Source organism: Bradyrhizobium sp. HKCCYLRH3099, from assembly GCF_051167855.1.
GTDB lineage: Bacteria > Pseudomonadota > Alphaproteobacteria > Rhizobiales > Xanthobacteraceae > Bradyrhizobium.
In genome coordinates this window covers 55,001-99,266 of the sequence record NZ_JBNPTW010000025.1, presented here as the reverse complement: position 1 = coordinate 99,266, position 44,266 = coordinate 55,001, and the positions used below count along the sequence as shown (strand labels likewise).

46 protein-coding genes and 1 tRNA gene (1 of these 47 only partly in view) are annotated in these 44,266 nt (G+C 66.0%); 24 read left to right on the top strand and 23 right to left on the bottom strand.

The window, feature by feature from the left end; genetic code table 11:
• Positions 1–190 precede the first annotated feature (190 nt).
• Positions 191–529: a hypothetical protein gene (locus ACQR1Y_RS32355; protein WP_434859932.1), complete on the bottom strand. Its 339-nt coding sequence runs from the start codon at positions 527–529 to the stop codon at positions 191–193.
• Positions 530–560: 31 nt separating this feature from the next.
• On the opposite strand from ACQR1Y_RS32355, the gene ACQR1Y_RS32350 reads away from it, so the two are divergent.
• Together ACQR1Y_RS32350 and rpoH are read left to right on the top strand one after the other, a co-directional pair.
• Positions 561–1,541 carry an RluA family pseudouridine synthase gene (locus tag ACQR1Y_RS32350; RefSeq protein WP_434879626.1) on the top strand — a complete coding sequence of 327 codons (981 nt, stop codon included), beginning with the start codon at positions 561–563 and terminating at the stop codon, positions 1,539–1,541.
• Between the two features lie 220 nt (positions 1,542–1,761).
• Positions 1,762–2,661 carry an RNA polymerase sigma factor RpoH gene (gene rpoH, locus ACQR1Y_RS32345; RefSeq protein ID WP_434859931.1) on the top strand — a complete coding sequence of 300 codons (900 nt, stop codon included), beginning with the start codon at positions 1,762–1,764 and terminating at the stop codon, positions 2,659–2,661.
• 70 nt (positions 2,662–2,731) lie between these two features.
• Here rpoH and ACQR1Y_RS32340 read toward each other — a convergent pair whose 3' ends face one another.
• A complete protein-coding gene (locus tag ACQR1Y_RS32340; protein WP_434879566.1) occupies positions 2,732–3,355 on the bottom strand; it encodes a peptidoglycan recognition protein family protein in 624 nt (207 codons plus the stop codon).
• An 18-nt stretch (positions 3,356–3,373) separates the two neighbouring features.
• Complete coding sequence (locus ACQR1Y_RS32335) at positions 3,374–4,603, bottom strand: GGDEF domain-containing protein (protein WP_434859929.1); 1,230 nt, start codon at positions 4,601–4,603, stop codon at positions 3,374–3,376.
• A 256-nt stretch (positions 4,604–4,859) separates the two neighbouring features.
• Between ACQR1Y_RS32335 and ACQR1Y_RS32330 the strand changes: the two genes are divergently transcribed.
• The gene (locus tag ACQR1Y_RS32330) at positions 4,860–5,057 is read left to right on the top strand and encodes a hypothetical protein (protein ID WP_434859928.1); all 198 of its coding nucleotides are present in this window, start codon (positions 4,860–4,862) and stop codon (positions 5,055–5,057) included.
• Positions 5,058–5,199: 142 nt separating this feature from the next.
• On the opposite strand, the gene ACQR1Y_RS32325 is transcribed toward ACQR1Y_RS32330, so the two are convergent.
• Positions 5,200–5,604, bottom strand: coding sequence for a response regulator (locus tag ACQR1Y_RS32325; protein WP_434859927.1), 405 nt, complete (start codon positions 5,602–5,604; stop codon positions 5,200–5,202).
• Between the two features lie 148 nt (positions 5,605–5,752).
• On the opposite strand from ACQR1Y_RS32325, the gene ACQR1Y_RS32320 reads away from it, so the two are divergent.
• On the top strand, positions 5,753–6,592 hold the full coding sequence (locus ACQR1Y_RS32320; RefSeq protein WP_434859926.1) for an SDR family NAD(P)-dependent oxidoreductase: 840 nt from the start codon (positions 5,753–5,755) through the stop codon (positions 6,590–6,592).
• A gap of 282 nt (positions 6,593–6,874) precedes the next feature.
• Positions 6,875–9,391, top strand: coding sequence for a spermidine synthase (locus ACQR1Y_RS32315; RefSeq protein ID WP_434879627.1), 2,517 nt, complete (start codon positions 6,875–6,877; stop codon positions 9,389–9,391).
• 4 nt (positions 9,392–9,395) lie between these two features.
• Here ACQR1Y_RS32315 and ACQR1Y_RS32310 read toward each other — a convergent pair whose 3' ends face one another.
• From ACQR1Y_RS32310 to ACQR1Y_RS32300, 3 genes are all read right to left on the bottom strand, one after another.
• The gene (locus ACQR1Y_RS32310; RefSeq protein ID WP_434879567.1) at positions 9,396–10,019 is read right to left on the bottom strand and encodes a 2OG-Fe(II) oxygenase family protein; all 624 of its coding nucleotides are present in this window, start codon (positions 10,017–10,019) and stop codon (positions 9,396–9,398) included.
• 96 nt (positions 10,020–10,115) lie between these two features.
• The gene (locus ACQR1Y_RS32305) at positions 10,116–10,454 is read right to left on the bottom strand and encodes a hypothetical protein (RefSeq protein WP_434879568.1); all 339 of its coding nucleotides are present in this window, start codon (positions 10,452–10,454) and stop codon (positions 10,116–10,118) included.
• Between the two features lie 128 nt (positions 10,455–10,582).
• Positions 10,583–12,607: a hypothetical protein gene (locus ACQR1Y_RS32300; protein WP_434859923.1), complete on the bottom strand. Its 2,025-nt coding sequence runs from the start codon at positions 12,605–12,607 to the stop codon at positions 10,583–10,585.
• A gap of 266 nt (positions 12,608–12,873) precedes the next feature.
• On the opposite strand from ACQR1Y_RS32300, the gene ACQR1Y_RS32295 reads away from it, so the two are divergent.
• The 5 genes from ACQR1Y_RS32295 to ACQR1Y_RS32275 are packed head-to-tail and all read left to right on the top strand — an operon-like array spanning position 12,874 to position 16,522.
• Positions 12,874–13,773 carry a peptidyl-prolyl cis-trans isomerase gene (locus ACQR1Y_RS32295; protein ID WP_434879569.1) on the top strand — a complete coding sequence of 300 codons (900 nt, stop codon included), beginning with the start codon at positions 12,874–12,876 and terminating at the stop codon, positions 13,771–13,773.
• Positions 13,770–14,750: a HupE/UreJ family protein gene (locus tag ACQR1Y_RS32290; RefSeq protein ID WP_434879570.1), complete on the top strand. Its 981-nt coding sequence runs from the start codon at positions 13,770–13,772 to the stop codon at positions 14,748–14,750. The genes ACQR1Y_RS32295 and ACQR1Y_RS32290 overlap by 4 nt, the downstream gene beginning before the upstream one ends.
• A 17-nt stretch (positions 14,751–14,767) precedes the next feature.
• Complete coding sequence (locus ACQR1Y_RS32285; protein WP_434879628.1) at positions 14,768–15,379, top strand: HupE/UreJ family protein; 612 nt, start codon at positions 14,768–14,770, stop codon at positions 15,377–15,379.
• Complete coding sequence (locus ACQR1Y_RS32280) at positions 15,376–15,993, top strand: HupE/UreJ family protein (protein WP_434879571.1); 618 nt, start codon at positions 15,376–15,378, stop codon at positions 15,991–15,993. The genes ACQR1Y_RS32285 and ACQR1Y_RS32280 overlap by 4 nt, the downstream gene beginning before the upstream one ends.
• A gap of 46 nt (positions 15,994–16,039) precedes the next feature.
• Positions 16,040–16,522 (top strand): prepilin peptidase, encoded by a 483-nt coding sequence (locus tag ACQR1Y_RS32275; protein WP_434879572.1) that lies wholly within the window; start codon positions 16,040–16,042, stop codon positions 16,520–16,522.
• Positions 16,523–16,527: 5 nt separating this feature from the next.
• On the opposite strand, the gene ACQR1Y_RS32270 is transcribed toward ACQR1Y_RS32275, so the two are convergent.
• Genes ACQR1Y_RS32270 through ACQR1Y_RS32225 form a run of 10 tightly spaced genes read right to left on the bottom strand, consistent with a single transcriptional unit; the run spans position 16,528 to position 24,658 of the window.
• Complete coding sequence (locus ACQR1Y_RS32270) at positions 16,528–17,145, bottom strand: hypothetical protein (protein WP_434879629.1); 618 nt, start codon at positions 17,143–17,145, stop codon at positions 16,528–16,530.
• Positions 17,145–17,705 (bottom strand): type II secretion system protein GspM, encoded by a 561-nt coding sequence (gspM, locus tag ACQR1Y_RS32265; protein ID WP_434879573.1) that lies wholly within the window; start codon positions 17,703–17,705, stop codon positions 17,145–17,147. The genes ACQR1Y_RS32270 and gspM overlap by 1 nt, the downstream gene beginning before the upstream one ends.
• A complete protein-coding gene (locus ACQR1Y_RS32260; protein WP_434879574.1) occupies positions 17,702–18,775 on the bottom strand; it encodes a PilN domain-containing protein in 1,074 nt (357 codons plus the stop codon). Before ACQR1Y_RS32260 ends, gspM begins: the two co-directional genes overlap by 4 nt.
• Positions 18,772–19,701, bottom strand: coding sequence for a general secretion pathway protein GspK (locus ACQR1Y_RS32255; protein WP_434879575.1), 930 nt, complete (start codon positions 19,699–19,701; stop codon positions 18,772–18,774). Before ACQR1Y_RS32255 ends, ACQR1Y_RS32260 begins: the two co-directional genes overlap by 4 nt.
• The gene (locus tag ACQR1Y_RS32250) at positions 19,701–20,438 is read right to left on the bottom strand and encodes a type II secretion system protein (RefSeq protein ID WP_434879576.1); all 738 of its coding nucleotides are present in this window, start codon (positions 20,436–20,438) and stop codon (positions 19,701–19,703) included. Before ACQR1Y_RS32250 ends, ACQR1Y_RS32255 begins: the two co-directional genes overlap by 1 nt.
• Positions 20,438–20,857, bottom strand: a complete 420-nt coding sequence (locus ACQR1Y_RS32245; protein ID WP_434879577.1) for a prepilin-type N-terminal cleavage/methylation domain-containing protein — start codon at positions 20,855–20,857, stop codon at positions 20,438–20,440. The genes ACQR1Y_RS32250 and ACQR1Y_RS32245 overlap by 1 nt, the downstream gene beginning before the upstream one ends.
• The gene (locus ACQR1Y_RS32240) at positions 20,829–21,293 is read right to left on the bottom strand and encodes a pilus assembly FimT family protein (protein ID WP_434879578.1); all 465 of its coding nucleotides are present in this window, start codon (positions 21,291–21,293) and stop codon (positions 20,829–20,831) included. Before ACQR1Y_RS32240 ends, ACQR1Y_RS32245 begins: the two co-directional genes overlap by 29 nt.
• Entirely contained in the window at positions 21,286–21,762 is a 477-nt protein-coding gene (gspG, locus tag ACQR1Y_RS32235) for a type II secretion system major pseudopilin GspG (protein ID WP_434879579.1), read from the bottom strand. Before gspG ends, ACQR1Y_RS32240 begins: the two co-directional genes overlap by 8 nt.
• A 20-nt stretch (positions 21,763–21,782) precedes the next feature.
• Positions 21,783–22,994 carry a type II secretion system F family protein gene (locus ACQR1Y_RS32230; RefSeq protein WP_434859913.1) on the bottom strand — a complete coding sequence of 404 codons (1,212 nt, stop codon included), beginning with the start codon at positions 22,992–22,994 and terminating at the stop codon, positions 21,783–21,785.
• 8 nt (positions 22,995–23,002) lie between these two features.
• The gene (locus ACQR1Y_RS32225) at positions 23,003–24,658 is read right to left on the bottom strand and encodes a GspE/PulE family protein (protein WP_434859912.1); all 1,656 of its coding nucleotides are present in this window, start codon (positions 24,656–24,658) and stop codon (positions 23,003–23,005) included.
• A gap of 250 nt (positions 24,659–24,908) precedes the next feature.
• Between ACQR1Y_RS32225 and gspD the strand changes: the two genes are divergently transcribed.
• From gspD to ACQR1Y_RS32205, 4 genes are all read left to right on the top strand, one after another.
• On the top strand, positions 24,909–27,206 hold the full coding sequence (gene gspD / locus ACQR1Y_RS32220; protein WP_434879580.1) for a type II secretion system secretin GspD: 2,298 nt from the start codon (positions 24,909–24,911) through the stop codon (positions 27,204–27,206).
• Positions 27,178–27,726 carry a tetratricopeptide repeat protein gene (locus tag ACQR1Y_RS32215; RefSeq protein ID WP_434879581.1) on the top strand — a complete coding sequence of 183 codons (549 nt, stop codon included), beginning with the start codon at positions 27,178–27,180 and terminating at the stop codon, positions 27,724–27,726. Before gspD ends, ACQR1Y_RS32215 begins: the two co-directional genes overlap by 29 nt.
• A gap of 220 nt (positions 27,727–27,946) precedes the next feature.
• Positions 27,947–29,827, top strand: a complete 1,881-nt coding sequence (locus tag ACQR1Y_RS32210; RefSeq protein ID WP_434879582.1) for an alkaline phosphatase family protein — start codon at positions 27,947–27,949, stop codon at positions 29,825–29,827.
• 67 nt (positions 29,828–29,894) lie between these two features.
• Complete coding sequence (locus tag ACQR1Y_RS32205) at positions 29,895–30,233, top strand: hypothetical protein (protein WP_434879630.1); 339 nt, start codon at positions 29,895–29,897, stop codon at positions 30,231–30,233.
• 177 nt (positions 30,234–30,410) lie between these two features.
• Here ACQR1Y_RS32205 and ACQR1Y_RS32200 read toward each other — a convergent pair.
• A tRNA-Met gene (locus tag ACQR1Y_RS32200) sits at positions 30,411–30,487 on the bottom strand.
• Between the two features lie 486 nt (positions 30,488–30,973).
• On the opposite strand from ACQR1Y_RS32200, the gene ACQR1Y_RS32195 reads away from it, so the two are divergent.
• Both ACQR1Y_RS32195 and ACQR1Y_RS32190 read left to right on the top strand, forming a co-directional pair.
• The gene (locus ACQR1Y_RS32195; protein ID WP_434879583.1) at positions 30,974–32,407 is read left to right on the top strand and encodes a coniferyl aldehyde dehydrogenase; all 1,434 of its coding nucleotides are present in this window, start codon (positions 30,974–30,976) and stop codon (positions 32,405–32,407) included.
• Between the two features lie 151 nt (positions 32,408–32,558).
• Entirely contained in the window at positions 32,559–34,160 is a 1,602-nt protein-coding gene (locus tag ACQR1Y_RS32190; protein ID WP_434879584.1) for a GMC family oxidoreductase, read from the top strand.
• On the opposite strand, the gene ACQR1Y_RS32185 is transcribed toward ACQR1Y_RS32190, so the two are convergent.
• Positions 34,157–34,918 carry an SDR family NAD(P)-dependent oxidoreductase gene (locus ACQR1Y_RS32185; RefSeq protein ID WP_434879585.1) on the bottom strand — a complete coding sequence of 254 codons (762 nt, stop codon included), beginning with the start codon at positions 34,916–34,918 and terminating at the stop codon, positions 34,157–34,159. The genes ACQR1Y_RS32190 and ACQR1Y_RS32185 overlap by 4 nt on opposite strands.
• Before the next feature lie 113 nt (positions 34,919–35,031).
• Between ACQR1Y_RS32185 and ACQR1Y_RS32180 the strand changes: the two genes are divergently transcribed.
• Positions 35,032–35,547 (top strand): CvpA family protein, encoded by a 516-nt coding sequence (locus ACQR1Y_RS32180; protein ID WP_434879586.1) that lies wholly within the window; start codon positions 35,032–35,034, stop codon positions 35,545–35,547.
• A 109-nt stretch (positions 35,548–35,656) separates the two neighbouring features.
• Positions 35,657–36,439 carry an SDR family oxidoreductase gene (locus tag ACQR1Y_RS32175; RefSeq protein ID WP_434879587.1) on the top strand — a complete coding sequence of 261 codons (783 nt, stop codon included), beginning with the start codon at positions 35,657–35,659 and terminating at the stop codon, positions 36,437–36,439.
• Positions 36,440–36,695: 256 nt separating this feature from the next.
• On the opposite strand, the gene ACQR1Y_RS32170 is transcribed toward ACQR1Y_RS32175, so the two are convergent.
• The gene (locus ACQR1Y_RS32170) at positions 36,696–37,151 is read right to left on the bottom strand and encodes a DUF3775 domain-containing protein (RefSeq protein WP_434879588.1); all 456 of its coding nucleotides are present in this window, start codon (positions 37,149–37,151) and stop codon (positions 36,696–36,698) included.
• Positions 37,152–37,266: 115 nt separating this feature from the next.
• Here ACQR1Y_RS32170 and ACQR1Y_RS32165 point away from each other — a divergent pair, with 115 nt between their 5' ends.
• From ACQR1Y_RS32165 to ACQR1Y_RS32150, 4 genes are all read left to right on the top strand, one after another.
• Complete coding sequence (locus ACQR1Y_RS32165; RefSeq protein WP_434879589.1) at positions 37,267–38,130, top strand: MBL fold metallo-hydrolase; 864 nt, start codon at positions 37,267–37,269, stop codon at positions 38,128–38,130.
• A 78-nt stretch (positions 38,131–38,208) separates the two neighbouring features.
• Positions 38,209–39,051, top strand: coding sequence for a fumarylacetoacetate hydrolase family protein (locus ACQR1Y_RS32160; protein WP_434879590.1), 843 nt, complete (start codon positions 38,209–38,211; stop codon positions 39,049–39,051).
• Between the two features lie 163 nt (positions 39,052–39,214).
• The gene (locus ACQR1Y_RS32155; protein WP_434859901.1) at positions 39,215–39,829 is read left to right on the top strand and encodes a glutathione S-transferase family protein; all 615 of its coding nucleotides are present in this window, start codon (positions 39,215–39,217) and stop codon (positions 39,827–39,829) included.
• 22 nt (positions 39,830–39,851) lie between these two features.
• Positions 39,852–40,715 (top strand): MBL fold metallo-hydrolase, encoded by an 864-nt coding sequence (locus tag ACQR1Y_RS32150; RefSeq protein ID WP_434879591.1) that lies wholly within the window; start codon positions 39,852–39,854, stop codon positions 40,713–40,715.
• 3 nt (positions 40,716–40,718) lie between these two features.
• Here the strand turns inward: ACQR1Y_RS32150 and ACQR1Y_RS32145 are convergent, their stop codons facing one another.
• Together ACQR1Y_RS32145 and ACQR1Y_RS32140 are read right to left on the bottom strand one after the other, a co-directional pair.
• Positions 40,719–41,051 (bottom strand): DHCW motif cupin fold protein, encoded by a 333-nt coding sequence (locus tag ACQR1Y_RS32145; RefSeq protein ID WP_315722021.1) that lies wholly within the window; start codon positions 41,049–41,051, stop codon positions 40,719–40,721.
• A 91-nt stretch (positions 41,052–41,142) separates the two neighbouring features.
• Positions 41,143–41,685 (bottom strand): methylated-DNA--[protein]-cysteine S-methyltransferase, encoded by a 543-nt coding sequence (locus ACQR1Y_RS32140; protein WP_434879592.1) that lies wholly within the window; start codon positions 41,683–41,685, stop codon positions 41,143–41,145.
• Positions 41,686–41,859: 174 nt separating this feature from the next.
• Here ACQR1Y_RS32140 and ACQR1Y_RS32135 point away from each other — a divergent pair, with 174 nt between their 5' ends.
• Entirely contained in the window at positions 41,860–42,660 is an 801-nt protein-coding gene (locus tag ACQR1Y_RS32135; RefSeq protein ID WP_434879593.1) for a phytanoyl-CoA dioxygenase family protein, read from the top strand.
• A 125-nt stretch (positions 42,661–42,785) separates the two neighbouring features.
• A complete protein-coding gene (locus tag ACQR1Y_RS32130; RefSeq protein ID WP_434879594.1) occupies positions 42,786–44,090 on the top strand; it encodes an NAD(P)H-dependent oxidoreductase in 1,305 nt (434 codons plus the stop codon).
• Positions 44,091–44,166: 76 nt separating this feature from the next.
• On the opposite strand, the gene ACQR1Y_RS32125 is transcribed toward ACQR1Y_RS32130, so the two are convergent.
• On the bottom strand, positions 44,167–44,266 hold the 3' portion of the coding sequence (locus ACQR1Y_RS32125) for a hypothetical protein (protein WP_434879595.1). The gene runs 494 nt beyond the window's last position; 100 of the gene's 594 nt are visible here — the last part of the coding sequence; its start codon lies beyond the right edge, outside the window — the gene reads right to left on this strand; it ends in the stop codon at positions 44,167–44,169.

Genomic DNA, 44,266 nt, shown 5'->3' with positions numbered 1-44,266 from the left:
TGCGTCTCAAGCTCAAGCGCGCCGGTTGGAGCGATGACTTCTTTTTCGAACTCCTCAGTCACGTGCGATAGCCCTGCGCAAGCGGGGGAGGCGCTGACTGCCCGAGGCGAGGGAGATGGGCCAAAGCCAGGAGAGAGATGGCCAAGGCGGAAGAGTTGGGCCGAAATCGCCGGCCGAAACCGCCCTACCCTTACGGCTCCACCGCAAAGCGGAGGCGGCCGGTGGGTTTGAGGGTTTTGGCGTCGAAGGTGCGGATTTCGGTGGCGCCGGCGATGTCCACGGTCACGGCCAGGCGGTCGCCGGCGGTGCCGGTGGCAACGATGCGGGCGCCCTTGGGCAGCATGGCGGTGAGGTCGGGGCCGGACGCGGAGCTTCCCTCGCCGCGGAAAAGGCGATAGCCGATGGCGACTAAGAGCACTGCGATCGCGACCGAGGTGGTCACGCCCGCGATCATCATCATGCGCCGCAGCCGCGCCATCAGCTGGGCCTGCTCGGGCGAGGACGGCTCGGGCGCAACGGTAGAGTTCATGGACATCTCGACTTCACAATCCCACGGTCTGATGACGGTCATCGTCGCCGGCGACGAAGGCTCGCCGCGGCTCGATCGCGTGCTGGCAGCCAAACTGCCGGAGCTGTCGCGGTCCCGGCTGAAGGCGCTGATCCTGGCCGGACAGGTGTCGCTCCGCGCCGAGGCGGTGCGGGACCCCGCTTATCACGTCACGGCCGGCGACACGATCACAATCGACGTGCCCGAGGCCGTCCCGGCCGAGCCCGCTGCCGAGGCGATCCCGCTGACGATCGTCTACGAGGACGACGACATCATCGTCATCGACAAGCCCGCCGGCCTCGTGGTGCATCCCGCCGCCGGGCACGAGAGCGGTACCCTGGTGAACGCGCTGATCGCGCATTGCGGCGCCAGCCTCTCAGGGATTGGCGGGGTCAAGCGGCCGGGCATCGTGCACCGGCTGGACAAGGACACCACCGGGCTGATGGTGATCGCCAAGAACGATCATGCCCACACGTCGCTGAGCGCGCAGTTCGCCGATCACGGCCGCACCGGCGCGATGGAGCGCGGCTATCTCGCCTTCGCCTGGGGCCTGCCGCACCGGCCGCATGGCACCATCAATGCGCCGATCGACCGCCACCCGCATGCGCGCGACAAGATGGCGGTGCGGCCGAAAGGGCGCGAGGCCATCACCCATTACGAGGTGCAGGAGAGTTTTACCGGCCGCGACGGCAAGGCGGTGGCGTCGCTGATCGCCTGCCATCTCGAGACTGGACGCACGCACCAGATTCGCGTGCATCTCGCCCATCTCGGCCACCCGCTGATGGGCGACTCCGTCTATGGCCCGCATTTCAAGACCAAGGCGAACCAGTTGGCGCCGGGCGCGCGGACGGCGCTGGAGTCGTTGGGGCGGCAGGCGCTTCATGCCTATTTACTGGTAATCGAGCACCCCCGCACCGGAGAAATAATGCGCTGGGAATCGGAGCTGCCGGAGGATCTTTCACTCCTGGAGGAGGCGCTGAAAGCGGCGCTATGACGCAGGCCGTTCAGAAAAAGGCAATCATGTCAAATTCTTAATGCACCCACACGGGGTCGTGACCCCCGGAATCCTTCCACCGGGAAGCGAAAATGGTGTATGTTGCGCCTGCGTCGAATGGTCGACGCATGGAACGTCGCAAACCGGTTGGCTTTAACCAAGTGACCGCTTTGCCTGGCCCGCCGCTATCGGGGGCCTGAACCCAACTGGAGGGCGCTCAATGGCCCGTACAGCTACACTGCCGGTTCTCAATGGAGAATCCGGACTTGCTCGCTATCTCTCCGAGATCCGCAAGTTCCCGATGCTGGAACCGCAGGAGGAGTACATGCTCGCCAAGCGTTGGCGCGAGCATGACGACAGCGACGCAGCACAGAAACTCGTCACCAGCCATCTCCGACTCGTGGCCAAGATCGCCATGGGCTATCGCGGCTACGGCCTGCCGATATCCGAAGTCGTGTCGGAAGGCAATGTCGGCCTGATGCAGGCGGTGAAGAGGTTCGAGCCCGAGAAGGGCTTTCGCCTCGCCACCTACGCCATGTGGTGGATCAAGGCGTCGATACAAGAGTACATCCTGCGTTCGTGGTCGCTCGTGAAGATGGGCACCACGGCGAACCAGAAGAAGCTGTTCTTCAACCTGCGCAAGGCCAAGAGCAAGATCTCGGCGCTGGATGAAGGCGATCTGCATCCGGATCAGGTCAAGCTGATCGCGAAGCGCCTCGGCGTGACCGATCAGGACGTGGTCGACATGAACCGCCGCCTCGGCGGTGACGCCTCGCTGAATGCGCCGATCCGCGACGACGGCGAAGCGGGCGAATGGCAGGACTGGCTGGTCGACAACTCGCCCAACCAGGAAGCCATCATGGCCGAGCACGAGGAATACGACCACCGCCGGCAGGCGCTGAACGGCGCGATCGGCGTGCTCAACGCGCGCGAACGCCGCATCTTCGAGGCGCGGCGCCTGGCCGACGAGCCGATGACGCTCGAGGACCTCGCCGCCGAGTTCGGCGTGTCGCGCGAGCGCGTCCGCCAGATCGAGGTGCGCGCGTTCGAGAAGGTGCAGTCCGCCGTCAAGGGCGCCATCGCCAAGCAGGAGGCGGCGGCGCTGGAGGCCGCGCACTAGCGGCGCGGCTTGCTTGAAGGTGGTTTTGGAAGCGATCGGAGCCGGCGGAGACGCCGGCTTCTTGTTATGATCAGTCCGTCATGGCGCGCGCGAGCTCGGCGAGCGCACAGCCCTCGCAATAGCGGGCGTCCTTGTAGTCGATCCAGTTGTGCGCATAGATCCGCTCCCGCGAGATCTGGTAACGCAGCCGGAGCAGCTTCGAGAGGATGCGCCACGCGGCGATCTGGGCTTCGGTCGCAGGAGCGGTGACGTCGGGATAGTTGCCGGCGAACTCCACGCCGATGGAATTGTCGCGCACGACCTTGCGGTAGGTCGGGCCGTTGTCGATATAGCGGTTGTCGTTGCGATTGGCGCCGTCGCCATGCAGCGTCACCAGGGTTTCCGGTACCGCCCAATACACCGTGCCGTCGGTTTCCACCCACAGGGTGACGCCGCGTCTCTTCGGGTTCTTGGCCTGCGCCAAGGCGCCGGCCCTCGCCGATCCGGCCGGTCCCTCGGTCTGGTGGACGATGATGTTGGTCCAGGGATGCGCTTGGTCCGGCGCGCCCCACGGCGCCAGCCAGACGATTTTCAGGCCGGGGATCTCGGGCGTGCCCGAGGCGCGGGCGAGCGCGGCGAAATCCTCCGCCGCCGCGGCGGGAGACAGAAGAAGCAGCGTCAGCGCTGCGTGGAGGAGGAACGAAAGCGGCGGCATGGCCGAAGGATAACACCGCTACTCGGCGGTGGCATCCTGGCGAGGAATGAGGATGGCCTCGATCTGGTCCGGCGCCAGCGCCGGCGTATCGGGACGGCCGTCGAACACGGCATAGCGGTTCTTGCCGTCCTTCTTGGCCGCATACAGCGCGTGGTCCGCCCGCGCCATCAACCGGTCTGGAAACGCGCCGACGTCGTCGCTCCATTCGGCGACGCCGATCGAGACCTCGATCGGCACGTCGTCGCCGGCGCAGGCCTCGGCGTCGTCGCGGCAGACCTGCAGGATGCGCCGGGCGATCATCGCGCCCTCGCGCGAGGACGACGCCGGCAGCACGATGCAGAATTCGTCGCCGCCGGTGCGGGCCAAGAGGTCGCCGGGCCGCAGCCGGGTCTGGGCCATCAGGGTGAAATGCTGCAGGCAGGCATCGCCCGCCGCATGGCCATGGGTGTCGTTGATGAGCTTGAAGCCGTCGAGGTCGATCACCAACAGCGCGAACGGCTTTCTCGACCGCTCGGCGCGCGCGCACTCCTCGGCAAGCCGCTGCATCAGGTGGCGACGGTTGGCGACACCGGTGAGGTCGTCGAGCAGCGCCAGGTCAGCGACCTCGTTGCGCAACCGGTCCACCGCCATCAGCAGGAGGCCGAAGTTGAGCGACATCGACAGGAAGATCAACAGCAGCACCGCGGCCGCCTGGCCGTTGCTCGAATGACCGAAGTTGAAATCCGCGCCGATGAAGCCCGCGATCGACCGGCCGATGAAAACCGCGGTGATGAGCAGCGATAATAGTCCAGCCAGCCTCGCGCCGGGATTGATCGGCCCGTTCCTCGCATCGAGCACCAGGCGCGCGATGATGACCATCGGGATGGTCTGCCCGATCGAATAGCTCAGGATCCGGAGCGGGCTACTGTCATAGACATGGAGGAAGAAGATGATCGCCGCGCAGCTCAGACCGACCACCGCGAAACTCAGCCGCCAGGATGGCTTCTTGCCGTAGAAGCGCTCCACGCCCATCGCCGCAAGGCAGATGGCGAAGGTCATCAGCAAGCCTCCGGCGAGCAGCGCCGTGAACGATCCGAAATAGAACCGTCCGAGCGCAAACAGCGCGGCCGGCGCGCACATGAAGGACGAGGCCGTCCAGTAGCGCGCCGATTCCAGGTTGGGATAGCTGCGCATGACGTAGGCCCAGATCAGACCCAGCGCCAGGAAGTTGACCACGAAAGCGGTCCACAGCGTCGGAACGCTCAGCATTCCCGCCGCAGGACGCCGCAGGTCCTCTCCCCGATATCAAGCAACGTTGCGCTCATGAGCTACCCTGTGTTCGGCGGCAACATGCGCGCATCGCGCTTAACGGTTCCTCAAGCGCACAACCAAGGTTGTGCCTTGGTTTTGAAACAATGAAGACACCTTTTACCCGCTGCTAACCTTGTGCCGCGCCGGCACGACGGACCGCGCGCGCGAACGATTGCATCGAGCTGTGGATAAGAACAACGCCCCAGGTGACAGCGTGAGGCAGAACTTCGCGAATCTGCTGGGATCAATTCCCGAGGCCGATGCATGGCTGGCGTTCGCCTGCGAGGCCTCGAAGTCGCGTTGCAATCCATCAACTCCTGACGAGGATTCCATGGCGAAAAAGGCGAAGAAGGCCGCGAAGGCCACCAAGAAAGCGGCGAAGAAGACCAAGAAGGCCGCCAAGAAGAAGTAGTTGTACTGCCTCCCGGGTGGGAGCGCAGCCTCCCACCCGGTCCCTGCCACGTTCCCCTCAATGGTCTTCTAGACATCGCCGGCCCGCCGGGACTTAGGTCAGGACCCAGGCAGCCAGAGGATCAGGCGATCGGGACTGCTCCTCACTCGCCCAACCGCCTCTGGAGTTCGGGCGCATGCTTGAGCGTCACCTCGGCTTCCCTCAACACGTCCAGCGGCGCCCAGGGCTTGCTCCAGAACTTGATCCCGCCCGGCAGCGGCTGCGACAGCGGCCGCCCCGAGGTCACGACAATGTTGATGTGGGGATGGCGCGCCCGCGCGATATGCGCGAGCTCGACGCCGCTCATGCGGCCCGCGAGATTGACGTCGGTCATCAGCAGCACGACGCGGTTGCCGGGCTTGTTCAACACCAGCTCGGCCGCCTCGGCGCTCTCGCACGCGATCACGTCGTACTCGCTCTCTTCAAGCAGCAGTGCGATCATCTCGCGCTGGGTCGGATCGTCCTCCACGATCAGCGCCGTCGCGCGAAAGGGCTGCGACTGTCCCATGCAAAAACCTCCAAAAATCTGCCTTTCCAAAACCCGGCGTAGGTTAAAAGCAAACCCGGCGGATGGTTCGGTTCCAATGCGAAAAAGTGACGCAATGTGACTGCGGCAATTTGGAACCGCAGCGAAGCGCTTGGGGGAGAATGCGGCAATGACTGGCATCAATGGAGCGGCGGCGGCGATCACCGGAGCGGCGAGCGGCATCGGCCGCGCGCTCGCGCTGGAGCTGGCAGCGCGGGGCTGCGATCTCGCGCTTGCCGACCGGGACGAGCCCGGGCTTGCAAGCCTTGCCGATGAGCTTGCATCGACGAGGCGCAAGGTGACGTCGCACAAGGTCGACGTCAGCGACCCCGCCGCCATCGCGCGGTTCGCCGACGAGGCGACGCGGGCTCATCCCGCGCTCAACATCGTCATCAACAATGCGGGCGTGGCCTTGTTCGGCACTTTCTCCGAGATCGATCAGTCCGAAATGGAGTGGCTGTTCAACATCAACTTCTGGGGTGTCGTGCACGGCACCCGCGCCTTCCTGCCACATCTGTCGCGACGGCCTGAGGCACATGTCGTCAACCTGTCCTCGATCTTCGGCATCATCGCGCCGCCCGGCCAGTCGGCCTATGCCGCCGCGAAATTCGCGGTGCGCGGATTCTCCGAGAGCCTGCGCCACGAACTCGCGGCCGCCAACAGTCCGGTGCGGCTGTCGGTGGTGCATCCCGGCGGCATTGCGACGGCGATCGCGCGCAACGCCCGCGCCGGACATGGCATGACCGACAACGCGCGCCGCGTGCAGGCGATCGAGCGGTTCGAACGTCTCGCCAAGACCAGCCCGCGCGAGGCCGCGCAGCGGATCATCCAGGGCATCGAACGCAACGAGCCGCGCATCCTGATCGGCGGCGATGCACGGTTCATGGATCTGTTGCAGCGTGTGCTGCCCGGCACCTACTGGCGCGTGTTGGCGAAGCGATTGGAAAAGGCGGCTGCGCAGCAGAGCTAGAACGCCGCCGAAATCCTTTCAAAACGGCCGGCCGGCCCGGCTGTGTGTCAAACCACCGTCATCAAACGCAAACAGAAGGAGACGGCATCGGCAGCCGAGGTGCCCTCCGCTTGATCGAGCGCTGGACGCTGCGCCCGCGTGGCGCTGCTGCCCAGTCCAGCCAAGCGCAGGTATGACCCCTTGATTGACGCACGCCAAGCCGATCCGCGCGATGACGGCTCGTTCACAGCGCGACGAGACGTCTGTCCCGCAGGCACCGTCTCTGATCGAAGCACGGCCCGGATCTGGGCGCTGAAGCTCCTGGTCGCGAGCTCCGGCCTCGCCGGTCTGGGTTACGAGATCGTCTGGACGCGCCAGCTCGCCCTCGCTTTGGGCACGGAGATGATGGCCGTGCTCGGCGCCATCGCAGGCTTCTTCGCAGGGCTGGCGCTCGGCGCATTCGCCCTCGACGGCTACATCCGTCGCGCAGCCAATCCGCACCGGCTCTATGCCGTGCTCGAGACGATCATCGGCGTGTGGGGCCTGTGTGCGATCTGGCTGCTTCCTGCGAGCGCACGCGCGCTGGCGCCCGTGTTGGGCACCGCGCCTTCGCCGATCCTGCTGTGGAGCGCGAGCTTCCTGCTGCCGACCTTGGTGCTGCTGCCTGCGACGGTGGCGATGGGCGGCACGCTGACGGCGCTCGAACGCATGCTATCGGCCGCGCAGGGCCGGTCGTCCGTCAGCGCCGGCGTCTATGGCGCCAACACCGCCGGTGCCGTCGCCGGCACGCTGCTCTCGACCTTCGTCCTGATCCCGGCCCTTGGCTTGTCGACCACGCTGCTGTGTCTGTCCGCGGTCAACGCGGCTTGCGCGCTGGCAGCCCTCGGCCTGAGCACGCCGTCGCCGGCCCATGCGCCCGCGCGCGCCGGCAGGTCTGCTGTCGCAGACGTCCGCCTGATGGCGACCTTGTTCGTCACCGGCCTGCTCGGCATCGCCTTCGAGGTGCTGGTCGTGCGACTTGCCGCGCAAATGATGCAGGACACCGTCTACAGCTTCGCCTGTCTGCTGGCGGCCTATCTGCTGGGAACGGCTCTGGGCGCGATGATCTACCAACGCGCCCGTCAGACCATCGCGTTCGGCAGGGCCGCGCTGCTGAGCATCGCGGCGCTGGTCGGCATGGGGACCGCACTCGTGATTCCGTTGCTGACAGGGTTCGCCGACCGTGCGGCGAGCTTCGGCGTGGCCGGCGAGCTCGCAATCGCACTGCTATTATTCCTGTTGCCGGCGATGGCGATGGGCGCCCTGTTCGGCAGGCTGATACAGGACGTGCGAGACGTCAGCGGATCGGTCGGCTGGGCCGTCGGCATCAACAGCATCGGCGCAGCCATCGCGCCGCTTCTCGCGGCCCAGCTGCTCATTCCCGCCTTGGGCAGCTGGAAAGCAATCGTGCTGGTGGCTACGGGGTATCTGCTGCTCCTGCCGCCGCAGCGAGCGCTGCTGCGATGGGCGGCCGTGCCGGCGCTGCTGGGACTGGTGCTGCTGTGGGGCCCCGCTCCCCTGCTCGTCAAGGTCCCGCCGGGGGGCAAGCTCCTCGCCATGCGCGAGGGACCGATGGCGACCGCGAGCGTCGTCGACGATGCCTCGGGCGCGCGCTATCTCGAGGTGAACGGCCACTTCCGCATGGGCGGCACCAGCTCGGCGCGATCGGATGTCCGCCAGGCCATGCTGCCGCTGCTGCTGCATCCTTCGCCGCGCAGCGCCCTCTTTCTGGGTGTCGGCACTGGTGCCACCGTGCTCGGCGGGGCGCAGATGCCGGACCTCGACGTGCGGGCCGTCGAACTCTCCGCCGAGGTGGTCGCGCTGCTGCCCTGGTTCGATCCCCCCGCCTCGAAGCGGGACAAGCCACCGATCTCGATCGCAGATGCGCGGCGCTTCGTCGTCGCGGATCAGGACCTTTACGACGTCGTCGTGGCCGACCTGTTTCATCCGGCGCTGGATGGCAGCGGCGCACTCTACACCGTCGAACATTTCGAGGCCGTCGAGCAGCGGCTGGCGGCCGGCGGCGTGTTCTGCCAGTGGCTGCCGCTCTATCAGCTCGATGCCCCGTCGTTGCGCGCCATCATCAGAAGCTTCCTGGCCGTGTTCCCCGACGGCTCGGCGTGGCTGAACCACTACAGCGTCCGCACGCCGATGCTGGCCTTGATCGGCAAACGGACGAGCGGGGTGATCGACCCTGAACTGATTGCAGCACGGATCTCGAATGCCGGCTTGCGTCCGATTCTCCAACCCCTCGGCTTCGAGCGACCGATCGATCTTCTCGGCCAATATGTCGCCGGCGCGGCGTCGCTCACGCGCTTCGCAGGGACGGGCCCGCGCAACACCGATGATTTCCCGTTCGTGACCTTCGACGCGCGCAGCAACGTCCATGCGCTCTCGACACCGCCCTGGCAATTGCTGCTCACGGTCCTGACGGAAGCGAACACCGACGCGGCCGAATTGCTGGCGCCCGTGCAACACGCGATGTGGAATGACCGGCTCGATGCCTATTGGCGCGCGCGCAACCGCTTCATCCAGGCTGGCGCGGCACTGACCGGTGATCCGCGAGGATCGGCGCTGATCGCGGCCGCGACGCCCGGGCTGCTGGAATCGGCCCGCGCCAGTGCCGAATTCGAGCCGGCCTATGCACCGCTCATCAGCATGGCAAGATCGCTGCTCGGATCGGACCGGGCCGCGGCCGAACGCCTGCTTCAGGCCATCGATGCGGCGGCTCCGTCGCGGCACGAGGCGCGCGAGCTGCTGGCGCGAGAATTCGGGCGGTGACGCCTCAAGACGAAAAGCTGACGCGATAGCCCCAGCAATCGAGATGATCGGGGATCGCGTTGAAGGCGATCGTGATGCGCTGGTCGCCCTGATTGCGCGGAACCTCATGATAGAGATAGCTCGGAAACAGGACGAGGTCGCCGGGCTCGGCCTCGGGAAGCACATACTTGCCGGCATTGAAGGGGCCGACAGAAGCGCTGCGCGTGTGATGGCGGAACGAGAAGTCGCTGCCGCCGGGCGGACGCACGAACACGGTGCGGCTGCCGGGATGCGACGGCGTCAGGTAGAAGATGCCGGAGATGAAGCTGTTGGCGTGGGCATGCAGGGTCTGGTTGCCGCCGGTCTCCAGCATGTTCGTCCACATCTCCTTAACCGTCCAGTTCAGCTTCTCGCCGAACAGCAGCTCACCGAAATCGACGAGCTTCGGCCCCGCCAGGGCGGCGATGGTCTGAAACAGATTGTTGGCCCGGGGATCGGCGACCTCGGTATGGAAGAGCTGCCCCGAGCGCAGATTGCTCTCGATCTTCGAACTCCGGATGGCTGCGACCGCAGCGTCCTTGAGTTCGGCGTTGAGGAGCCCGGGCGAGCGCATCAACGGTATCGGAAACAGAGCTTCGATCTGGTCCATGTCTGGCAGCCTCGCACGCACATCAACGAGGGCGACACTTTGCCGATGAGCATGACAGACGGATGACGGAACGTCGCGAACTTGCGTCGTTGCCGTTCAGCGCGGCGGCACTTCGTCGGCCCGGAGGATGTGAAGCCGCTCGCCCGGCTTGAGACTGTGCGGCCGCTCCCGCACCTCCAGCATGGCGCGCTCGGCCTTCTCGACGCAGTCGTCGAACTCGCCATTGCCGGCTTCGACCAGCGCCTGCTGAATGTCGCGCTCGGCGAAATAGCGCGAGACGTCGTCGGCCGGCAGCACGGCCGCCGCGGCGCGCGCCTGCGCGACGACGGCATCACACGTCTCCTGTGTCGGCTCCTCCTCGTGCGCGAACGCGCCGGAGGTCCCAAGGGTCAGGACGATCAGCAGCGGAGCAACGAAACGGGAGATCGGGTCCATGGCACGTCGGAAGGTTCGATCGCAAAGAGAAAGCGCCGGCTTGCAAAGAACCGGCGCTTCCGGTTGTCATGTCCGCTTTGATCGATTCCGGCGAGCCGAAGACGTCTCGCCGGATCGATCTGCAGCCATCAGTCGCGGTTAAAGGCCCAGCGACCCCAATGGCCCCAGTGACCCCAATGGTCCCAATCGTGCCAGTGGTGATGGCTGTGAGCCAGCTTGCGCGCCAGCTCATGGTTCTTTTCGACCAGCAGTTCCGGCGTGCTGTAGGTGCGAACGAAGATCGGGTTCGCGTAGAACCAGACGTTCGACCAGGCCTGCACGTCATTGGTGACCTTCTTGACGCCGTTCACCGTTCCGAGATGCGACGGGCACGCCGCGTCGGTGCAGCTGACGCTGACATTGTTGAGGTCGAGCAGCGGATTGCCGGCGCTGTCCGACACGTTCGGCGTCGCCGGCGGAATGTTGGTGCCGCGGGCGCGGATGTAGAACGGCGTCTTGCCGGCGATGAAGGTGGTCGTGAAGCTGAGGCGGAGCGAACCGTCGCGCAGCTTGTGGCTCCGCATCTTGGTCGCCTGGATCTGCTTCGCGATCTTGGCCGACGGATTGTAGACGATGGCCGCGCCGTCGACGCCCTTGGCGTTGGCGACCGCATAGCCCGGCGCCCCCGGCGCGATCGGACCGGTGATGTCACCGGTGATCAGATCGACGTGGTCGAGATAGGGCTTGTTCAACGGCTGCTTGATGCCAACCGGCAGAAGAAGCGGATTGTTGAAGCTGTACGGGCTGTTGTTCGAGGCCGGAACGGTCATCTCCATCTCGAGCGTGACCTTCTCGCCCGGACGCACGACGAGCGTCTCGCCCATCGTCTTCCAGTCGAAATCCCACTCGCCCTTGGCGCGGAACACCATGTCGGAGTCGATGATCTGGGCGTTCACCGAATAGGAATTGCCCGAGCGCATGCCGTCGATGATCGACTGCTGGTTGAAGCGCCGCTCGTTCGGCACGTAGAGCCGGGTGTACTCGCCGGGGATGAAGTCCGCCGTAGTGCTGGCGTCGCGCGCGCCGTAGATGCCGCGGCTGTGCCAGTCCGAGCTCTGGAACACGAAAATGTTGCGGCCCTCGCCGAGCAGGCCGTCCCACAGGCCGCCGACCTTGGCGGTGTAGACGCCGTGCATGCCATAGGTGCCGCCGCCGACCGCGCCCGAGCCGTAGGAGCCCGAGCCGCCGTTCAGCCCACCCTCGGCCATGTGGCCCGGCGCCTCGATGCCGAAGGCAACCGTCGGGCCGGCATTGTTGAAGTCACGGAAATGCTCGATGTTGTAGCCCGCCGTGCCATTCGGGTTGAACGGGCCCTGGCGCTCGGTGTGGGTCGGGATGGCGTAGGATTGCAGCGGATGGTTGGCCTGCAGCCAGGTGATGCCGGCGACGGCCTTCTGGTGACCCGCAGTGCCGGAATTGTTGACGTTGTCCTTGCCGGCCCAGATCGGGTTGTTGCCGCTGTCGACCGGACCGATCGCATCGGTGTCGGCGCGGTCGAAACGATACTCGAACTCCGCCATCTTGTCGGCATTGCCGTAGCCGCGCGGGTTCTGGCCCGCGATGACAGCGACGTCACCATGCTCGTGGCCCGGCAGGATCCACTCCAGACCTTCGACCAACACCTTGTTGTAGGTCGCGGTGCGGCTGACGATCGTCGGATACTCGATCTCCTTGATCGACTGCCAGCGCCACATCTTGGCGTTGGTGTCGGTGCCGTTGGGCGTGCCCTTCAGGCTGGTGATGGTGATGCCGTCGATGGTCTTGCCGAGCGTCTGGCTCCAATAGGTCGTCGTGTTGTCGCCGGGAATGTTGGCGCTCGCATCGCTGAAGCGGCAATCGCGGTTGCCCGAACCGCCGTGGTTGCCGAGCGTGAACCAGTCGAGATCGAAATTGTTGCCGCCGGCGGCCGCGGCGCCCTTGCCGACCGAACGATCGATCGAATAGCCGGCCGCGACCGAACCGTCCGTGCAGGTATTATGGTTGTGCATGTCGCCCGCGACATACGGATTGTTCTTGCTCGTTTCGCCCCAACGCTCGCCTGCGTCGGCGCTCTGCGACAAGGCGAGCGAGACCGAGGCCGCCGTCAGCAGGATTTTCTTGGTGGATGGAACCATTATCGTCGCCCCTGAGAATTCGATCGAACTCTAAACCATGATGACAACGCGTCCCATGCGCCGTTGTCCTTCGCGCCGCGACCAAAGCAAAACTCGGAGACAGTTTGTTGAAGGATTTATTTCTGGACCGATGTCTCCCACGAACATTCGCCGCGCCGAGCGTTGCGAAATTTTTGTGACAGCGCGGTTTGTCCGGTGACAAGGGCGACTGCGCCGTTGCATATACGCGCCGCGCAACGAGCGCGATCCGAGTTGTAAAAGAACGTATGTCAGCCCCTGCCTTGTCGAATGCGGCGCAAACTCTTGATGGCACCTCCGCACGCTCCAGCCCGCAGGATGGCGGCGGCGCATCGCAGGCACGAGCAGGAGTCCTCGGAGCCATGCGCGGTCTCGCCCGGGAGCCGCTGCTGCATTTCCTCGTTCTCGGCGGCCTGATCTTCGCGGCCGACGCTCTCCTCCATCCACCCGCGAAGGACGAGAAGGTCATCACGGTGAGCAAGGCGCTCCGCCAATCCTTCATCGACACGTTCGACGAAGACAAGCAGCGAACTCCGAGCGAGGCCGAGCTGCAGAAGATGGTCGAGGCCTGGGTCGCCAGCGAAATTCTCTATCGTGAAGGCAAGATCCTCGGCGTCGACCGGGGCGACGAGATGATCCGCGACCGCGTCGCGTTCAAGCTGCAATATCTGATCTTCGACCAGGTCCGCGTGCCGCAGCCGAACGACGAGCAGTTGCGGGCCTGGTTCGCCGAGAATCACGCCCGCTTCGACGAGCCCGAGCGCGTCAGCTTCTTCATGACGCCGCCCAGCGACGAAGCAACGGCGCGGCGCCATCTGGACGACATTCGCGAGCAGCGCGAGACCGAGGAGCTGCGCGACCAGACGCGCGCCATTCTCGATCGTCCGGTGCCGAGTCTCGCCTCAGGCTTCGGCGACGGCTTCAGCGAGGGCCTGCTGAAGACGCCGCTGCAGGAATGGACCTTGCTGCAGTCGAAGGACGGCTGGCACGTGGTTCGCCTGGACGCGCGGTCGCCAGGCGCGGAGGCCAAATTCGAGGACATCCGGGCCAAGGCGGCCAAGATCTGGCACACCGAAGAGACGCGCAAGCGGGCCTGGGAGGCGGTGAGCCGGCTCAAGGCCAACTACACGATCAGGTACGAGCCGTGACCGCGGCCCGGGCTCTGCTTGCCATCACGCTTGCGCTCGCCGCACTGCTGCTCGCGCGGCCGGCCGCGGCGCATCAGGCGACCATTGCCGTGCTCGAATTTCGCGAGATGCGCGCGGGCGTCTTCATCGGACGGTGGACGACGCTGCCGAAAGACGGCGACAATCGCATCGAGCTCAAGATGCCGTCGCACTGCTTCCTCCGCCTGCCGGAACTGAACTGCGGCGACAAGGGCCTCGTCGGGCAGATGACGATCGCCAATCTCGGCGAGGACATGTCGGCGGCCATCATCCGCGTGACGTCCTTGGCGGGCGAAACGCGCAGCTACACGATCTCGGCGGCCAATCCGGTCGTGACCGTGCTCGGCACGGACGCTCCGACGCTCGAGACCTGGCTCGAGCTCGCGAAGACCTATGTCAATCTCGGCATCGACCATATCCTGCTCGGCGCCGATCATCTGCTGTTCGTGCTCGGGCTGATCTGGATCGTGCAGGGTGGCTGGCGCCTGTTCAAGACGATCACGGCGTTCACCATCGGCCACAGCTTTTCGCTTGCCGCCACGGCGTTCGGGCTGATCGGCGTTCCCGAAGGTCCGCTCAACGCCTGCATCGCGCTCAGCATCGTCTTCGTCGGCGTCGAGATCGTCAAGCAGCAGCGCGGCGAGATCGGGCTGACGGCGAAGTATCCTTGGGCCGTCGCCTTCAGCTTCGGTCTCGTGCATGGCATCGGCTTCGCCAGTGCGCTGGCCGGGCTCGGTCTCGAACGACGCATCCTGCCGGCGGCGCTGCTGTTCTTCAATGTCGGCGTCGAGATCGGCCAGATCCTGTTCGTGCTGCTGGTTCTGGCGTTGATCTGGGCGCATCGCCGTCTCGGCGCAGGGATGCCGCGGTGGGGCATCGAACTGCCGGCCTATGCCATCGGCTCGGTGTCAATGTTCTGGTTTCTCGGCCGGCTGGTGCGGGTGCTGGCGGCCGCATGAGGACGAACGGGATGATCATGATCGCGCGCAAAGTCCTGCAGTCCGCGTTGACGGCCGCGCTGCTCTTGGCGCTGACGGCAAGCCCGGGTCTTGCCCATGAGCAGACCGGGGTCGGCGGCGGCCTGGCAAGCGGACTGCTGCATCCCCTGACCGGGCTCGATCATCTCGTTGCGATGGTCGCGGTCGGCATCTGGGGCGCGCAGCTCGGCGGCGTTGCGGTCTGGGTGTTGCCGATCGTGTTTCCGATGGTGATGGCTTTCGGCGCGGTGCTCGGAATCCTCAAGATCGGGCTGCCCGTGCCGGAATTGGTGATTGCGCTGTCGGGATTGATCCTCGGTCTCGCGGTCGCCATGCGCATCCGGGTGCCATTCGTCGCGGCGGCGGCCATCGTTGCGGTGTTCGCGATCTTCCACGGCCATGCGCACGGCGTCGAGCTGCCCTCCGCCGCCAATCCGCTCGCCTATGGCTGCGGCTTCGTAGTCGCGACAGGCCTGCTGCATGCGTGCGGCATCACCATAGGCGCGCTGGCCCGCTGGCCGGCGGGAGAACGGGTGATCCAGGGCGTCGGCGCGGCCATCGCCGCGCTTGGTGGCTACTTCCTGGTCGCGAGCCTTGGAACAGCGGCATGAGCGGGCGGCTGAGAACGGTTGTCCTCGCAGCGCTGCTGCTGACGCAAAGCCAGGTCGCAGACGCGCACATCGTCTCCGCCCGGCTTGGCGATTTCTATGCCGGTGCGCTGCATCCGCTGCTGACCTTGCAGGACGTGCTGGTCTGGATGACGCTCGGCCTGCTCGCTGGCTCGCTCGGCGCAGCCAGCGGACGCTGGCTGATCGTGGTGTTTCCGCTCGGTCTCTGTGCCGGCTTGGCGTTGGCCACAACTACGAGCATCGCTGCGCTGCCGCCGGTCGTGGACGCCGCGACCATTCTCCTGCCCGGATTGCTGCTCGCGGCCAGTCTCCGCATTCCGGTCGCGTTGCTGTGCGCCATTGCCTTCGCCCTCGGGGTGATGCGTGGCGCTGCAAACGCCGACGAGCTCGTCGCGCAGACCGATCGTCTGCTCTACGCGGCGGGTCTCGCATGCGCCGGCTATGTCGTCATCACGCTGGTGACGGCGGTCGCGCTGTCGTTCCGGCGCCCCGACACCGAGCCCGCGTCGAGCTGGCGCGGAATTACGCTCCGCGCGGTCGGCGGCTGGGTCGCCGCGGTCGGGCTGATGATGGCCGGACTATCCTTCGCCACATGAGCCTGTCTATGCTCGGGGTCCCGCGACCGACCCACCATCCTGCTTCGTGACCAACCTCATCCCCCTCATCTGCCTGCTCGTGCTGCTGCCGACCTGCGCCGGCCTGATCTGGACGGATCTGCGCAGCGGCATCCTGCCGGATTGGATGAACGCGCTGGTGGCCGCAAGCGGCTTCGTGCAAGCGGCATGGGCTGATCTGCAGGACGCGCTCTGGACTGCGGCCGCCGCGCTTGCTGTCGGCGCGGTGCTGCTGCTGCTGCGCCGCCTCTATTTCATTGCCCGCGGCCGGCAGGGCCTGGGGCTTGGCGACGTCAAATTTCTGATGGCCGCGACGTTCTGGACAGGGCTGGCGGGCCTGCCAATCCTGCTGCTGATCGGAACGCTCTCGGCGCTGGCGATGGTTCTCGTCCTCTATTCGACCGGGCGGCCGTTGAGCGGACAGACGGCGCTGCCGTTCGGTCCGTTTCTGGTCGGGGGTCTGCTCGCGGTGCTCGTGCTGCGCGCCAGCGGCCTCGATATGACGCTCTGACGCCCTCAGCGCGACCGCCGCGCCATCCGCTCCCGCCCGGTTGGCGGCGGCGGGGCGTCGACGTCACTGTCGCTATCGCTGCTCGCGGTCTCGCTCGGTTGCGGCATCGCCAGCGTGACGGTTTCGCCATCCTTCTGCAGCACCGCCTGGCGCGCCTGCAGCGATTGCAACGTCCAGCCCTCATGCGCGGTCCCCATGCGCAACCGCAACGCGGCCTGCGACGATGGATCGATGAAGATGGCGAAGCTGTCCTCGCCGCCGACCACTGTGCCGACGAGCTGCAGATTCGGCCGTTCCGGCTCGCTCGGCGGAGGCGGCGGCGCACGCATCTCCACGACCGGAGCGACGGCCGGCAGTTCGGGCGGCCGCCGCGAGGCGGAGAAGATCGGCCGGTCGCGCGTGGCCGACAGCGTCGCGATCGGCACGTCCCAGAGCGGGTTGACGCTGCTCCCTGCGGGTCTTGCCGGAAGCTGCGCGCCCGGTGCAATCGCGCCGACCGCCGACGGATCGGGAGAACTCGCAGGGGCTTGCGGCAGCGCAGCCGGCTCGAGGCCTTCGACGTCCTCCCCCAGGGCGGGACTGAGCGCCACCGCAATGGCAAGCAGGCAGAGGAGCCAACGCATCACGATTGCCCCCTCCATTGACCGGACACGGTGAGCTGCACCCGCAGCCGCGCGCCTTCGCTGGCGGCCGCCGCCAGCGGCTGCTGGACATGCAACTGATCGACGAACAGAAACGGCAGCCCGGCCTCGATGTCATAGAGCAGTTGCTGCAAGCCCGGCTGCTCCAGCTCGCAGCTCGCCACCACGCTGATCACGTTGGCGTTGGTCCGGGCGGCCGGCAGATCGACCTGGGTCGACAGCACGTTGCCGCCCGCCTTGGCGATCGCTTCCGTCAGCCGCTGCACCAGCGCGGCCCCGGCAATGGTCACCGTTCGCCCCTCGACGAACACCGAGCCCAGGCCGGTCGAGACGTTCACGGCGACCGCATCGGCAGGCCGCCTGCGTCGGGTGAACTGGACCATTTGCGCCTTGGCGTCGCCAAGCTCATCCTGTTTCGCGAGGAGATCGGCGACGGCCGACGTGCCGAGCCAGATCAGCGTGACGACGCTGACCACGTAGATCGCCGCAGCCGCAGCCGGCGAGTTGACGAAGATGCGGCGCGGCCAGGTCGACCAGTTCATGCGCGGTCTCCAAAATAGGCGTTGAGGCGCGCCTCGATGTGAAAGCGCTCGCCCGCCTCGCCCGCCGTCCGCGTCGTCGGCGCGTAGAACGTGGCACGGCTGAATTGCGGCGACTGCTCGATCAGCCGGATCAGCGCCGGTGCGTCCTGGGTCACGCCGGATATCTGCAGCCGATCGTTCTCGATATGCAACTCGATGACATAGGTGCCGTCGGGCAGAATCTTCGACAGCGTCTCCAGCGCGATCACGCTCGCGGGGCTGGTCTGCTTGCGCTTGGCGAGAAGCCCGTCGGCCGCGGTTGCGCCAATGCCCGGCCGCAGCGCGGCGCGGAGCCGCGCGACCTGCGCCTGCGCATCCTCCAGCTCACTGTCGAGATATCGGCCGGTCAGCGTGGCAGCGATCAATACCACGGCCGTCATGGCGGCGACCGAGACCCATCCAAGCTTCAGCACGCTCCCGAGATCGCGTCCGCCCGGTAGCGAAGAGCGCAGCGAGGCCTTGTAGATCGGGATCGCCTCGCCTTCCGGTCCGTCGGCCTCGGCGACGACCACGATCCTCGCCGCGCCGACCTCCTCGGCAAAGGCCAATAGCGGCTGCATCAGCGCACGCGGCGTCGCCAGCAGCGTCAGGGCAATCCGGTCGTTGGACGCAGGGCGCGGCGCGCTGAAGCCGAACAGGACCTGATCGAGCGTCCACGGCGTCAGCCGGCCGATCTGCGTCCGGATCATGCCGTCGAGAAATGGCTCGGCCTGCTTGGGGAAGTCGAGTGGCCGGACCAGCATGTTGTCGGCGGCGACATGCACCTCCAGCACACAGCCGCGCAGCGCTCGAAGCCATTCCGGCGAGAGCGCATGGCGCGGTGCGCCCGGGGCGAAGCTCATCGTGATTCCCGGCAGGGCCGCCTTCCCCTTGCCTGACGGCATCACCGTCAGCGTGATATGGTCCGGCCGCGCATAGCGGATCACGACGCGGCCGCGGGTCAGTTGCCGATCGGCGATCGTCTCGGCCGCGATCGCGACCGTCGCGGTCCATGCGGTCAGGCCGCGCTCGATCGTCTCGGTCAGCTTCATGGCATCCGTCGCGCTTGGCGCGCGCCCCTCGGTTGCGGTCCTTCGTCCTGGCGCGCCAGCAGCCGATATGGCTCCTCGCCCTCGCCAGGGATGATCACGGCCGTCGCCGCGTATCGCAGCCCGCCCGCCGGATCGACGACGATCTTCAATCGATAGGCCTTGCTCTTGCCGCGCGCGGCATCCTTCGCAGCCGGCCCCAGCGTCTTGGCCAGGGCATCGGCGTCCCGCGTGCTGAGGAAATCCTTCAGGATCAGCGGCGTCATGCCCGGCAGGGCCGCCACCACCTCCGGCGGTGCAATCGCCGGATCGATTCCTGGAGAGCCATTGAACACCGTCACCAGCGGCAGCACGCGCGCGATGAGCGCGGCCGGCATCCCGAGAACCAGCGCAAGTTCGCCGACATGGGGGAATGGCGCCAGGCGTGGCATGCGCTTGAGGCCCGCCGCGGCATAGCGCGCCTCCTCGTCCCTGGCCTTCGCGGCATCGGACGGCTTGGACCGCCATGCCACCACCCGCTCGGCCATCTCCTTGGCGGCGTCTCGTTCGACGCCCGTCGTGACGAAGAGATTTGCGAGCATCTCCCTCGGCGCGGTGTTGAGATCGACGCGAGCAGACTCGTTGACGAACGACACGACGATGTCGTTGCCTGCGAGCGCCAAACGGAAGCCCCCCTGCTGCGGCCGCTCCTCTTCCTTGGGCAGCATCAGCCGATACGCCGACAATTCGATCGCCGCCGAGATCAGCGCATCCGCCTCGACCGTCTTGTCTTCGAGCCGCAGCAATCGCGCCGAAGCTCCCAGTTGCTGCGAGACGACGACCACGAGCACTGAGAGCGCAGCGAGCATCCACAGCGCGGCGATGAGGATGAAGCCGTCCTCAGCGCCGCGCTGATCTATGTCCCGTCTGTTGATCTGCGTCGCGCGCATCAGTCGATCAGCCCATCATTGCTGGCGGGTGGCGGCTCAGGCGTTGGCGGCTCGGGCGCGCCCGGCGGCGGTTTGGGACCGCCGCCGCTGTCGGCAGCGATCGCCGCGCCGCCAGGCGTATCGACCTGAATACGGACCGCGCTGACCAGGATAGGCCGCCCACCGCGGCTCTCGTCGCGGATCGTCATCCGGACCGCAAACGGCAGCCTGGCGGCGTCGTGCCATTCCGGCCTCCAGGCCATCGACCGGTCGGCATAGGCGAAGGACATCCGAAACGGTCGAGACAGCAGCACGACGGACTCGCCAAAGCGAAAATGATCGCTCGCCACCTGGCCCGCGGGAAGAACATCGAATGCCGCGCGCGACCGCAGCACGGCGCGTTCGCTGCCTGTATCCTCCTCGCCGATCCTGATGACCGCGAGCCCGTGCCCGGAGTTGGGGCCGATGTCCGTGCGGACGAATGTCGCCGAAAACTCCTCGCCGATGAACAGCGGCCCCTTCTGCTCGCGGCTGACCGAGACGAACTCCGCCGCCGCAAGATCCTCTCCCGCGCGGCGCAGCGCGGCGGCGACCATCTCGGCGCGTTGCACGCGATCGAGCCCACGCTGCCAGGCCGGCAGCCATTGCGATGTCACGGCCAGCAGCGCGGACAGCACGATTCCCGCAATCGCGAGCGCGCCGAGCGCCTCGATCAGCGCGAAACCGGCTGTGCCTGAACGATCGGATCTGGCGCTCATCAGCGTTGTGCCCGAACGAGCCGCACCGTCTGCAGTTCGGCGACGGCGCCGGAGCCAGTTGTCACGCGCAAGCTGACGGCTTCCGGCACCCAGCCCTGCTGTCCCGCGGGCTGGCCCCAGTCGCCGCCGAGCGGCGCGATCTGCAGCGCCACCGATCCGGAGCCGGAGCGCTGCGCGCTGCTGCCGGGCTGCAGGCGGCTGCGATCGGCCAGCGCCGTCGCGAGCGCCAGCCGCGCATCGGTCACGAGCGTGACATGCTGCTCGAGCTTGCGAACGCCTGCCGCATTGCGCGACACCACGGCGCCGATGGCGACGATCGACACGGTGACGACAGCGAGCGCGACGAGCACCTCGATCAGCGTGAAGCCGGCCTCGGTGGCGCCGGCATGTTCAGCCAGCGGCGTGTGCGCGCGAGACAATGTCGATCCTCCCCGTCAGCCAGTTGACCCTGATCTCCAGGCTGAGATCGGCGCGCGACAGCGTGATCGCTCCGCCGCAGGACAGGCCGTCCGGAAAAAAGCTGATCGTCGACGGCACCGGCCGATGCTGGCAGCTGCGCGGCAGCGTCGCCTGGAAGCCGACGTCATCTGGCAGCCGCAGGGCGGTCGCGCTGCCGCCGGCACGGATCAACCGCCGCGACGTGTCGATCTGCGTGTCGATCCGCGTCCCGTTGCGAAGCGACGCGGCACGATCCGACTTCAACAGCGTCACGGCCTGCAGCGCATAGGCCTGCAGCCGCGGCCGCGAGGTCTGCCGCGGCAGATAAGGCAGCGCGACCGACGCCAGCAGCGCGATGATCGCGAGCACGCAGACCATCTCGAGCAGCGTGAAGCCGCGCTGTCCCACCTCACTCACTGCGCGCGCTCGTCTGCGTGCCCAGCACGATATCGGCCGCGGTGCCGGTGCCGCCCTCCTGGCCATCGGCGCCGTAGGACATGATGTCATAGGGCCCGTGGTCGCCCGGCGCGCGGTAGACATAGGCCGTATTCCAGGGGTCCTTGGGCACGGCGCCGCCCTTGAGATAGGGACCGTTCCAGGCGCTCAGTCCGGCCGGCCGCTGCGCCAGCGCCGCCAGCCCCTCGGATGTCGAGGGATAGCGGCCGGCATCGAGATAGAACAGGTCGAGCGCGGCCGAGAAGCTCTGCAACTGAATCCGTGCCGCCTTGGTCTTGGACTCGCTGAGATAGTTAAGCACGCGCGGGCCGATCAGTCCCATGATCAGGCCGATGATGGTGATGACGACCAGCATCTCGACGAGCGTGAAGCCGCGTTCGCCGTCGCGTCCGGCCTGGATCGCCAACCTGGTTCGCATGTCAGATGTCATGTCACTCTCCTTGAACGCGATCAGCCGACCAGCTGGGTGACTGAAAGAAGGGCCGTCATGATCGACACGATCAGACCTCCCACGACGATACTGATGAGCAGAATGGCGGCAGGCCCGACGATGCCGACGACGCGATCGAGCCCGCGCTGCAGCTTGGCCTCATAGAATTCGGCAATGCGCGTCGACAGCGTCGGCAACTGGCCGGTCTCCTCGCCGAGCCGCAGCATGCGCAGCGCCATCGGCGGCAGCATGTTGTCCGTCGACAGCGCCTGGGACAGCTTGCCGCCGTGACGCACGCGGTCCGCGGCCGCGGACCACGGCGTGCGCGACGATGTCACCGACATCACGTCGACCAGGATGCGCAGCGCCGCGCTCAGATTGACGCCGCAGCCGAGCAGCAGGCCGAGATTCCGGCAGAACAGGCTCGTTCGATAGAACATCAGGATGCTGCCGATGCCGGGCACCACGGCCAGCGCGCTGGTCAGCGCGGCGCGGACGGCGGCCTGTCGCAGGAGCCACCAGGCGACCGCGATCAGGGCAGCACAGCACAGCGCGATGACCGTCGCATTGGCGCGGAGGAGGTCCGACAGCGTCATGAAGAAGCCGAGCGCGGTATCGGCGCGGCCGCCGAAATCGCGCAGCACCGCGGAGAAATTCGGCAGCACGGCGACGAGAAAGAACAGCATCACGCCGATCGCGGCGAGGAACACAAAGGCGGGGTACTGCATCGCATCGGTCAGCTTGCGCCGCGTCGCCTCGGATCGCTCCCGCTCGCCGGCGAGCGCGGTCAGCACGTGATCGAGTGTTCCGGAGGCCTCGCCGACACGCATCAAGGCGACGTACATCGGCGAGAACAGCGCCGGCTGCGCCGCGGCGGCATCGGCGAAACTCTCACCGCTCATGATGGCCGCGCGCAGCCGTGCCACGACAGGGCGAAGACGGCCGAGATCGGAGTCGCTCGACAGCAGGTCCAAGGCATCGTCGAGTCGTGCGCCCGCCCTGAGCAGCAAGGCCAGATCGCGCGTGAACGTCGTGACCTCCGCGGCCGTCGGGCCTCCGAACGAGAGTCCGATCGAAGATCCCGCGCCCGCCTTCTTCTCCTCGACGGTCTCGATCGGCAGCAGTTGCAGATAGGAAATGCGCTGCTCCACCTCGCCACGCGACGGAGCCTCGATCGAACCGACCACGATGTCGCCGGATTGTGTCAGCGCGCGATAGCGATAGTTCGGCACCATTCACCTCAGCGCGCCACGAGAACACGAAGCAGTTCGGACACGGAGGTGACGCCGGCGCGACACTTGGCGACGCCATCATCCAGCATCGTCGTCATGCCCTCCTGCATCGCCTGCCGGTCGATCGCGAGGCCATCTGCGCCGTCGGCGATCAGCTGACGCAGACCGCTGGTCAGTTCGAGCAATTCGAACACGCCGACCCGGCCGCGATAGCCGCTTCCGCCGCAACGCTCGCAACCGGCCGGATGCCAGACGATGTCGCCGGGCACGAGGCCGAGGTGACCGAGGCGCGGATCGTCGCGGCAGGTCTCGTCGTCGATCGGCCGGGCGACCTTGCAGTGCTCGCAGAGCTGACGCACCAGGCGCTGGGCGATGACCGCGCGCAACGTCGAGCGCAGGAGATAGCCTTCCACGCCGAGATCGAGCAGGCGCGGCACGGCCGCCGCCGCCGTTTCGGTATGCAGCGTGGTCAGCACGAGATGGCCGGTCAACGCCGCATGCACCGCGACATGCGCGGTCTCGCTGTCGCGGATCTCGCCGACCATGATGACGTCGGGATCCTGGCGAACGAAGGAGCGCAGCGCGCTGGCGAAGGTCAGCCCGATCGCGGGCTTGATCTGCGACTGGTTGATTCCGGGAATCTCATATTCCACGGGATCCTCGACGGTGAGGATCTTGCGCTCGGGCGTGTTGAGCATCGACAGGATCGTCGCCAGCGTCGTGGTCTTGCCGCTGCCGGTCGGCCCGGTGATCACGATCATGCCATGCGGCAGCGTCATCAGGCGCCGAAGAGCCGTGTCGTCGCGCGTCGAGAGCCCGAGGCGGCTCGCGACCAGCTGCGAGCGATCCTTCGGCAGGATGCGTAGCACGGCGGACTCGCCATGCTGCGTCGGCATGATAGCGACGCGGACATCGATCTCCGCGCGACCGGCACGGATGCGCGCGGCCCCGTCCTGCGGCAGGCGGCGCTCGGCAATGTTGAGACCGGCCACGATCTTGATGCGCGAGATCACCGCCTGCGGCAGGACGCCGGTGGGCGCCGCGATCGGCCGCAACAGGCCATCAACCCGGAGCCTGACCACGAGTCCGGTCGAGAACGGTTCGATGTGGATGTCGCTGGCGCGCATCTCCACCGCTCTCTCGATGAGATCGTTGACGGCGCGAACGACCGGCGCGCCGCTGGCGAGGTCGCGAAGGCTTTCGACATCGTCGTCGCGGAGCTCCTGGGCCGGCAACATCTCGGAATCATCGCCGGAGCCTAGCCGCTGGTCGAGCACCACGGCGATGTCCTCGTGCGAAGCGACCTTGAACAGCGTGGCCGGACCGAGCACCAGTTCGGCCGCGCGACGCACCGCCTGATCGGTCGGATCGGCCATCGCGAACACGGCCCCGCCTTCGGCGGTCCTGTAGGGATAGCCGAGGACTTCGCGCAGAAAACGCTCGGAGAATTCTCCGACGGCCGGCTGGGCCGCGAGGAGATCACGCAGCGGCGCGCGCTCCAGGCCCGTGAAGTCCGCAACCTCCTGTGCGAAGACCTCGGCCGTGAGGCCAAACTTGTCCCACAGCGCCGTCTGCGCCTCGCCCGCAGCTGCAACGTCGCCGGACGCCCGCGGATGGCGCTCGCGCAAATAGGCCTGGAATTGAGTCGAGAGTGTTCCGCTCATGGCGTGATCCGGGTGGCGCCCGTGCCGGCCCAACGTCTCGGCACCCCGCAACTGGCGACCGACGTTATCGATCGCGAACATGACGGCTGTACGAAAACAGCGACACCGACATTTGAGACACACAGGCGGCGCAAAGGCCGGCCGCTCTCAGCGAAGATACATAAGTGTCATATTAGGTCGCTATGCAGGCTCGGGTCCGGACGTGCCTCACGACGTTTGGGCCAGTCCACACGAGTAGATCGGCAAGTCCATGTTTCGTCTCGGCAATCGAAGCCAGTCCGCTGCGGTTGTCCGTCATGCCTCATTGCTCGCGATCGCAGTGTCGCTCGCGTCATGCAACATGGCGACCCTGAACTCCCAGGCCAGCGCGCCGGCGGACGTCGACGTCATCGACAAGGTGCGGTCGCTCGACATCCTGCCGCGTGACAACACACCGGTGGCATCGATCCAGAGCCGCCCCGAGGCCGAGCGTGCGACGGCCCGGACCTATCAGGGGACGATGGTGCAAGAGGTTGCCGAGGCCAGGCCGCTGCCGGCCGCCGACGGCAAGGGCTATGACCTCAACTTCGAGAACACGCCGATTGCCGCGGTCGCCAAAGTGGTGATCGGCGACATTCTCGGCGTCGGTTACTCGATCGATCCGCGCGTGCAGGGCAGCGTCAGCCTGGTGTCGGCGCGCCCGGTGCCGAAGTCCGATATTCTCTTTGTTCTTGAAAGCGCGCTTCGGCTGTCCGGCGTCGTGCTGGTGCGCGAGGGCGGCGGCTACAAGCTGACGCCGCTCGGCGACGCGATCGGCGGCGGCCGGGTCGATGGCGAGGCGGGCCGCGCCGAGCCGGGCTACGGCGTCTCGGTGGTGCCGCTGCAATATGTCGGCGCGCAGACCATCCTCAAGCTGATGGACAGCTTCGCCACCCGCGCCGGCAGCGTGCGCGCGGATTCGACACGAAACCTGCTGCTCATCCAGGGCACCGGACCCGAGCGGCGCTCCGCGATCGAGACGGCGCTGAGCTTCGACGTCGATTGGATGCGCGGCCAATCGGTCGGCGTGTTTCCGGTCAGCAACTCGGCGCCCGAGCCGATCGTGGCTGAGCTCGAGAAGATCATGGACAGCGGCGAGAACGGGCTGAGCCAGAACCTGGTGAAGCTGCAGGTCATCAGCCGGCTGAATGCGATCATGGTGGTGGCACGCAAGCCGGCGCTGCTGCAGAGCGCCGCGACCTGGATCCGACGGCTCGACCAGGCGGACTCCGGGCGCACCAGCGTCCACGTCTATCGAATCCGCTACGGCGATGCGCGGCAGCTCGCCAAGATCCTCTCCGACATGTTCGGCGGCGCCGGCTCGTCGTCATCCACGGACAGCGCAGACGGCCAGACGGCGCCGGGCTCGGACGGCACCACGACCTCCGTTGCCGACCGACTGTCCTTCAACACGGGCTCGTCCAGCTCCGGCGCCAATCCGTCGAGCCGCATGCAGGGCGCATCGGGCCTGACCGGCACCGCCACTTCGAACTCCAGTCCCGCCAGCACTCCGCCGACCTCGACCGGATTGGAGTCGCGCAGCGGCGGCGCGGGCGGACAGGCGCTGATGCCCAACGTGCGCATCACGCCGGACACGGTCAACAATTCGCTGCTGATCTACGCCGACCGCGAGAACTACCGCACCATCTCCAGCACGCTGCAGCAGCTCGATCAGCCGGTGCTCCAGGTCGGCATCGAGGCAACCATCGCCGAGGTCACCTTGACCAACGAGCTGTCCTATGGCGTCCAGTCCTATCTCTCGAGCAAGTTCCTCGGCCTCGGCACCGATCGGGGCTCGATCTCCAACACGCAGGCAACATCGGTCGCCACGGCCACGGCGTCAACCGCCGCGAGCGCTCTCATCAATCGCGCGCTTCCCGGCTTCAACTTCCTGATCGGCAGCGAGACGTCGCCCAACATCATCCTGGACGCGCTTCACACCGTGACCAGCGTCAAGGTGCTGTCCAATCCCTCGCTGGTGGTGATCAACAACCAGACCGCGACGCTGCAGGTCGGCGACGTCGTGCCGGTCTCCACTGGCAGCGCCACGGTGCTGTCGTCGAGCAACACCGTCGTCAACACCATCGACTATCGCAACACCGGCATCATCCTGCGCGTCGTGCCGCGCATCGCGGCCAACGGCAATGTGCGGCTCGAGGTCGAGCAGGAAATCAGCAACGTCGCGGCGCAGAGCTCATCGAGCCTGACGCCGACGGTGTCGCAGCGCAAGGTCAAGAGCGCGATCTCGGTCGCCAACGGCCAGACGGTGCTGCTCGCCGGCCTGATCAGTGAGCAGCAGAACGGCAACCGCAACGGCATTCCGGGCTTCGATGAAATTCCGGTGCTGGGCGACGCCTTCTCGCATCAGGGCAAGAAGGGCACGCGGACCGAGCTGATCATCTTCATCCGCCCGCAGATCATCAGGGACGGCAGCGATGCGCATCAAGTGGCCGAAGAACTCCGTTCCAAGCTCCGCGGCTCGGTCGGAGCCGCCATCACGGATGAACTGCGTGTCCGCACCACGCGCTGAGACCCGTCGTACGGCGAGACCGACGCGGCGCGGCTCCATCCTCGCGCTCGCCGCGGCCTGCCTGCTGCTGGGCAGCTGGCCCTCACTTGCGTATGCCGACTCGGTCGCGGCGGCCCGGAGCGCCTATGCGCGGGGTGACTTCGTCCGTGCGGTCCGCGTGCTCACGCCGCTCGCCTTGCGCGGCGATCCGCGCGCCCAGGCCATGCTCGGCTTCATGTACGAGAACGGCTTCGGCACGCCGCAGGCCTATGTCGTCGCCAGCGATCTCTATTGTCAGGCCGCCGCCGCCGGCAACCCGTTCGGCCAAGCCATGCTCGGGCTGATGTACGACAAGGGCCACGGCGTCCCGCAGGACGTGGTGCTCGCCTACAAATGGCTGAATCTTGCAGCTGCCAATACCGGTCATGCGCAGCGCAGCTACTATCTGCGCCTGCGCAATGCGGTCGCGTCGAAGATGTCGGCGAGCCAGATCGCGCAAGGCCAGGCGCTGGCGCTCGCCTGGATTCCCGGCCAGTTCTGATCGCGGCTCGCCGCTCCCGCACATCCCATCAGCAGACATCCGCTGCCAGCTGACGCATCGCTGCGATCCGCGGGACGGCGCACGCGTGTCGTTTCGTTGCGCGCTGTCACAAAACCGCATCGAGATCGACACTGCATTGCAATTTGTTGCCGCGATAAATCGTCGCAGGCGCTGCATCACTCCGAGCCGGTGCCGACCACCACTCCGTCGGGAGACATCCATGACCAGAATAGTCACGCGATCCAAGGCGATCGCGCTAGCGACCACTGCTGTGCTCACCGCCACCAGCGTCGCACCGGCCTTCGCAGGCCCTGCGACCAGCACGCCCATCGAGCACGTCATCATCATCGTCGGTGAGAACCACACCTTCGACAATCTGTTCGGCACGTACAAGCCGAAGCCGGGCCAGAGCATCGACAATCTGCTGAGCAAGGGCATCGTCAATGAAGACGGCTCACCCGGCCGGCATTTCAAGAAGGCCGAGCAGCGGATCGGCCGCGATGAGGTGCGCTACGGCGCCGAGACCGCCTCGACCGGCGCCTATGCGACCTTGCCGCAGCCCTACACGACCTACGGCATCGGCCTGCCGCAGAACGTGCTCGACACCCGCTTTCCGGCCAATCTTCCCAACGGGCCGTACCAGATCTCGAAATACGTGACCTATGCCGCCTACACTGGCGATCCGGTGCATCGGTTCTTCCAGATGTGGCAGGACATCGACGGCGGCAAGCACGACAAGTTCGTGTGGGTCGAACAGACCATCGGCACCGGCTCGAACGGCAAGCCCTATCCGGCCGGCGGCTTCAACCCGATGGAAGGCGCTATCTCGATGGGGTTCTACAACATGAACCCGTTCACCGACGCGACCGGCAAGGCGCAGCCCGGCGATGCGCCGTTCTTCAAGCAGCTGGCCGACGAATATGCGATCAGCGACAACTATCACCAGGCGATCATGGGCGGCACCGGCGCCAACTTCCAGTCGCTGGTGACCGGACACGCGGCGTTCTTCACCAACCCCGAAACCATGAACGGCGCTCCAGCAGTGCCCTATGCCAACCAGATCGAGAACCCGGATCCGGTCCCCGGCACCAACAATTACTACAAACAGGACGGCTATAGCGGCGGCTCCTACGTCAATTGCTCCGACCCGACCGCACCGGGGGTGGCCGCGATCAACGAGCAGCTGCTCAAGAACGGCGTCTACGACAACCGCTGCGCGCCGAACCACTATTATCTGGTCAATAACTACAACATGTTCTGGAATCAGAGCAGCACGAAGCCGAATGCGCTCGGCTCCGACAAGTTCGTGCTGCCGCCGCAGAGCGCCCCCACCATTGCCGACGTGATGACGGCGCGGGGCGTGTCGTGGAAGTATTACAGCGCCGATCGCGGCGACGACGCCACCACCTTCGCCAAGAGCGTCGACGGCGTGCCGCTGCTGTTCCACTCTTATTGCGGCATCTGCGATCCGCTGACCGGCTTCATCAAGATCATGAAGACCCCGTCGGAGGAAGCCAAGCTGCAGAACTATGGCGCGTTCATCAAGGACGTCGAGAACTCCACGCTGCCTGCCGTCTCGTTCGTGCGCCCGTTCGAGGCACTGGCCGGCCACCCGGCCGACTCGACCACCGACCTCTACGAGAAGTTCCTCGAGGCGCTGATCAATCGCGTCAAGGCCAATCCGAAGATCTGGGCCAAGACCGCAATCTTCATCACGACCGACGAAGGCGGCGGCTACTACGACTCCGGCTACGTCCAGCCGGTGGATTTCCTCGGTGACGGCACCCGCATCCCGTTCATCGTCGTCTCCCCGCTCGCCAAGAAGGGCCATGTCGACCACACCTATTACGACCATGTCTCGCTGTTGAAGTTCATCGAGCGCAACTGGCGGCTGCCGACGATCTCGGCCGTCAGCCGCGACCATCTCCCCAATCCGATCCATGATCGTGACGATCACCTGTATGTGCCGCGGAATCGCCCGGCGATCGGCGACCTCATGAATCTGTTCGTGTTCGCGGATCGGGACGGCGATCACGATGGCGATGATGGCTGGCACCATCACGACCACGATCATCACGGCTACGGCGGCGATCGCTGGTAATTGAAAGCGACCATGATGAGGAGCCCGCCGCACAATACGGCGGGCTCTGATCATCTGATCAAGCGTATTGGCCGCGACCGGCATCGCAGATCCGTCAGGAGGATGTCAGACGATCGTCACGTCCCCGCTATCGAGGCTCCGCATCGTTGCGCGGCCGCTTCCCTGCAAGCGGCCGCGCAACCGAGATCTTGGGGGATCTTGCACATGCAATTTCGATTATCCTCAACAGCAGCGGCTGGAGAATTTCGTCCGCGTCGAAACGTTCGACGACAACCAGGGCAACGACAACAACGATGTACGCTGGCTCGAGGTCACCGTCGATCCGCGCAGCCGCGACGTATTCTCCTACCAGCCTGTTACGGTGCCCGTGAACCGCACTGCGGTGCCGGCGCCGACCAGGTACTGATAACGCTTTGCCCAGCGTCCAAGAAAAGACTGACGGCGCATGCGTTGGCGCGAACAGCGACCAACCCGACATGCGTCTACTTCGGCGGACCGGACCTCAAGACGCTGTTCGTTACGACGGCAAAAGGACGCACAAAAACAAAACTCCCGCAGCCGGTCGGCTACGGGAGTTCAGTCTTGGTTGCGGGGATAGGATTTGAACCTATGACCTTCAGGTTATGAGCCTGACGAGCTACCGGGCTGCTCCACCCCGCGTTAACTTGTGCACGCCTTCAGGGAATTGCCGGGTGCTCCTGGCTGACGCGTCTGAGCGTCGCCGAGTTCATCCCAAAGCTTCCTGAGAAGGCTTGAGCCCGTCGGCCGTGCCGGCCATCGGGTGCGGGCGGTATGTACCAATGCGAGGCGGGTTTGGAAAGGCCTTTTCGGAAGTTTTTTTGCCGGATTGTGACACCGGCGACTCCTCCGCCTGCCGTTCAGAAATTCTAGTTTAATCAATGAATTAGAAGCTTGGCTCAGAAACGTCAGCGATCTCTGGCGGGCGCGCTGGCGCAAACGTCATGGACAACGGCATGGCCGCCTGCGGGACACGGGGAATCGGCGGCAGGCTACCGCCGCATCCGTCCGGCCCTTAGACAGCATCCGCGGCCTCGCCGCGCTTGCCATTGGTTCCGCAACGCGGCAGCTTCGATGCGACCAGAATGACGGCCGGAACGCGGCCGCAGGACATGCGAGGAGACGTCGATGGACCACTCCCTGAAGACCCCCCCGGTCACCGCGCTCGACGACGCATTCCACGCCATGATCGAGGCCTCGCGCAACGCGCCACCCCCTGATCTGGCCGCGCGGCAGGCGAGCCTGACGCGGTTGCGGACCATGCTCGCCGGCAACGAGAAGCGCCTCGAGCAGGCGATCTCGGACGATTTCGGCCATCGCTGCGCGGTCGAGACCACCATCGCCGAGACGCTGTTCCTGCAGACCGAGCTGAAGCACACGCTGAAGATGCTGCCGCGCTGGATGGCCCCGCGGCGAATCGCCACCTCATTGCAGTTCTTTCCCGCGCGCAATCGCCTGCTGCCGCAGCCGCTCGGCGTCGTCGGCATCATCGCGCCCTGGAACTATCCGCTGCAACTGACGCTCGCGCCGGCGATCGGAGCTCTCGCCGCCGGCAACCGCGTCTTGATCAAGCCGAGCGAGCTCACGCCCCGGTTCTCGGCGCTGCTGAAGGAGCTGATCGCCGCGACCTTCGCCGCGACGGAGCTGTCCGTCACCGGGATCGAGGACGGTGTAGCACAGGCCTTCGCGGCGCTGCCGTTCGATCATTTGGTGTTCACCGGCTCGACCCGCGTCGGCCGCATCGTCGCCGAGGCCGCCGGACGCAACCTCACCCCTGTCACGCTCGAGCTCGGCGGCAAGTCGCCGACCATCGTCGACGTCTCGGCGGATCTCGACGAGGCCGCCGAGCGCATCGCCTATGCGAAGCTGCTCAACGCCGGACAGACCTGCATCGCACCGGACTATGTCTTCGTGCCGGAGCCGCAGCGCGACGCCTTCGCCGGCAAGCTCCATCGCCACATGATGCAGATGTTCGGCACCAACCCCGCCAATGGCGACTACACGTCGATCATCTCCGACCGGCACTATGCCCGACTGGAAGGCCTGCTGCGCGATGCGATCGCACGCGGCGCCAAGCCGCTGAGCACGACCAGCCCGGAAGACCCCGCCTGGAAGAAGCTGCGGAAGTTTCCGCCAACGGTCGTGGTCGGCGCGACCGCCGAGATGGCGATCATGCAGGAGGAAATCTTCGGCCCCCTGCTGCCGATCCTGACCTATCGCGACGCCGACGAGGTGATCCGCTCCATCAACGCCCACGACCGGCCGCTGGCGCTGTACTGGTTCGGCCGCGACGAGACCGCCCGCGACCAGGTGCTAGCGCGCACCGTGTCCGGCGGCGTCACCATCAACGATTGCCTCTTGCATTTCGCGCAGATGAACCAGCCCATGGGCGGCGTCGGCGCCTCCGGCATCGGCCACTATCACGGCGAATGGGGCTTCAACAGCTTCAGTAAGCTGAAGCCGGTGTTCTACCGCTCGCCCTTCAACCGCATGAAGGATCTCTATCCGCCCTATGGCGCCAGCATCGCACGGATCGAGAAGCTGCTGCGGTTTCTGAGCTGATCAAGGCCCCGTCATTCCGGGGCGCGCGCAGCGCGAACCCGGAATCTGGAGATGATCGAAACTCAAACATCGAGATTCCGGGTTCGCCGCGCAGCGCGCGGCGCCCCGGAATGACGGCCAAAAAAGCAAAAACATCAGGGAGAAAACGCGCGTGGCGGAGGAAGTCGATTTCATCGTCGTGGGTGGCGGCAGTGGCGGAGCGACCGTCGCGGGGCGTCTGTCGGAAGATCCGGGCACGTCGGTGATGCTGCTCGATGCCGGCGGACGCAACGACAACTGGATCGTCACTACGCCGTACATGCTGTTCCTGATGGTGGCAGGTACCGTCAACAACTGGGCGTTCACGACGGTGCCGCAGAAGGGTCTCAACGGCCGCGTCGGCTATCAGCCGCGCGGCCGCGGGCTCGGCGGCTCCTCCGCGATCAACGCCATGGTCTATATCCGTGGCCATCGCGCCGACTACGACCGATGGGCCGCGCTCGGCAATCCCGGCTGGTCGTATGACGACGTGCTGCCCTATTTCAGACGCGCCGAGAACAATGCCGAGTTCAATGGCGAATATCATGGCCAATCCGGACCGCTGCCGGTCAACCGGCTGCGCACCGGAAATCCCGTGCACGAGATCTTCCTTCAGGCGGCGCGCGAGGCGCAGTTTCCGATCCGCGAGGACTTCAACGCGGAAACCCAGGAAGGTCTCGGCCTCTACCAGGTCACCCAGCAGAACGGCGAGCGCTGGAGCGCGGCGCGCGCCTATATCCAGCCTCATCTCGGCCGCCGCAATCTGCGCGTCGAGACCTCAGCGCATGCCTCGATGATCCTGTTCGACGGCCAGCGCGCGGTCGGCGTGAAGTATCGGCAGGGCAAGGAGGTCAAGGAGATCCGCTGCCGCCGCGAGGTGATCCTCGCTTCCGGCGCATTCCAGACGCCGCAACTGCTGATGCTCTCCGGCGTCGGCGATGCGACGGCACTCGCCAAACACGGCATTGCCAGCGTTCATCATCTGCCCGGTGTCGGCCAGAACCTGCAGGACCATCCCGACTTCATCTTCGCCTACACCTCCGACAACCCGAACTTCTCGTCGCTGTCGCCAAAAGGCATCCGCAGGCTGCTGGCGGGAATCGGCCAGTACCGGCGCGAACGGCGCGGCGTGCTGACATCGAATTTCGCTGAATGCGGCGGCTTCCTGAAGAGCGATCCCAACCTCGACATCCCCGACATCCAGCTGCATTTCGGCATGGCCGTCACCGACGACCACGGCCGCAAGCGTCACGGCAACGGCTTCTCCTGTCACTTCTGTCTGCTGCGGCCGAAGAGCCGGGGCACCGTGTCGTTGAAAACAGCGGATCCGCTCGCGCCGCCACTGATCGATCCAAACTTCCTCGGCGAAGAGGAGGACGTCGAGACGATGGTGGCCGGATACAAGACCACGCGGCGGCTGATGGAGACACCGGCGATGCGCGGCCTTGCCACACGCGATCTGTTCACCTCGGACGTCAGAACCGACGACGATATCCGCGCCGTCCTGCGTGACCGCGTCGACACCGTCTATCACCCCGTCGGCACCTGCAAGATGGGCGTGGATGATCCGCTCGCCGTCGTCGATCCTCAGCTCCGCGTGCACGGGCTTTCGGGCTTGCGCATCGTCGATGCCTCGATCATGCCGACCTTGATCGGGGGCAACACCAACGCGCCGACGATCATGATCGGCGAGAAGGCTGCGGACATGATCCGGGGCGAGATGCGCGCCAATTAGGTCAGCAGGAAGCCGCCATCCACGGTCACCACGCTGCCGGTCATGTAGCGCGACGCGTTCGAGGCCAGCAGCATGATGGCGCCGTCGAGGTCGCTCTCATGACCGATGCGCCGCTGCGGGATGCGCTTGATCAGCTTCTCGCCGGCCGGCGTCTCCCAGACGGCGCGGTTGATGTCGGTGTCGATATAGCCCGGCGCCAGCGCATTGACGCGAATGTTGTTGGCGGCGAGTTCCAGCGCCAGCGCCTTGGTGGCCTGCACCACGCCGGCCTTGGAGATCGCATAGGGCGAGACGAACTTGACGACGCTGAAGCCGAGCACCGAGGCGATATTGATGATGTTGCCCGGCGCCTTCCGCGCGATCATGCGGCGCGCGACTTCGGTCGCGGCGAAATAGGCGCCCTTCAGATTGGCGCCGATCACCGCGTCCCAATCGGCCTCGCTCTGCTCGACCGCGAGCTTCTCCGCCGCGATGCCGGCATTGTTGATCAGCACGGTGACCGGCCCGAGCCCAGCCTCGGCGGCATCCAGCGCCTTGGCGATGGAGGCATTGCTGGTCACGTCCATCTCGACCGCGGCGGCGCGGCCGCCCTTGGCCTTGATCTCCTCCTCCAGCGCCTTGAGCTTGCCGGTCTGGCGTGCCGCCAGCGCAACGGCCGCGCCATGGGCCGACAGCACGCGCGCGAACTGCCGGCCAAGTCCCTGGCTCGCGCCGGTGATCAGGATCACCTCGCGGCTGACGTCGAACAGGTTGGACATGCAGAGATCCCTCGCGTTTCCCTCGTTTCGTTGCCGCGATTGATACAGACGATTTGACGGAGCGAGAAGGCGAATTGTTTACGGGGCCGCCCTACAACCCAAGCATATCCATCATGAATATGTTCGACCTCGCCGCTTGTATCGCCCTGGTGATTGCCGTCTACAGCGGCTTCTCGACCGGCCTCTTGCGCAGCGCGATCACGATCCTCGCCTATCTCCTGGCGATGCCGTTGGCGATGGGGGTGGTGGCCGCGATGAGCCCGCAATTGCAGGACGTGCGCGGTCTCCCATTGGCCCAGGGCTGGCTGCAGTTCTTCGCGGCGTTCGTGGTCATCGGTGCGGCTCTGGGCAAGATCGGACGCATCCTGCTCGACGAGACGATCGGTCCCGAAGCCGGCTTCGGCGACCGGCTCGGCGGCGCCCTGCTCGGCGCCATCCGCGTCGCGATGGTCGCCACCACGCTCGTGCTGGTATTCGACAGAATCGTTCCGGTCGAACGCCAGCCGCGCTTTCTGGAAGGCTCCCGGCTGCGGCCGATCCTGTCGCTCGCAGGTGCAAAAGGCTTCCGCTCGCTGCCGCCTGAAGTCGCCGGCCTGATCGACCGGCTCAAGCAGGAACGCCGCATCTGAGCGCGTCGAGCCATGCAATTCGGCACAGGCCGGCTGCTCTTATCAGCGGCGGTCCGGGCGGCTAGAATGCGCGCATCATCCAGCCACTGACATATCGGAGTGATCAATCGTGGATCTCGGGATCAAGGGCCGCCGCGCCATCGTCTGCGCCTCCAGCAAGGGATTGGGCCGCGCCTGCGCCATCACGCTCGCCAATGAGGGCGTGCATGTCACGATTACCGCGCGCGGCGCCGAGGCGCTGGCCAAGACAGCGGCCGAGATTCGCGCTGCCAATCCCGGCATCACCGTGACCGAAGTGGCGGGCGACATCACCACGCCCGAGGGCCGCGCCGCCGTGCTCGCGGCCTGCCCGGATCCGGACATCCTGATCAACAATGCCGGCGGGCCGCCGCCCGGCGATTTCCGCAACTGGACCCGCGACGACTGGATCAAGGCGATCGACGCCAACATGCTGACGCCGATCGAACTGATCAAGGCGACCGTGGACGGCATGATGGCGCGCAAGTTCGGCCGCATCGTCAACATCACCTCGGCCGCGGTGAAGGCGCCGATCGACATTCTCGGCCTGTCCAACGGCGCCCGCGCCGGCCTGACCGGCTTCGTCGCCGGCCTGTCGCGCAAGACCGTGATCAACAACGTCACGATCAACGCGCTGCTGCCGGGCCCGTTCGAGACCGACCGGCTGCGTTCGACGGCGAAGGGCGAAGCCGAGAAGCGCGGTGTCACGCCGGAGCAGATCCTGGCCGACCGCGCCAAGACCAACCCCGCCGGCCGCTTCGGCGATCCCGAAGAGTTCGGCGTGGCCTGCGCGTTCCTCTGCGCCGCCAAGTCCGGCTACATCACGGGACAGAACATCCTGCTGGATGGTGGTGCGTTCCCGGGCACGCTGTAAGCCCAGCGTCTGCTGTCGCTGACTTTTGGGCGCGGCGATCGCTGCGAGTCTACCTCGCCCCGCTTGCGGGGAGAGGTCGGATTGCATCGAAGATGCAATCCGGGTGAGGGGGTACAGGTCCAACGGCAAACACTCCCGGCGCGTATGCCCTTCTCACACTTCCCGTGCGGCTGCCCCTCACCCCAACCCTCTCCCCGTGAAGAACGGGAAGAGGGAGCGCACCGACCGCGCGGAAATCAGCCGGGCTCGAAGACAACTACTGCTTCGTGATCTCGTCCTCATCGCGCTGGCTCGGGCTCGACGAATCCGCCGTCGTTCGCCCTTCCGTCCAGTCGATGCTGAACGCGTCCAGGCCCTCCGCGAGCAGATCGCCGAGCATCGGCTCGCCCAGCAGATAGCGCGCGGTGTGGCGGTCGCGCTGGCCGGCGGCTTCGCGGCGCAGATCGTCCCATTCGTCGATATCGCCGTCGCCGCGGCCGAGCCGCATCAGGGCAACCAGATCGGTCTGCTCGTCTTCGGTCATGGCGTTGATGAAGCCGGTGATCTCGCGCACGACGGGATCGTCACCGCTGTCCTGCAGCACGTCGATCATGTCGTCGTCGGCGGCATTCGAGCCGGAATCGTCGGCGGTCGCCTGCTCCTTGACGTCGAACTCGCGGGCCTTCTCGATCAGGAAGGCGACCTTCTCGGGTGATATCGTCAGCTCGGGCATGACCCTCTCCTCGTGGATTGGTCACGACAACGCTTGTTCCCGAAACTCGATCCATTGCGCTGGAACGTCCGACACGGCATCGTCGCGCGCTATAAGAACAAACGAGGAAGCGCGTATGCAGTGGACGGTCGGCAGGGTCAGGATCACCAAATTCACCGAGCTGGAGACGGTGGGCGGCACCCGCTTCATCCTGCCGCAGGCGACGCCCGAGGCGATCCGCGAGCTCTCCTGGCTCAGCCCCGATTTCGCCACCGCCGAAGGCAGGCTGAAGATGTCGATCCACAGCCTGGTGCTGGAGACCCCGAGCAAGCGCATCGTCGTCGACACCGGCCTCGGCAACGACAAGCAGGGGCGCAGCGTGCCGGTGTGGAATGCCCGCTCGACGCCCTTCCTGGAGACGATGAGCGCAGCCGGATTTCCGCCTGACAGCATGGACATGGTGATCTGCACGCATCTCCACGTCGATCATGTCGGCTGGAATACGCGCCTCGTCGACGGCCGTTGGATTCCCACCTTTCCGAACGCCCGCTACATCTTCGGCCGCACTGAATATGAGCACTGGCGCGACCACAGCGCGGCAGCCGACGAGACCGCGACCTTCGCGGATTCCGTACAGCCGATCGTGGACGCCGGCAGGGCCGAGCTGGTGGCCAGCGATGCCGGGATCAGCGACGAGATCACGCTGATCCCGACGCCCGGCCACAGCCCCGGGCACGTCAGCCTGCACATCCGCTCCGATGGTGCGCAGGCACTGCTGAGCGGCGACGTCGCGCACCATCCCTGCCAGATGGCGCATCTGGAGTGGAGCTCGACGGTCGATTCCGATCCGGCGCAGGCGGCGGCCACGCGGCGGGCGCTGTTCTCCCGTTTCGCCGACACCGGCACGCTGGTGATCGGCGGCCATTTCGACGCCGGCCACATCCGCCGCGACGGGGCCGCCTTCCGCTTCGAAGCAGTGCCGGGCGGCGGCAGCGCATAGCCCGCGAGGTTGAATTTCGCCCCGCCATGCTTCATGACAGGGCTCTGGAATACCAAGGATCTGAGGGAGAGAAACCAAATGAAGCTCGTTCGCTACGGCGACAAAGGCGCGGAAAAGCCGGGCCTGATCGATGCATCCGGCCAGCTGCGCGACCTGTCGGCCCATGTGAAGGACCTCGATGGCGCCGCCTACGCGCCGGAGTCGCTGAAGAAGCTCGCCGCGATCGACCCGGCCTCCCTGCCAGCGGTGTCCGGCAAGCCGCGGCTGGGCGCGCCCGTCACCGGCATCTCCAAGTTCGTGGCGATCGGCCTCAACTACTCCGATCATGCCAAGGAGACCGGCAACCCGATCCCGGCCGAGCCGATCTTCTTCCTCAAGGCCAACACCGCGCTGTGCGGCCCTTATGACCAGGTCGAGAAGCCGCGCGGCTCGACCAAGCTCGACTGGGAGGTCGAGATCGCCGCGATCATCGGCACCCGCGCCAAGTATGTGTCCGAGGCCGATGCGCTGAACCACGTCGCCGGCTACGCGATCTGCAACGACGTCTCCGAGCGCAATTTCCAGATCGAGCGCCTGGGCCAGTGGACCAAGGGCAAGTCGCACGACACCTTCGGGCCGGTCGGCCCGTGGCTCGTCACCAAGGACGAAATTCCGGACGTGCAGAACCTGTCGATGTGGCTCGACGTCAACGGCCAGCGCCGCCAGACCGGCTCGACGGCGACGATGATCTTCTCGATGGCCAAGTGCATTTCCTACGTCTCGCAGTTCATGACCCTGCTGCCGGGCGACATCGTCACGACAGGCACGCCTCCCGGCGTCGGCATGGGCATGAAGCCGCCGACCTTCCTCAACGTCGGCGATGTCGTCACCCTCGGCATCGAGCGCCTCGGCGAGCAGCGCCAGGAGATCATCGAGGCTTAAACGTCAATCTCCGTCATTGCGAGCGAAGCGACGTGTCCGCCGAAGCTCGAAGAGCGAAGGCGGAAGCAATCCAGGGCGTCACACGCGGCTCTGGATTGCTTCGTCGCTTCGCTCCTCGCAATGAGGGACAAACAATCCGCAGCGAGCCAACAGGAATGCCTCGATGAAACTCACCTTCTCGCCCGCCTCGCCGTTCGCCCGCAAGGTGCGCATCGCCGCCATCGAGCTCGGCCTGATCGACAAGATCGAGTTCACGCCCGCCGCTGTCATGCCCGGCCAGGCCAACGACGAGTACATGAAGATCACGCCGCTGAAGAAGCTGCCGGTGCTGATCCTCGACAATGGCGACGTCATCCTGGATTCCTACGTCATCGTCGAATATCTCGACGAGCTCGCCGGCGGCAACAAGCTCATCCCGGCCTCCGGCCCGTCGCGCTGGAAGGTCAAGAGCGAGCATTCCATGCTGCAGGGCATGCTCGATTCCATGCTGCTGTGCCGCTACGAGGCGATGGTGCGGCCCGAGGGCACGCGCTGGCAGGCCTGGTCCGACGATCATTGGAACAGGGCGTGGATGGGCATGGCGCGCTTCAATGCGCAGCCCGACCTGCTGACGCGTCCGTTCGATATCGTCTCGATCGGTCTCGTCTGCGTGCTCGGCTATGCCGATTTCCGCTTCGCCGATTGCGGCTGGCGCAAGGCCTATCCGGCGCTCGACGCCTTTCATCAGAAGATGCTGGAGCGCGAGTCGGTGAAGATCTCGGTGCCGCCTGCGGCGTGATTGTCTGAAAGAAAGCGCCGCGATGCTGACGTTCTCGGTTGCCGACACGACCATCCATCGCATCATCGAGCAGGAGACCACCTTCCTGCCAGCGCGCGAGATGTTTCCGGATCTGACGCCGGAGATGCTGGCAGCCGAGCGCGGCGCTCTGCAAACGGCCAACGCACTCGACGCGCAGGACACCCTGATCCTGTGCTTCCAGTCCTACGTGGTGAAGACGCCTCACCACACCATCCTGATCGACAGCTGCATCGGCAACGACAAGCCGCGCGCGCGGCCGGTCTGGAACATGAAGACCGACGATACCTACATGCGCGCGCTCGCCGCGGCCGGCATCTCCGTCGACGACATCGATGTGGTGATGTGCACCCATCTCCATACCGACCACGTCGGCTGGAACACGCGGCTCGACAATGGCCGCTGGGTGCCGACCTTTCCCAAAGCGCGGTACGTGTTTGCGCAAGCCGAATACGACTATTGGCTTGCGCAAAATGCCAAGACCGAGGTGCCGGCCTTCGCCGACAGCGTGCTGCCGGTGGTCGAGGCGCAGCGGGCCGACATCGTCAGCGACGCGTTTGCGATTGGCGATCATGTCCGGCTACTGCCGACCCCGGGGCACACGCCCGGCCATATCGCGGTCGCCGTCGGCAAGGGCCAGGACGACGCGGTGTTTGCGGGCGACCTGATCCACACGCCGCTGCAGTTCGCCTATCCCGAGCTGTCACCGAAGTTCGACGTCGATCCCGCGCAGGCCGCAGTGACGCGGCGCGCTTTTCTCGATCGCTATTGCGACACGCCGACGCTGTGCTGCACGGCGCACTTCCCCTCTCCTTCGGTCGGCCGCATCACGCGCAAGGGCAACGGCTTCGCCTGCGAAGCCGTTTAGCCCTCAATCGACGATAAAGAGCTTTGCGCCGGTCGCGGTGAACGACCGGTGTGCGGCATCGCCGAAATCCGAAACCTGGTAGCTCATTCCCGCCGACAGCGTGAACTTGCGCCCGTCCTTGAGCTCGCTTTCGAGCTCGCCTTCCAGCACCAGCAGGATGTGGCCGCGATCGCACCAATGATCGGCCAGATAGCCGGGCGTATATTCGACCTGGCGTACCCTGATGTCGCCGATCATCAGTGTCCGCCAATACGCCTTGCCCTGCTCGCCCGGATGCTCGGTGACGGGAACGGCGGACCAGTCGGTGACGGTGAAGGGCAGCGTCGGGATTTTCATCGGCGGCTCGTTGCAGGATCAGGCGAAGACAAGCTGCCTCATGGCATAGAACGCCCCGCGCGTGAGATCAAACAGCCTGACGGGCGGCCCATCAATCGAACAGGCTCGGCGTGTAGTTCACCGCGGCCCCCTCGATCGCCAGCATCTTCAGCTTGGTGTCGACGCCGCCATTGGCGGAGAAGCCGCCGGGCTTGTTGCCGGCGGCGAGCACGCGATGGCAGGGCACGACGATCGGGCACGGGTTGCGTCCGAGCGCCTGGCCGACCTCACGCGACAGCTCGACTCCGCCGAGCTGCCTGGCGATGTCGCCATAGGTCAGCGTCTGCCCCGGCGGGATGCGGCGGGCGATGTCGTAGACGCCGCGCTGGAACGCGCTGACGCCGTCGAGATCGAGGTCGATGTCGCTGAGATCATCCGGCTGGCCCGCCAGCAGCGCCTTGATGCGTCCGATGACGCGCTGCACATGCTGCGGCGGCTCAGCCTCGGCGATCCCGGCATGGCGTTGCTGCATCCGCGTCCGGATCTGGACGGCGCCGCCCATCGGCAACTGGAGCGCGTTGATGCCGCGTGGCCCCCAGGCGATCGCGCAGGTGCCGATCGCGGTTTCAAACATGGCGTAGCTCTGGTCTGACATGGCGGGCTCCATCGTCGCGCTGCCCCGTATCATCTGCCGATCAAACTAGGCTTGGAGAATGTTGCGATCCACCCGGATTCTGCCAATGTCGACAGGTGCGTATACGAAGCCCGCGGAGACCGGCCGGCGCAAGATCGGACGTCTCGAACGAGGAAAACAACAAGGGAGAACGCCATGAAGCTGACGCCGGAACAGGTCGCATTCTTCAACCGCGAGGGCTGGCTGTTCCTGCCCGAGCTGTTCAGCCCGGAGGAGACCGCCTTCCTCGCCCGAGAGGCGGAGGCGATCTATGCGGCCGACAGGCCCGAGGTCTGGCGCGAGAAGAGCGGTGTGCCGCGCACCGCGTTCGCGGCGCATCTCTACAATGACGCGTTCCGCGTGCTGGCGGCGCATCCCCGCATGATCGAGCCGATCGAGCAGATTTTTGGCGAGAAGCTCTACATGCATCAGTTCAAGATCAACGCCAAATCGGCGTTCACCGGCGATGTCTGGCAATGGCACCAGGACTACGGCACCTGGAAGCGCGACGATGGCATGCCGGAGCCGCGCGCGATGAACATCGCGATCTTTCTCGACGAGGTGATGCCGATCAACGGTCCGCTGATGCTGGTGCCGAAGAGCCAGCACGCCGGCGATCTCGAGGCCTCGCACGATCTTGCCACGACCTCCTATCCGCTGTGGACGCTCGACGAGGCGACGGTCACCCGCCTGGTCGCCGAGGGCGGCATCGTCGCGCCGATCGGCAAGCCCGGCGGCATGCTGATGTTCCACGGCAATCTGGTGCATGGCTCCGCCGGCAACATCACCCCCTATCCGCGCAAGATCGTGTACCTGACGCTGAACGCCGTCTCGAACCACATCCGCACGCCGACCAGGCCGGAATACATCGCGCACCGCGACTTCAGGCCGATCGAAACGCTGCCGGATGATACGTTGCTGCAACTCGCGCGAGCGCATCGCGAGGCGGCGGAGTAACACTCCCTCCGTCATTCCGGGGCATCGCGCAGCGATGAGCCCGGATCCATAACCACCATCGTGAGTATGGATTCCGGGCTCGTGCTCCGCACGCCCCGGAATGACGACAACTGATAAGGTCGCCCATGAACCTCCACGCTCTCCTCCAGGCCCGCGCCGCCTCCGGCAAGCCCGTCCGCGTCGCGCTGATTGGCGCCGGCAAGTTCGGCTCGATGTTTCTGTCACAAGTGCCGCATGTCGCGGGCCTCGAGGTGCCGGTCATCGTCGATCTCGATCCCGAGCGCGCCCGCGACGCCTGCCGCACGGTCGGCTGGCCCACCGAGCTGATCGAACGCACGACATTCAGCGTCGATGGCGCGAAAGCGCTGGCCGACACCATCGAGGTCGTCGTCGAAGCGACCGGCAGCCCGGCCGCGGGCATCCGCCATGCGCGCGCGGCGATCAGGGCCGGCAAGCACATCGTGATGGTCAATGTCGAGGCCGACGTGCTGGCGGGACCGCTGCTCGCGGACGAGGCCCGCAAAGCGGGCGTCGTCTATTCGCTCGCCTATGGCGACCAGCCGGCGCTGACGGCCGAGCTCGTCGACTGGGCGCGCGCGACCGGCTTTCACGTCGTCGCCGCCGGCAAGGGCACGAAGTATCTGCCTGCCTATCACGATGTGACGCCCGACGGCGTCTGGCAGCACTACGGGCTGACCGCGGGCGAAGCGCAGTCCGCAGGCATGAATCCGCAGATGTTCAACTCCTTCCTCGACGGCACCAAGTCGGCGATCGAGATGGCGGCGATCGCCAATGCGACCGGGCTCGACGTCCCGTCGGACGGCCTGCTGTTTCCGCCTTGCGGCGTCGATGACCTGCCGCATGTGCTGCGGCCGCGCGAGCGCGGCGGCGTGCTCGAGCGATCGGGCATGGTCGAGGTGGTGTCATCGCTCGAGCGTGACGGCCGCCCGGTGTTTCGCGATCTGCGCTGGGGCGTCTATGTCGTGCTGGAAGCGCCGAACGACTATGCTGCCGACTGCTTCCGTCAGTACGGCTTGAAGACCGACGCCAGCGGCCGCTATGCCGCGATGTACAAGCCTTATCATCTGATCGGGCTGGAGCTGAACGTGTCGGTGCTGTCGGCGGCGCTGCGGCGTGAGCCGACGGGACAGCCGCTCGGCTTCCGCGGCGATGTCGTCGCCGTCGCCAAGAAGCAGCTCCGCGCCGGCGAGATGCTCGATGGCGAAGGTGGCTATACGGTCTGGGGCAAGGTGCTGCCGGCCGCATCGAGCCTCGCAATCGGCGCGCTGCCGATCGGTCTTGCGCATCGGGTGAAGGTCATCAACGACGTCGCCCATGGTGCGGTGGTCCGCTGGAGCGACGTCGCGGTGGACGCATCGGACGAGACCGTCGCGGTTCGCAAGACGATGGAGGCGGCGTTCGTCCGCTGAGCGCTGTGCCTCCACATGCACAATAAAAAAGCCCCGACCGGTGGTCGGGGCTTTGTTGTCCTGATGGGTCAGAGTCTCAATTGTCGTCCTCGCCGAAGGCGGCGGCCAGCTTGTCGTAATATTTCACGACGAGGTCGATGTTGCCCTTGTTCTCGACCTCCGGCGGTTTCGCCTTG

Excerpts from the sequence above, each read along its gene's own strand:
- ACQR1Y_RS32135 (WP_434879593.1), top strand. The coding sequence starts at position 41,860 with ATGAAGCTGACGCCGGAACAGGTCGCATTCTTCAACCGCGAGGGCTGG.
- ACQR1Y_RS32170 (WP_434879588.1), bottom strand. The coding sequence starts at position 37,151 with ATGCCCGAGCTGACGATATCACCCGAGAAGGTCGCCTTCCTGATCGAG.
- ACQR1Y_RS32210 (WP_434879582.1), top strand. The coding sequence starts at position 27,947 with ATGACCAGAATAGTCACGCGATCCAAGGCGATCGCGCTAGCGACCACT.
- ACQR1Y_RS32340 (WP_434879566.1), bottom strand. The coding sequence starts at position 3,355 with ATGCCGCCGCTTTCGTTCCTCCTCCACGCAGCGCTGACGCTGCTTCTT.
- ACQR1Y_RS32320 (WP_434859926.1), top strand. The coding sequence starts at position 5,753 with ATGACTGGCATCAATGGAGCGGCGGCGGCGATCACCGGAGCGGCGAGC.
- ACQR1Y_RS32300 (WP_434859923.1), bottom strand. The coding sequence starts at position 12,607 with ATGGTTCCATCCACCAAGAAAATCCTGCTGACGGCGGCCTCGGTCTCG.
- rpoH (WP_434859931.1), top strand. The coding sequence starts at position 1,762 with ATGGCCCGTACAGCTACACTGCCGGTTCTCAATGGAGAATCCGGACTT.
- ACQR1Y_RS32325 (WP_434859927.1), bottom strand. The coding sequence starts at position 5,604 with ATGGGACAGTCGCAGCCCTTTCGCGCGACGGCGCTGATCGTGGAGGAC.
- ACQR1Y_RS32355 (WP_434859932.1), bottom strand. The coding sequence starts at position 529 with ATGAACTCTACCGTTGCGCCCGAGCCGTCCTCGCCCGAGCAGGCCCAG.
- ACQR1Y_RS32145 (WP_315722021.1), bottom strand. The coding sequence starts at position 41,051 with ATGAAAATCCCGACGCTGCCCTTCACCGTCACCGACTGGTCCGCCGTT.
- ACQR1Y_RS32165 (WP_434879589.1), top strand. The coding sequence starts at position 37,267 with ATGCAGTGGACGGTCGGCAGGGTCAGGATCACCAAATTCACCGAGCTG.
- ACQR1Y_RS32350 (WP_434879626.1), top strand. The coding sequence starts at position 561 with ATGACGGTCATCGTCGCCGGCGACGAAGGCTCGCCGCGGCTCGATCGC.
- ACQR1Y_RS32285 (WP_434879628.1), top strand. The coding sequence starts at position 14,768 with ATGATCGCGCGCAAAGTCCTGCAGTCCGCGTTGACGGCCGCGCTGCTC.
- ACQR1Y_RS32260 (WP_434879574.1), bottom strand. The coding sequence starts at position 18,775 with ATGAAGCTGACCGAGACGATCGAGCGCGGCCTGACCGCATGGACCGCG.
- ACQR1Y_RS32305 (WP_434879568.1), bottom strand. The coding sequence starts at position 10,454 with ATGGACCCGATCTCCCGTTTCGTTGCTCCGCTGCTGATCGTCCTGACC.
- ACQR1Y_RS32195 (WP_434879583.1), top strand. The coding sequence starts at position 30,974 with ATGGACCACTCCCTGAAGACCCCCCCGGTCACCGCGCTCGACGACGCA.
- ACQR1Y_RS32310 (WP_434879567.1), bottom strand. The coding sequence starts at position 10,019 with ATGGACCAGATCGAAGCTCTGTTTCCGATACCGTTGATGCGCTCGCCC.
- ACQR1Y_RS32250 (WP_434879576.1), bottom strand. The coding sequence starts at position 20,438 with ATGAGCGCCAGATCCGATCGTTCAGGCACAGCCGGTTTCGCGCTGATC.
- ACQR1Y_RS32215 (WP_434879581.1), top strand. The coding sequence starts at position 27,178 with ATGAACTGCGTGTCCGCACCACGCGCTGAGACCCGTCGTACGGCGAGA.
- ACQR1Y_RS32140 (WP_434879592.1), bottom strand. The coding sequence starts at position 41,685 with ATGTCAGACCAGAGCTACGCCATGTTTGAAACCGCGATCGGCACCTGC.
- ACQR1Y_RS32295 (WP_434879569.1), top strand. The coding sequence starts at position 12,874 with ATGTCAGCCCCTGCCTTGTCGAATGCGGCGCAAACTCTTGATGGCACC.
- ACQR1Y_RS32225 (WP_434859912.1), bottom strand. The coding sequence starts at position 24,658 with ATGAGCGGAACACTCTCGACTCAATTCCAGGCCTATTTGCGCGAGCGC.
- ACQR1Y_RS32130 (WP_434879594.1), top strand. The coding sequence starts at position 42,786 with ATGAACCTCCACGCTCTCCTCCAGGCCCGCGCCGCCTCCGGCAAGCCC.
- ACQR1Y_RS32270 (WP_434879629.1), bottom strand. The coding sequence starts at position 17,145 with ATGCGTTGGCTCCTCTGCCTGCTTGCCATTGCGGTGGCGCTCAGTCCC.
- ACQR1Y_RS32185 (WP_434879585.1), bottom strand. The coding sequence starts at position 34,918 with ATGTCCAACCTGTTCGACGTCAGCCGCGAGGTGATCCTGATCACCGGC.
- ACQR1Y_RS32150 (WP_434879591.1), top strand. The coding sequence starts at position 39,852 with ATGCTGACGTTCTCGGTTGCCGACACGACCATCCATCGCATCATCGAG.
- gspM (WP_434879573.1), bottom strand. The coding sequence starts at position 17,705 with ATGAACTGGTCGACCTGGCCGCGCCGCATCTTCGTCAACTCGCCGGCT.
- ACQR1Y_RS32155 (WP_434859901.1), top strand. The coding sequence starts at position 39,215 with ATGAAACTCACCTTCTCGCCCGCCTCGCCGTTCGCCCGCAAGGTGCGC.
- gspG (WP_434879579.1), bottom strand. The coding sequence starts at position 21,762 with ATGACATCTGACATGCGAACCAGGTTGGCGATCCAGGCCGGACGCGAC.
- ACQR1Y_RS32160 (WP_434879590.1), top strand. The coding sequence starts at position 38,209 with ATGAAGCTCGTTCGCTACGGCGACAAAGGCGCGGAAAAGCCGGGCCTG.
- ACQR1Y_RS32255 (WP_434879575.1), bottom strand. The coding sequence starts at position 19,701 with ATGCGCGCGACGCAGATCAACAGACGGGACATAGATCAGCGCGGCGCT.
- ACQR1Y_RS32280 (WP_434879571.1), top strand. The coding sequence starts at position 15,376 with ATGAGCGGGCGGCTGAGAACGGTTGTCCTCGCAGCGCTGCTGCTGACG.
- gspD (WP_434879580.1), top strand. The coding sequence starts at position 24,909 with ATGTTTCGTCTCGGCAATCGAAGCCAGTCCGCTGCGGTTGTCCGTCAT.
- ACQR1Y_RS32335 (WP_434859929.1), bottom strand. The coding sequence starts at position 4,603 with ATGCTGAGCGTTCCGACGCTGTGGACCGCTTTCGTGGTCAACTTCCTG.
- ACQR1Y_RS32180 (WP_434879586.1), top strand. The coding sequence starts at position 35,032 with ATGAATATGTTCGACCTCGCCGCTTGTATCGCCCTGGTGATTGCCGTC.